The following is a 43,558-nucleotide window of genomic DNA, read 5'->3' as shown; positions in this document are numbered from 1 at the left end:
TGGCGGTAGATGAGGTCATCATTAGTCACGGCGGCTCCCTCCTGTGGACGTCAAGCACCCAAAGGATGGACCGCCGCTTCTACGCCTGGGAAGCCCCCAGGTGTCTACAGATCTTGTGAGCCGTTCAGGCTAGCAAGGATGTTGCGCGCCCGGTGACGCGCTAGCAAGGGGACGAGTCCGACAAGGTAGCGGGTTGAGGCGGCCCGACGTAGGCTCGTAATGGATTTGCCGTTGAAGAACATCCAGGATTGCTCGCCTGAACTGCCGGCGCCGCTAGCACTACCGCCGGAGGCGCTCTCCATCCTCCGACCGGACGGAACCCTCACGCCGGGCTGGGACCCTCCCCTGACGGAGCGGGAGACGCTCTCGGCTCTGCACCTGATGATGCTCTCCCGGGCGCTCGACCACTGGGCGATACGACTCCAGCGCATGGGGAGGCTGGGCACCTACGGGCCCGTTAACGGACAAGAGGCGTCCGTGGTTGGGTCTAGCTGGGCCCTAGAACCGGCGCTCGACTGGCTCGCCCCCGCCTACCGGGAACAGCCGGCGATGCTGCACCATGGGCTGTCGCTCGACAAGTTGCTCGCCGGGTACATGGGGAAGCTCGCCGCGGCACGGATCCCGGACGACGTGCTCATGCTTCCCCGCAACCAGTCAGTCTGCGCTCAGCTTCCCCACGCCGTCGGGTTGGCCTGGGCCCAGAGGCTCCGCAGAACGGGAGCCGCTGTCATGGCATTCATCGGTGAGGGGGCTTCGTCCGAGGGCGACTTCCACGAGTCCTGCAATCTCGCCGGCGTCGTGGGGGCGCCGATCGTGATGGTCGTCCAGAACAATGGCTGGGCGATCTCCACCCCGAGTTCGCGCCAGACGGCCGGAGTGCTCTGGGCCCGGGCCACCGGCTACGGGTTTCCGGGCTGTCTCGTTGATGGCAACGACCTCTTCGCCGTCTATGCGACGGCGCGTGACGCAGTCCGTCGAGCCCGTGGCGGCGAGGGACCGACGTTGATCGAGAGCCGCACCTACCGCATGGGGTTCCACAACACAACCGACAACCCGGCGGCCTATCGCAATTCGGCTGACGTGGCCGCCGCTGCAACCGCCGACCCGATCCTTCGGGTGCAGCGCTACCTGACCACGCTGGGCAAGTGGGACCCCGACGTGCAGCGGAAATGGTCGGAGGAGCTCGATAGGGAGATTCGGACGGCGATCGAGCAGGCTCGGACCTACCCTGCTCCTCGGCCGGAGGAACTGTTCGAGCACGTCTACGCCGATCCGCCAGGTCGTGTTCGAGAACAGCGTCAGGCGCTCCTCGATTCGGTCGAGCGGGGCCAATCCTAGCATCGTGCGTAGATACCTAGAAGGCGATCGTTAGGCGCACACCGTCCATGACCCGTGCCACGGAGGGGAGGAAATGGCTCTCCAGGGCACCCGGCGGGTAAGGGGTGTCCCAGGCGGCCACTCTGTGCACCGGGGCGTCGAGCAACTGGAAGGCCTCCTGCTGGAGGGTCGCCACAATTTCGGCGCCGAAGCCGGCGGTGATCGGCGCCTCGTGCACTACCACCGCGCGGCCGACCTTGGAGACGGCGCTCACAAGGCCCTCGACGTCAAGTGGAACTAGGGTGCGGAGGTCGAGCACCGCGGCGCTAATCCCTTCCGCCTGGAGCTGCTCGGCGGCGCGGAGACTGAGCTCGACCGCCGCGCTCCAGGCGACCAGTACAACATCGGTTCCCTCTCGCACAAGTCGCGATCGCCCAAAGGGAATGTCGTAGTCGTCCTCCGGTACCTCCATCTTCTCGGAGCGGTAAAGCCGCTGCGGCTCGAGAAAGAGCACCGGATCGGGGTCCCGGATCGCCTTCAGGAGGAGACCCTTAGCGTCGTAGGGGTTGGCGGGGCACACGATCTTGATGCCGGGCTGTTGAGCGAACTGGGCCTCGATGGCGTCAGGATGGAACTCGGGCGTGCGCACGCCGCCGCCAAATGGGGCGCGGATAGTTACCGGACAGCTGAATCGGCCCCGGCTGCGGTAGCGGTAGCGGCCCAGTTGAGGTCCGATCTGGTGCATCGCCTGGTGGGTGAAGCCAAGAAACTGAATCTCCGGAACCGGCACCAGTCCGCCGATCGCCAAGCCAATAGAAGACCCAATGATGGACCCCTCGGCGAGCGGCATGTCGATCACTCGGTCAGGCCCAAATCGGTCCAGCAGCCCGTCAGTCACCCGGAAGACGCCCCCCAGACGGCCTATGTCCAAGCCGAGCAAGACGATGCGCTCATCGCGCAACATCTCGGCCGCCAGCGCCGATCGGAGCGCCTCCACCATGGTCAACTCCGGCACGGCTGCTCCATTATGGTCCACAGGTCATACGTGTCCTTCATTGAGGCACCCGTTCTCTCATTGGTCAACCACCACGCCAGCCGTTCCTGCGGTGCCATAGCATGGTGGCGTGGACCCAACCTAGGTGACTACAGAAGTGCCCACTACAAAGGCCTCGACGGTATTTATCGCAACGTGTGACATGTCTGCGCAAACCCGTGGCCGCAGCGTGCCCATGTCAGATCAGGAGCACGTGCTGCAGGTGGGGACGGGCTGGGTACCGGCGGACCTCGCGATCAATGCTTTCGGACTCATCTCACCTGATAATATATTTGGGTCGGTTGGGGATCTTCGCTTGCTCCCGGATCGGAATTCCGTGGTCGACATCCCTTCCGACTCGGCGATTCCTGGCGTCCGCGTTTATCTGGCGGACCAGGTTCTGCCAGACGGCTCACCATGGAACTGCTGCCCCAGAACATTCCTCCGCCAGGCCCTGAGGGACCTGCGGGAACAGACCGGTCTCCAACTCGCGGCTTCGTTCGAGCATGAGTTCATGGTGCGTGATTCGCCATTGACAGCCCCATTCTCGTTTGCTCGATTCCGGTCTGGCGAGCCATTTGGTACCGATTTTGTCCAATTGCTTGACGGCACCGGATTGAATCCCGACAGCTGGCTTCCCGAGTACGGCGCCGGTCAGTACGAAGTGACCCTAGGTGCGGCCAACGGACTCATCGCCGCTGACCGGGCGATTCTGTTGCGGGAGCTGGTCCGTGACCTTGCCCGTCGCCGCGGACTCCGTGTGACGTTCGCGCCGCTTCTTGAGCCTGGTGGCGTGGGAAATGGAGTCCATGTGCACCTTTTCTTGCGGGATGCGGAGGGAGGCCCGGCTTTCTGGGATCCGGGTCGCCCGGGGCGCTTGTCAAGGCTTGGTGCCCGCTTCGCCGCCGGCATTCTTCAACATGCTGCCGCGCTTACCGCTGTAACTGCTCCCAGCGTCGCCTCGTTCCTGCGACTTGTACCACATCGATGGAGCGCAGGGGGTATTTTCCTCGCCGATCGCAACCGAGAGGCCTTGCTGCGGATCTGTCCGTTAGTCTCCCTTGGAGGGCGGGATCCAGCTGGCCAACTTCGACTTGAGTACCGTGGGTGCGACGCGACCGCCAACCCGTGGCTCGTGCTCGGGATTCTCGTTCGAGCGGCTCTCGAGGGCATTCGCCACGATTACACCGAACCCGTCGTATTCTCTGAGGCGGCGACGGATGTGGATCTCGCTAGCGTCCCAGCTCTGCCGAAATCGCTCGAAGAGGCGCTGGCGGCGTTAGAAGCCGACGCAACGGTGCGCTCGTGGTTCCACCCGGATCTTCTGGCAACGCACCTGTCCGTCAAGCGAAGCGAGCTAGCGACTGTTGCGCATTTGGATGAAGCGGGGCGCTGTCATGCGATCGCCGATGTCTACTGAAGCTTCAGTTGTCTCGGACCTAGAAACAGTCATCAACAATTTGCAGTTGGTGGATCATCATGTCCACGGCGCCTTGGCGGCGGACGTGCGGCGCGAGGACTTCGAGCAATTGATTACCGGGTCGGACCGTCCACTGCCCGACTGGATGACCCAATTCGACTCTCAAGTCGGCTTAGCAATTCGGCGCTGGTGTGCTCCGATACTCGGTCTAGAGCCGCATGATTCACCGGAGGGCTACCTCGCTCGCCGCACCGAGCTAGGCGCTGAGGAGGTCAATCGTAGATTCCTGCGCGGTGCCGGAATCGGCCGTTTCCTGGTCGAGACAGGGTATCAGAGCGAGCTCGTCCTTGATCTTGAGGCCATGGCGTCGGCTTCGGGCCATCCGACGGACGAGGTGGTCAGGCTTGAGGCTGTTGCCGACGCAGTCGCTCAGTCTGGCGTAGAAGCTGCCTCGTTTGCCGAACGATTCAAAGAGGTGTTGTGGGCGCGCAGTAAAGACGCCGTGGGCCTGAAGAGCATCGTCGCCTACCGGTATGGGCTTGACTTCAACGCCGACCGGCCAAGCCAAGAGGAGGTTGAGTCTGCCGCTGGACGCTGGCTCCGCGACATCGAGGTGACCGGACTGGCCCGTGTCAAGGACCCTGTGTTGCTGCGTTATTTGATTTGGACTGGTGTGGACAGGGGGCTGCCATTACAGTTCCACGTTGGGTACGGGGACCCTGACGTGGAACTCCATCGGTGTGACCCACTCCTAATGACCAAATTCATAAAGCAGGTCGCGCCCTACGGCGTCCCTATAATGCTCCTGCACTGCTATCCTTATCACCGGCACGCGGGATACCTGGCACAAGTCTTTCCCAACGTCTATTTCGACGTCGGGCTCGCCATCAATTACCTCGGCGCTGCCGCCATAGCTGTTCTAGCTGAATCCCTAGAACTGGCGCCCTTCGGCAAGCTGCTCTTTTCTACTGACGCGTGGGGCCCGGCGGAGCTGCACTATCTCGGCGCGTTGCTGTGGCGACGGGGAATCTACCGAGTGCTTCAGAAATGGGTGGACGCAGGTGAATGGAGCCAGTCGGAGGCTTCTCGCATCGCTGGGATGATTGGGGCAGAAAATGCGCGACGGGTTTACGAGCTCAGCTGACAACGCCCAATGACCGACATGAACGGGAGAATGCTTGCTCAGCTTCAAGCTGAGGTGGGTGCTGAAGTGGCCTCCATGACTGCCCTGCGGCGACGCCTCCATCACGATCCCCGTCTCTCGAGTTGTGAGGAGACGACGCTAGTGACCGTGCTCGAACACTTGCCGCCCGGCGCTTCCCGGCAACGAGTCGGTGAGACGGGCGCGGTGGTTCGCATCGGTCATGGGGGGCCGTCTGTGGCAGTCCGGGCCGAACTCGACGCACTCCCTGTCCAGGAGCGAACCGGCGTCGACTGGGCGTCCACGAATGGGGCGATGCACGCTTGCGGCCATGACGTTCATCTGGCAAGCCTTGTCGCCCTGGCTCGAGCCGTCAACCGCGTTGCCGCGGCCGCCCCGCTTCTCGCAATCCTCCAGCCTCGTGAGGAGACCTACCCATCGGGCGCCGAGGAGATCGTTGACGCCGGCGTGCTGACAGGCCACCAAGTCGCCGCGATCGTGGGTGCACATGTGCACCCGCTCGTCAAAGAAGGAGAGGTCGCCTGCAGCGAAGGACCAATTAACGCCGCTTCGGACGAGTTTCAGATAGAGATGCACGGCGCTGGGGGGCACGCCGCATATCCGAATCTCACGCCTGACCCCGTTTTGGCCATCGCGCAGTTCACGCTGAGCGTGCAGCAGCTGGTGAGTCGCAATGTGGATCCAATGATTCCGGCCGTCGTGACCGTCGGCGCCATTCACTCAGGCGAGGCATCGAATGCCACTCCCCCCAACGCCGTTGCTCGAGGCATTATCCGGTCGATGTCAGAGGATCAGCGGAGGATGTTGCATCAGCGACTACGCGCTGTCGCGGAGGGAACCGCGCTCACTCATGGATGTGGAGTAGATTTGAAGATCGTTCACGGTGAGCCGGTACTGGAGAATCACCCCAGACTCGTTCGGGCAACTCGATCGCGTCTTGAGACCTTGGGTCTGCGATTGGCTCCAGCGCTGAGGTCATGCGGCTCAGATGACTTTGCTTTCTTCAGTGCGGTGGCGCCGGCAATGATGATGTTTGTGGGCTGCGGGCGCGAGAACGGCAGCCATCCTCTACACAGTCCTATGTTTCTTCCGGATGATGATGCCGTGCGCCACGTCGCTATGGCAATGCTGGCCGGCTATCTTGCCGGGACCGCCCTATTGGGCAATTAGCACAACCGAGTGATCGCCACTCTCGCACATGCGTCTTGTTTGAGGAATGTGCACCACGTGAACGCGGCCGCTCACGTGATCCAGTTGCAAGGTAGGGGAAAAGCCGCGCTCTAGATTCCACGCCTGGGCAATGGTTTGGCAGCTAAGTACTTTATCTTTGCATGCTTCACTGGCTCAAGCGCCGACCGCCTTGCGAGGCGTACGCGGCAACGAGGGCACCGCCATTCTGCTCGGCCAATGCCTGACGGAACATAGACACAATTGCTGCGAGGCTGTCATTACATCACCCTGCTAAGCTTCAGTCGATGCACATTAGGCAGGCGCGCGGCAGGGCGGAAGCCATGCGGGACTTGAACATCTTCATCTCGATGACGGACGAGGATGGGGACGGCGAGGTGGTGGCGGTCAAGGATCTGGTCGACGTGCGTGGAACACCGACCCTCGGTGGTGGCGGACTTCTCCCTAGTCAACCAAAGGAGGATGACGCACCATTGATTGCGAACCTCCGCAGGCATGGGTGCGTTGTGATCGGAAAGACGAATCTTCACGAATGGGCATTCGGTTCAACCAATATCAACCACCGCTTTGGGACTGTGCGCAATCCCAGGGATCCGGTCCGCATCGCGGGTGGCTCTTCGGGCGGCTCCGCCGCCGCAGTCGCCGCCGGGGTCTGTGATTGGGCGGTTGGCACTGACACTGGCGGATCGGTGCGTATTCCTGCCGGTCTCTGCGGGGTGGTCGGATTCAAGCCGACCTATGGAACTGTGGACACCAGCGGAGTGGTACCCCTCAGCCACTCACTTGATACCGTTGGCTCCCTCGCCAACGACGTAGCGACAGCTAGTCGTGCGGTCGCCATGATGGCCGGAACAGACGACTGGGGCGCTGTACCGGCATTGACACAAGCGCGCTTACGCTTGGCGGTGCCGGGACTCTGGGTGCAGGATCTGGATACAGGGACGCAGCGAGCCTGGGACGTGATTTCTCACGGGCTCCCCCAGATCGAGTTCCCGGTACTGCACGCTATGCAGAAGGCCTGCCTGGATATCATGTATCCGGAAGCCGCCGCATTTCACCGAGAATGGATACGCACCCGGCCTCAGGACTACTCCGCGGACGTACTGAGCCGTCTCCACACTGCATTCGGTGTATCGGGAGCAGACTATATCGACGCCCTCACCAACCGCCGCCGCATGCAAGCTGAGGTCGCGCGGGCGATGCGCGGACTTGACGCAATCCTTCTGCCAACCTGCGCTTCGGTGGCCCCGCTTATCAGTGACAGTGTCGACACAGCGCCGCTGGTCCGCTTCGGGCGGCCATTCAATCTGACCGGTCAACCGGTGTTCACTCTACCTGCTCCGGTCGATGGACTCCCCGTTGGGATTCAGGTTATCGGCCATCTTGGCCGCGACATCGAGTTGAGTGCGGTTGCAGCTGCACTCGAGCAGATCTGGCGCAGCTATTGAACTTTAGATGCTGAGGAGAAAGAGCCGACGGGGAGCAGCGTCCGTGTATCCCTTGTCTTGGTTAACCCGAGAGTACTTAGAAGGTGGTGCGGACCTAGGGAGGGGCTAGCCGGCCTCCATGACTCCGCCAGCACGCCCCGCAGCATGGAACCGCGGGGGAATCGACTGCAAGATGACGGCGAAATCGTGTGCTGGCGTCCATCAATCGGCCGCCGTCCTGAGCAGAGCGATCACAAAATCAATCTGGCACGTTCTCGGCGACGTCTAGTGCAGCAACCAGTGCTGCGCCAAAGTGCGGTGCGAACCCTGTTAGCAGTGAGTCTCAGCTATCAGGTTGTCAACGGTTTTCGCAATTTCGCCCGGGTCGCGCTCGAGGATCACAGCCGCCCATTCGGCTGCCTCATACGCCAAGCACCACCTTTAGAGCTTTGGTAGGTTTATCCTTTACGGCGGTCGGCTTTCGTGATTGGCGAGAGCAATCCCGTCACGGTGGCCTTGGGACGCAATCTAGGATCTAGGGCATACGGCGGAGGCATGTTCCGCGATCCGCTCCCCCTCTTCGTCGATATCGGCAGCTCCTTCAGCACTCGACTTTTTGGTAGGATCGCGGACCGGACAGTAAGGAAGGGTGAAGCGACTCATAGTTACCGGAGGCAGCGGGAAGATAGGCGGCTGGATCCTCAAGGAGCTGTGCGATCGCGGCTACGGGGTCCTCAACGTCGACCTCAGGCCGGCGCAGGAGCAGCGCTGCCGTACCCTCGTCACCGACCTAACCGACGCTGGGCAAGCCTACGCCGCTCTCTGCTCCTACACCGGTATCGATGAGCTTCAGCCCTCGCTGAGGCCCCAGCCCGTGGATGCGGTAGTCCACTTCGCGGCGATTCCGCGCATCCTGCTGGTGCCCGACAGTGAGGTTTTCAGAATCAACGTTCTAAGCACTTATCACGTGTTCGAGGCGGCGAGCCGGCTTGGCATCCGGAAGGTTATCTTCGCCTCAAGTGAGGGTACGTACGGCGTTGTGTTCGCTGAGGAACACCTCGATCCGCGCTACTTTCCTGTGGACGAGGACCATCCGACGTTGCCCATGGACGCCTACGGGCTGTCCAAACTGGTCAATGAGCAGACAGCCGCAGCGTTTCATGCTCGAACGGGAGGTGACTTCTACGCGCTCCGGATTGGGGACGTAATGGCGCCGGCCGACTACGCGAAATTCCCTGTCTGGACGACCAATGCGGAGGCGCGTAAACGAGAGCTGTGGGCCTACGTCGACGTCCGGGACGTGGCCCAGGCGGTCTGCCTTGGGCTCGAGCGAGACCAACTTGGCTTTCAGGTGTTCAACGTCTTCGCTGGGGAGAGCGCCCACGAGCGGCCCATCACCGAATTGGCGGCCCAGTTTTACCCCAAGGTTCCTATCCGAGGTCACCTTGGCGACCATGAATCTTTGGTTAGCAACCAGAAGCTGCGCGATATCCTGGGCTTCGAGCAGCGCCACCGCTGGAGGGACCAGGTCCCCAGCTGAATGCTCGGTTCAGCCGAGGCCCAGCCCCAACGGACTCCAGACCGCCTGGGGCATCCATGCGACCCGCGGTCCGAGGACTAGGCGGGGAATCATGCGGACTTCCTCGAAACCCTGACTCGACAACAACTCGCGGGCTATCGCGTTCTCCGTGGTCGGGTAAACCCAGACTTCGTCGCCCAGAGCGGACAGCGAACGGAGCGCCCGCAGCACCGCCTGCGCCTCCGCGTCGACGGTCTCCGGAAGCTGAGTGGCCAGGCAACCTCCCCAGGGTGTCGGCACCACGATGCCAGCCGGACGAGAACGGCCGGGAAGCACCCAGCCCGACATAAACAGAGGGCGCAGCGCGCCGGACCGATCCTCACCCGCCACGCGGGCATCCATCGACAGCACGCCATCAAGATCCACCGGCAGCAGCGGACGAAGGGGCGCCATCGGGACCGCGCGCGGGAGGGTCGTCCCGCGGTATTCGTGATAGTGCGTCTCCACCTCGAATCCGAGGCGGTCGTAGACAGGCCGGCCCAACGCCGTCGCAATGAGCTGGATCGTGCCGCATCCCTCTCCCCGCAGCAGCTGGATAGCGTGTTCGGTCAGCTCCTTGCCCAGGCCGCGACCCCGCAGTTCCGGGCTCACGAAGACATGGCCGAGCCAGCCGCTGCTGCCCCAGCTTGTGCTTACAGCGGTCCCAAGCACTCGCCCCGTTTCATCTTCCGCGACCATGGGATGGCAATTCGGCTGCTGTGCATAGAAGGCGAAGGTGGGGTGAAACTGCCGGTAGGTTCCCCACCCGCCCTCTACCAGGCAGGCTGTCGCCGATTGGACACCGGCCGCAGTTCTCGGCATTGGGCAAATCCGCATTCCCTGCAGACGGGTTACCAACCCGGTCGCAGCTCTTAGGACTTCAGCGGCATTGCGATCGGCCGCATCGGGCTGCCGGTGGCACCTCGGATCTTGAGGCAGGCGCCCATGAAGGCGAACTCGTAGATTCCCTCGTGGGACAGATCCTCGAGGTAAGCCATCTCGAGCAGAGGAATTCCGGCTTCCGCCAGCAGATAGGTGTGGACCGGCAACCAGTTCTCCGGATCGGCCGAAGGAGTGTGCTCCACGCCACCGTTGTCGGCCCCGACGTACATGGCTCCCGCCCTGGCCAGGAACTCGGCCCCCTCTCGATTGATACCCGGAGACCTGGGCACGAACCGGCGCTGATCCGGCCAGACGCTCATCCGTCCGGTCCGGATCAGGACCACATCTCCCGGCCGAAGCTCGGTCTTCTGCCGCTTGAGTGCAGCAAGCAGGTCCTTCTCACCGATCGCATGGCTCTCTGGCAGCATCTCGATTCCGGCTGCCGCCGCCGCGTCGATCATGACCCCTCGTGCTATCACCGGGGGCTGCTTGTCGGCGCCTGCGCGGTGCCAATGGCGGCTGCCCAGATGCTCTCTGGTGTTGAAACCGTTGAAGATGCTGCCGTGATAACCGAAGTGAGTGAGCGTGTCTACGTGAGTCCCGCAGTGCGTGTACATCGAGATCGCGTCACCCGTGTAGCTCACCCTTTCGTTCAGCTCTGCGGACAGGGACGTCGGGTTATCGACCACGGTGCCCGCCGGAGTATGTGTCAGCCAGATCTGAAAGCCGGGATCGTTGAAATCGTCCCACAGCGGCATGCCCACGAAGAAGTCCACGGCCAGGTCGAAGGGCTTGCCAGCGTCGGCTTCGCGCATCGCCTGCCGACGCGAGCTCTCGTCCATGAGATTAAGCATCCCGATTTCATCCTCGGGGCCGAAGGGGCTCTTCGAGACCTGATTCAGCGTGGCGTGATAGGCGGCGATCTTCTGCCGCTGATCTTCATTCAAAAGGCTTGGTCCACACATGGCCTCAACTCTCCTCCAAAAGGTGCTTGGTACGCTGCGCTGGACTGAACCGACCGTAGCGGGGATTCATTGATTCGACTCGAGTGCCGTAACGCGAACGGTCATCGCGATCGAGATCTCGTCGGCGTCTGAAGTCGGCAGAGCACCGGTGGTACCGCCATTCTGCTCTCTGAGTCGACCGAGGACGATGCGCGGCTGATGCATGCGAGAGGGCGGAGACTTTCGCCCCTCTGTTGGCAAGTCAGAGGGAGCGGACAACCGACTCGATCCGGTTCATGCCCTCGGCCAACCGCTCCAGCGAGCTGGCATACGAGACTCGGACGTGATCGTCGGAGCCGAAGGGCAGACCGGGCACGACGGCGACTCGGGCGGCCTCCAAGAGGAGGTCGGCAAAGCCTACCGAGCCGCTTGACCGATTGCCACTTGCCATCCGTTCGTAAAGGTCGCTCACACGAGGGAATATGTAGAAGGCGCCCTCTGGAACCGCTTCGATCACAACCCCGGGCATGGCGGAAAGCCGCTGCAGTACGAGCTGGCGTCGGCGGTCGAACTGCTGGCGCATGGACTCCAACGGCGCCTGGTCTCCGTTCAATGCGGCCAGAGCCGCACGCTGACTGATGGAGGAGGCCCCGGAGGTGCACTGACTTTGCAGGTTCGTCATTGCCGCCACGATTTGAGGCTCGGCCGCCGCATAGCCCATGCGCCAACCGGTCATTGCGTAGGCCTTGGAAAAGCCGTTGACGGTGATCGTCAGACGCTGGATCTCCTCGCCGAGCGAGGCGATGCTCACGAACTCGGCGCTGCCGTAGACCAGCTTCTCGTAGATCTCATCGCTGATCACGTACAGGTCCCGCGCCACGCAGAGCGCCGCCAACTCGCGCAGTTCTGCGTCGGTAGCAACGGTACCTACCGGGTTGCTGGGGCTGTTGAGCATCACGACCTTAGTGCGGGAGGTGACCGCCGCCGCGACCGCCTCGGCGCTTAGTCGGTACCCATTGGAACTGGTGTCGACCAGGACGGGAACACCGCCCGCCAGGCTCACGATCTCTGGGTAGCTCACCCAGCAGGGTGAGGGCATGATGACCTCGTCACCAGGGTCGACCAGGACCATCAAGGCGTTGTAGATGGACTGTTTGGCCCCGTTGGAGACCACTATCTGTTCGGGCTGACAGGAGATGCCGTTGTCGCGCAACAGCTTCTCAGCGATGGCAGTCCTGAGCTCTGGGATTCCCGCAACGGGCGTGTACCTGGTGAAGCCGGCCTCGATCGCCTCAAGTCCGCCGCTCCGGGCAGCCGGCATGGTGTCGAAGTCCGGTTCACCCGCGGTAAGGTTGACCACGTCCACCCCTGAGGCCGCGAGCGCCTTCGCTCGGGCATCTGTAGCGATTGTCGCCGATGGACGCAAGAGGCGCGCCCTCTCACTCAGCGTGGATGGCACCTTCAGTCCGAGACCACGAGCGAGCGTCCTCCGTCCATTACCAGGAGCTGGCCGTTCATGAAACTCGCCGCCTCGCTGGCCAGGTAGAGGTAGAGCGACGCGATGTCCTCCGGTCTCCCCACTCTGCCCACGGGACTACCCCTTCCCGCCGCCGCTACGCCCTCCGCGCCCAGCGAATTGATCGGATCAAGGGACTGGGGCGATTCAATGACCCCCGGGGCGACCGCATTAACAGTGATCCCATGCTTCCCAAACTCGATCGCGAGGCTTCTCACCAAGCCGACGATCCCGGCTTTGGCTGCGGTGTAATGGGCGTGCTCAGTCCAGCACTGCACGGTGCCTGCGACCGAGGAGGTTGCCAAGAGTCGCCCGTAGCCCGCCTCCTGCATGTAGGGCAGGGCGGCGCGAAAGCAGCGCCACACGCCGAGCAAGTTCACTTCGACCACCTGGTTCCAGGCCTGATCGGTGAGCTCGAGCGAGGGCACCGTGCGCGCGATGCCGGCGTTCGCAACCACCACGTCGATGCGTCCAAAGCTTTCGATCGCGCTCCGCGCGAAGGCGTCGACCGAGCCGGTCGATGACACGTCCAGCTCACGGACGAGCACCTGGCGCCCAGCCGCTGCCACGCTCGCACGTACCTGCTCCACGTCGTGAGGGTCCCCCGGAAACCAGCCTAGGACCACGTCCGCTCCGGCTCGCGCGAACGTACGGGCGGTGGCTGCGCCGATACCCGAGGCAGCGCCGCTGATCATGGCTACCCGGCCGGTGAGATCACACATGCGGAGCCTCCTTTTCAGAGTGGGGCGTGAGCGGCAGACCCGGCTCCGAGTCCCCCGGCGCCGCTCATAGCATCACATCTCCACCGTTCGGTCCCAATGTCTGGCCGACGTAGTAGCTGGAGTCGTCGGAGGCTAGGAAGACGGCGGTAGGCGCCACCTCGAAGGCCTGTCCGAAGCGACCGATGGGCAGCTCGGAAAGCTTCTTGTCCTTCCACTCGTCGGTCTCCTCGGCCATCATGTCCGTGAGGATTGGACCCGGCGCGATGGCGTTGACGTGCACCCCCTTGGCCGAGACCTCGCGCGCCAGGGCCTTGGTGAACGCGATCACGCCCCCCTTGCTGGCGCTGTAGTGGACCATCTCTGGGCCGCCGATCTGGCCCAGCTGCGAACCGACGTTGATGATCTTCCCGCTGCCGCGCTCGAGCATCTGGGGGAGTACGTATCGAGTGCAGAGAAAGACGCTCCGGAGATTCACACTAATGACCTTGTCCCACTGCTCAGCGGTCATCTCATGGAGAAATACCTGCGAGAAGATCCCGGCGTCGTTAACCAGGATGTCCACCCGACCCAACTCGCCCACCACGCGCTCCACCATCGCCTTAACATCCGCCTCTTGGGAGACGTCGGTCCTGACATACAAAACGCGGCGTCCTCCGGAGCGGAGGGTTCCGAGCAGCTCCCCCACCGCATCCTCCGGCGCGAGGTCCGCGACCGCCACGTCCGCGCCCTCCTTTACGAAGGCTTCGGCAATCGCCCGGCCGATCCCGCGAGCGGCGCCCGTGATGATCGCGGTCTTGTTCACGAGTCTTTCCATGCGCGTGCTGTCCTGCTCTTCAATCCGGCGGTCAGGGGAGTCGCGGGCGCGTGCCTCTCAGTCGGCGGGGCTGGCGGTGCTGCGGTCAGCGGTTCCGGGGGGGCCTGTGACGGCTGGCGCCCATCGGTCGAGGATTTCCTCTGACGGGACAACATCAAAACGGTGACGCATCAGCAGGAGCGAGGCGTCGTGCTGAGCCGGATCGTCGCTGGCGACGCAGTCCTCGGGAACTATGACGTAGTAGTCGTTGAAGAGCCCGTCGCGTGCGGTGGACTCGACACAGCCCTCCGTCGTCACCCCAGTGACGACTATGCTCTTGATCGCGTTGCTGCGAAGCAGCATATCCAGGTTGGTGCCCCAGAACCCGCTCGAGCGGAATTTGCGGACGACCACGTCGCCCGGCTTGGGGCTCAGCTCCGGGATGATCTGCTGGCCTTCACTTCCCTCCATGGTGTACTGGAGCGGCTTGAGCGGTCCGCGAGTGGCGAAGTGTAGGCGCATCGTGAAGCGAAGCTGCGCCGGAGATTCGATCTTGGAGTCCGGCAATCGGGTCATCATGATGTAGATCACCGGAATTCCGGCCGACCTGGCCCCATCGACCAGGCGTACCAGCCTCGGCACCATCGGGGGGTACATCGAGATATCGATCCCCTGCTGCGCGAAGCTGAATCCCGCGCTGCAGAAGTCCCGCTGCATATCGACGACCACCAGCGCTGTGTGCGCTGGATCCACGAGCTCGTCCAGGGTCGAGAAGACCTGCTTCCCGTCGACCTCCACCATCGCTTAGGTGGTGTGAGTATGCGCGGACCGGTCGTCGAACATGCCGCCCTCCTCAGCTTTGGTGATCGGCTCGTCGGCAACCACCGAACCGAAGGCCCCCAGCTTCTCCGGCGCGCGCTGGCGCAGGTAGAAGTAGGCGCCGATCCCCACCACCAAGTACAGTCCGACGATGTACGGCACCAGGTTGTACGGATAAGCCTGACCGGGGGCGACGGTGGACCACAGTGGGTAGATAAGCCCCAGACTGCCGAGGATGGGGGCGATCACGTGAAGGAAGAGGTTCCGGTTGGGCCGGTTACCAAAGTAGCGGATGAGGGCGACGTTGCACAAGATGTAAACGAGGATGACACCAACCGTCCCCACCGCACCGGTGAAACCGTATAAGCCGGTCGGACCGGGGCCGAGCCAGGCGCCACCGGCCAGTCCGCCGATCACGGTCACCGCGGTCAGCACATAGATAGCGATGTAGGGTGAGTGGAACTTGGGGTGAACCTTGCCCAGCGCGGCCGGGAGCGCACCCTCACGGCCCATTGAGAAGAGGACCCGGACTGTCGTGTTCTGGAGCGCGAGGAACGCAGAGAACAGCCCGGCGATGGCGCAGAGGTCGACCAGCTGCTCGAGCCAGGGAGCATCGCGACGAGCCAAGGTTACGAACGGAGTCGCGTCCTTGTTGAAAGCCGCGAGCGACTGTGCGTCGTTCAGGTGGTAGCCGGCGGTGAGGCCGTACATCACGTAGACGTAGAAGATGCCGACAACCACGATTGAGCCGCCGACAGCAAGGGGAATCAGCCGACGCGGGTTGCGCGACTCTTCGCCAAGAACCGCCGCAGCGTCGAACCCGATGAAGGAGAGAATGCCGAAGACGACGCCGAGACCGACGCCCGAGACGCCCCCGGCGGCGGCGGCGGGCGAGAAGGCGGAAAGCGTATTACCGTCACCGGCCTTGGCGATGGCGATCGTGGCGAGCAGGAGGAAGACCAGGACCTCGACAGTCAGCAGCGTGAGGTCGAGCTGGACTGAGGCCTTAACGCTGCGAACCGAGAGCAGCAGCACCGCGGCCATGAAGATGAACGCGAAGATCCACCACGGCAGGTCGGCGTGGAATGTGCTCTTGACGTAGTCCTGGGCGAAGGCCGCGACCGCCCCAAACAGACCGGGGCCGAGCAGCGTGTAAGCGCCGAAAAAGATCCATCCGGTGAAGAAGCCGGCTCCGCCGCCGAGACCCTGTGATGCGTAGGTGTAAAAGGAGCCTGCCGAGGGTAGGACCCGCGCAAACTGGATCACGGTGTTTCCGACGAAGAGGATCACGATCAGCGCTATGAGGAAGGCGAGAGGGAGCGCGGCACCGGTCGAGGGTCCAGCGGCGGGGGCATTCAGGACAACCGCGAGAACGGGGCCCATGACCGCTGCCGACAATGCAATGCAGTTTGGGAGGCTGAGTATATTTTTCTGCAGGCGTGAGCCACTGACGTCAGTCGATATTTCAGCCATTTGCTCCCCTGAGTAATCCGAGTGACGAATTAACCAGGTAAGCATAGTTCATGTGGGAATCATCTGTCAAATTGGCCGGAAGGTCCCTCAATGCGGCCCGATGCTCCTCCCGAGAGATCACACCAATTGGGGCAGCGGAGCGGATGCTGATCAAGGAGCGGACGAGTTCCCCTGCGGACCATGACGCCAGCCGGCGCTCGGACATCCTCCCCATCGAAGGGGTGAACGGCCGGATCCTCCCAGTATCTTTGACCAGGAATGCCAGTGCCATCCCTTGAGGAGCGGGTCGATCGCCTCGAGTCGGAGCGGGAGATCCATGCCCTCCTATACCGCTATGCAGAACTCTGTGACGCGGCCTACGACCCGGATGGCCTGGCCGCCCTGTTCACCGATGATGCGGCGTGGTCATCGCGGACCAAGGACGGCTCGGTTGACTTCGGCCGTTATCAAGGACGCGACGCGATCCGGAGCTTCTTCGCCGGCGTTTCCGACGGCCTCGGGCCGATGACCCTCCACTACCTGCTTTCGCCGCGGGTGGAGATCGGACCCGACCGCGATGTGGCAGCCGGTCACTGCTACCTGTACGCCATCCTCGATCGGCGGCCTGCCGGTGCTCGAGGCGGGTCCTCAGGGCGGGAGCGGATTGTCCTCGCCGGGACCTACCGCCACCGCTTTCGAAGGGTCGGCGGCCGTTGGCTGATTAGCGCGTCCACCTGCGACCTGAGCCTGGAGGCGCCGTTTCCTTCCTAGCCCACAACCGGGCACGTGCTGGCTGGATATCCTTTCGACGAAACCGTCAGCGACCAGCTCGCGAAGAGGGAGCCGAGATGCCGACACAGCTGAACCGACAGTTTTTCGCCAATGACGACATCCCTACTGAGGGGCCACCTCGGGACCTGGTCGGCTACGGGTCGCGCCCGCCAACGATCAAGTGGCCCGAAGGGCACCGCGTCGCCGTCCAGATCGTCGTCAACTATGAGGAGGGCACTGAGAAGTCCTTTGCGATGGGTGACGGCCAGAACGACGGCCTGTGGGAGCTGCAGGTCGATCTTCCAGGCGCGCGGGACCTCGCTTTTGAGTCTTGCTATGAGTACGGTTCCCGAGCGGGGATTTGGCGGCTGTTCCGGGTTTTCGACGGCGCTGGCATACCGGTCACCTTCTTCGGCGTCGCTGCGGCCTTCGAGCGGAATCCGGAGGTGGCGCAGCGACTGGCTCAGCGGGGCGACGAGGTCGCCGGTCACGGGTACCGCTGGACGAACGCCTATGAAATGACGCGGGACGAGGAGCGCGAAGCGATGCGCCGCGCGGTCGCGTCGATCGCCCGGACGACGGGCACGCGGCCGGTCGGCTGGTACTGCAGAGAGATGAGTGTCAATACCAGGGAGCTGCTTGTGGAAGAGGGTGGCTTCGTGTACGACTCGGACTGCTACAACGACGATCTTCCCTATTGGACGAAGGTGCATGGTCGGCCTCACCTAGTCGTGCCCTATGGCCTGGTGGTGAACGATGCGCGCTACGTCCTCTCCCAGGGTTATGGAAGCCCCGAACACTTTCTCGAGTACGCGAAGGCGAACGTCGACTTTCTGCGCCGCGAGAGCGACGGTCTGAACCGCATGATGTCGGTCGGGCTCCATCCACGCTTTAGCGGACAGGCGGCCCGGGCCGACGCGCTGGCCCGCTTCATCGATTACTGCCAGAAGGCGGGCGACGTCTGGATCACACGCCGCATCGACATCGCTCAGATGTTCATCGACCAGTATCCCGCCGAACGGTGGGTCAAAGAAAAGGAGACAGCGTAGTACAGGAGCGCACTGTGCGGACGATCCCCTTCAGAGCGCCGAGTCCGTGGTTCGGCGCTCGCTGGACAGCGTCTTCCGGCGCTCGACGGCGCAGTGGTAAACCGGAAGTACCTGAGCGCCTGATGCTGCCGTGCAGCACTCCTGCCTGGCCCGATGTCGGCCTGATGAAAGGGGCAGGCCCGCGACCCCTGTGCCCGGGGAATCATCTGCTTAGCGCACGAGGTCGTTGGGCAGGAAAGCCGAGACGACCCAGTTGGGCGCGTCTACGACCTCGCTGATCCTTAGATCGACCGCCACCGAGCACAGGGCGTACGCCTCCTCCGGTTCTAGCCGGAACCTCCGAGTAAGGTGCACGATCATGCGCTCGATCGCCTGCCGGGTCGCGGCCATTAGGTCGGGCGCGACACCGGTGGTGGCATGGTATCCGCTCATCCCTGCCTCCGGCCGCTCAAGAGGACGGGTCACATCGAACTCCGGAGCATCCACGTCCATGTCTGGTCGGAGGCTGAGCCGGACGGTCACCATCGCCGGCGATTCGATCGCGGTGCCGCAAACCTCGCCATCACCCTGAGCGGCGTGGGTGTCGCCGATGCCGAGGAGGCCCCCCTCCACCTCGACGGGCAGATAGAGGGTCGCGCCCACACCGAGCTGCTTCACGTCCATGTTTCCGCCGACACGCCGCGGAGGCACGACGCTGTGCACACCGGGCTCGGCCGGGGCCAGCCCGATCACGCCGCAAAATGGCTGAAGGGGAACGCTGATCCCGTCGCCGAAGGCGGCGCGCCCGTCGCCACCGATCTCCCAGAGCTTCAGCCAAGGACTTGCGAACTGGTCGGCGAGAAGTCCAAAGCCGGGAAAGATTGCGGTCCAACCGTGAGCGCTCATGTCCATGCGAAGAATCTCGATCGCCAGTACGTCACCTGGCCGCGCGCCCTCGATGTGGATGGGTCCGCAGGTCGGATTCACCTTGTCGAAATCGATATTGGTGACCGCCTCGATCCCAGCCCCTGCCCCGATCTGCCCTGCCGAGGCATCAGGGACTGCTAAGGTGAGCTCGGCGCCGGACTGCACCGTCACGATCGGCTCCCGCTCGTTCGACCAGTTCAGCTGGGTCCGGCTGATGACGTCGTGGATTGACACCGGGCCGGCTCCTTCTTCGCTCATGCTCTTTCAGTTCTGGTCTCTGAACTTCTGGAGCACCCAGCCCTTATCCAGATCGGACACCTGGTGGAATTCGACGCTAACGGTCTTAAAACGCCACTCGCCGTGCTCGCGCACGAAGGTGTCGTTATAGACGGCGCTCATCACCACCGCGTCCTTGAGGTCGTCCTGCGGCGAGCGGGTCATGGTCGCGAACTCGATAAGGTACCAGCTCCCGCTGGCAGTTTGCCCGTCCTCGCTGATCTCTACCACCGGGCAGATCATGAAGTGGAGTGCCCACAAGATCTCAGAGCTGATCGTGGACTGGAACTCGTGGATAGCGGCCCGTCCCCGGTAGGTGCCAAAGGCGTTGCTGGTCCAGAGCGAGTCCTCCACGAAGAGGCCGGCCATCCCGTCGGCGTCGTACCCCCGGTCGCAGAAGTAGGCGTAGCGGGCCTTCAGGTTTTTGATCGCCTCTACGTCCTCTATGCGGGCCAGACGCTCTTCGATCGACTCGCCGCTGCGGCGACCCGAGAACTCACCCATTGCTCGCGATACCTCCAGACGACGGGGCCAGAGTATTGCAGGCCCGGGAAAGGCCCCCGGGCGCTGGATCCTGATGATACGAGGCATATCTGCGCCAGCGACCGCCTGCTGCTTTTGCAGTGGCCGAACTAGATTGCCCAGCGCCTCCCGGCTTTCCGTTCTTAGGCTCGTTAGGCTGGAATCTGGAAACCACGTACCTGAAGGCGGTGGATAAGCGGCTCAAAGAATGGCAGGGTCCTACTCGCCACCAGCGCGCCGACCTCTTTGAGATTTCAAAGCAGTCCTTGTCAGTGATTCGGAGCCGCCAACCACCTTTCGAACGCGGCTCGGATAATCAGAACTCGTCTCCCAAGCCGGATCGACGGGATTTCACCACGGGCGACCAGTTCATAGGCCGTGTTTCGGTTGATTCGTAGCATCGACGCTACTTCAGGTACTGAATAAGTCAAAGGCATCAAGGCGGGCGGCGCTGGCCAAAACGGCGGCTCTTGCAGCGGTGAATGATTCCAAAGGGCTGTCCATCTACTCTCGGAGGACTCGGACTCTGCGTGGGCGTTGACGTCCTGAAACACGTGCGATGCTCCTTTCACTGAGGTTGCCGAGTGATCGCAGGAGCAGGGGAACCGGAAGCGGCGCCGGTTCCCCAGACCCCTCCGCGCCGTTACAGATAGATAGGGATTAGGCGTCGAGACCCGAAGCCGACTCATTGGAGTTGCGCGACTGTGTCTTAGAGATCCCGCGCCTGAAGCGTGTGACCGCGCTTCTGCCGAGTCCGCTACCCAGGCGGACCATCGAGCCCATCGCGATCATCGACATGGCGCCGGCGCCCCAGCCGCGCACCATGCCCCCAGCGCTGCCGTGCGCAAAGCGGAGCGCCTGAAAGAGGATCGCCGGCGAGAAGGTGGCGATGAGCAGGATGGCCAGACCCGTGCTCAGCCAGCCAGCCTTGCCATCGGCCGACTGAGCGCCACGCATGGCCGGGATGACCAGCCCGAAGCCGATGTAGATGACCGTCGCGACGACGAACTTGGACAGCATCAGCCCGACCAGGAACTCGGCCAGCTGAATGGCGGCGGCCGTCATCCTGGGCCAGATGGCCAGCACGCAGACAAAGGGAATGAAGGCAGTCACCGTCAGCATCAGCGCCGCCCTGACGAGGAGTTCCAGGTGGACGATGACCGCCATCAGGACCGTCAGCAGGGCGGTGAAGATCAGCGCTCCCAGCGTGCCGGCACTGGCATTGCGGCTCAGGTGATCGACCGAAGCGGGGTCGGTCAGGCTCTGGGCGTACTGGCCCAAATCGGGCGACCAGGCGGTTGCCAGCAGCGCCGCGTAGGTAGAGAGGTACTGGACCAGGCTCAGGCCGCCGAAGGCGAAGAAGACGGCAACCAGCACCCGGGGAACGAGATTCCAGCTCAGCCCCAGCTGGCCGCCCAGGATGTGTTCGACGAGGCCGATGGCGATCACGGCGCCGACGACCAGAAGGGCGATCGCGAGCATTCGGTTGTAGACGGGAACGATCGCAAGGTAGTCAGGCTCGGTGCTCTCGCCAAAGGACTGGAGCAGCGAAGCCAGGCCGGCGCGGGCGCTGGCTGAGGCCCAGGTGGCCAGGGCCACGACGAACTCCTGCACGTAGTCGGTGCCGGTCGGGTACTGAGGCGCCATCTACTGGAAGAGGTGTCCGGAGTAGTTGGCGACGGCGACGCCTATGTAGAGCAGCGCCATGGCTCCGATGGAGACCACAAGTCCACCCTTGGCGCGATCGCTGAGCTGCGGGTTGCTGGTCCAGCTAGCCAAGACCAGCATGATCAGCGAGACCACGATGCCCAGGCCGGAGATGAGCATGAGGACTGCAGCCGCGTTGTTGGTCAGATGCTGGAGGCCGTGGAGCACGTTGGGCGGGAGTCCAGAGAAGTCCGGTGTAACTGAGACATCGGCGAGCAGAGCACGCATGGACAACCTCCTTCACCAGCCACCTGGGCTGGGCTGACGGGTGGTGCGACACCGGTTGGCGCCGCGACGACGGAACTAAGGGCGGTTCAGGACCTGCTGCCGCCAGGCCGGGACCTGATCCCAGCGGCGCATCTGGAGCTGGGCCGGCGGCGCGTTCGCGTAGAGCAGGACAGGTGAGCGCCGCCGGCGGAGTTCGTCGATGGAGGTCAGCGGTCGCCCGGTGCGCTGCTCAGTGCGCCTGCTGTAACGCTCGCCCTGGCTCTGGGATTGATAGATCCGCGTCTCGTCGCCGATGGCGCGCGAGAACACCGCCGTCCGCAACCGCTCCATCGACCATCTCCGAGGCCGGGCCGCGCACGAACGGCAGGAGCGGGAGATACCCTTCGAACGCCGAGGCAGCCGGCGAGGGCTCGAATCCCTGGCGGGAGGTGGTGCAACCCGGCGCCCCTCTTCAAGAGCGCCCTGAGCGAGATCGGCGCCAAGCACAAGCTGACCTCGCCCAGGCGCCCGCAAACAAACGGCAAGGCCGAAGCCTTCATCAAGACCTCGCTCCGAGAGTGGGCCTACGCTCAGCTCTACCTCTCCAACCAGGAGCGAGTACAGGCCCTGCCGCTCTGGCTCGCCTACTACAACCATCACCGCACCCACACCGAGCTCAAAGACCAGACTCCAATGGCCGCGCTTGTCAGCAACGTATCCAGGAAGTACAACTAGTGACGAGCCTGGTCGCCGGCGGCGCGGCCCGCCGCGTCGAGTACAGGCGGTGGCGCGCACCTGGCACCACTGCTCCGGACGGCTGCGGGCGCCGGGTCGCGAGCGATGGGCGTGTCGCCTATGTCTGGCTTCAAAGCTGATCGGGCCCAGGTTCCTCCGTTGGCCTGACCGGCGCCGGGGGCAGCGCCAGAATGGGCAGGGAGCGGGAGACCAACGGGCCGATGCTTACAGCGAACAGCACCGTGGCGAGGCCGACGCTGCCACCTAGAGCCCAGCCGATGGCCAGCACCGTCAGTTCGATGGCCGCCCTGGCAACTAACACGGGGATTCCGCGGGCAGCCAGGCCGGTCATGATTCCATCGCGGGGGCCGGGGCCCCAGCCGGCACCAACGTACAGGCCGGTGGCGAGAGCAGTGGCCAGGATCGCCACCACCAAAAAACCGCCTGAGCTGCCGGCTGATGGGGTGGCGGGATCAGTTTCAGTCCCAGGTCCAGGACTGGACCGACAACTAGGGCGTTCGCCACGGTGCCGATGCCGGGGCGCTGGTGGAGAGGGAGCCAAGCCAGCAACAGCAGGATGGAGGTGACGACTGTGATCTCACCAAGGGTCCAGCCGAATCGGCGCGAGACACCCTGGTTGAAACACGTTCCAAGGGTCCAGCCCCAGGTTCGCCTTGACCAACACTGCCAGCGCCAGGCCGAACACCACAAGGCCGGCCAGCAAGCGGGTGGCGCGACTGACCGGTCGGTCCCACGGCCCAACCAGCAGGAAGCTGGAGGCGCTCAGCTGGGGCTGTCCGTGCCTGCCGCGGCGATCAGCATCACAGCCACCTGCGTGGCTTCGGCGACGACCTGGGGAGCTGCCCGGATGCCCTGGACGAGCACTCGTGCGCTGACACCGTCGATGAGCAAGAGCAGTTGCGACGCCAGCTGTTCGGGCCTGCGCAGACCTGCGTCGCGGGCCAGACGGGCCAGGAAGTCGGCCAGCCAGCGCTTCTCCCGGCTCACGACCAAACGGGCCGGATCCTCAGGATCGACCATCTCGGCGGCCGCGTTAAGGAAGGCGCAGCCACGTGCCCCGTCCCGCTCGTACCAGTCGGCCAATCGGGTGAACACCGCCAGGGGCCCCTTCCCGACGTCCTCGGTGCGGTTCACCCATGCTTGCAGTTCCTAGACACGCCGGGCGTGGCGCTGGTCGAGCACTGCTGCGACGAGGTCACCCTTGGAGCGGAAGTGGGCGTAGAGGGTCGGCTTCGACACTCCTGCTGCTCGCACGACCCGATCGACGCCGGTAGCCGTTAACCCTTCGTGATAGAAAAGCTCACCCGCTGCGATGAGCAGCCGGTCACGGGCCCTTACCGGTGTCATCATGACTTACTTTACCGGTCTGTCAAGCTTGCCAGACGCCTGTGCTGCTGGACTGCGGGAGGCCGAGCTTGACCGCACCTGGGCTGAGAACGGCTCGAGAACGCTATCTACGCTGCCGTAATGAGGCAGGTGGCCAGGGGCGTAGGAGAAGTTTGTGATTGAAGGCGTGTGACGAGCGAACTGGAGCGTCGGAATGAACCACACCAGCGCGGCTGCCCGGGCGGTGGACACGTGGAAGGTTTACGGAACTAGTGCTCCATCCGGGAAATGGCTCGACAACGATTGACCTTCTCAAGAATCGACTCGACTGACGCGGTCCAGACGAAGGGCTTGGGGTCGGCATTGTGGGCTTCCATGTAACGGTGAATCGCGGTTACCAGCTGGCCGACGGCGCCGAAGGATCCCCGGCGGATGGCCCGATTGGTGAGCTGACTGAACCAGACCTCAATCAGGTTGAGCCAGGAAGAGCTGGTGGGCACGAAGTGGAGGTGGAAGCGAGGCCGCTGAGACAGCCAGGCCTTGACTTTGGGATGCCCGTGGGTGCCGTAGTTGTCGAGGATCAGGTGGAGCTCGAGATCCTTGGGGTACTCGCGATCGAGCCGACGCAGGAAGCTCAGGAACTCCTGGTGCCGGATCGGGTTGGCGATGGCCTCCAAGGTTCATGGTGAGGTGTAGCTGGCAGACTGGCACCGGATCGAGGAGGCGCCCGTTTGGAGATCTCATCCGTCGCCAGCCCCTGTTCGAGTTGATGGGTATTGCGCGGATACGGGCGAGGTCGAGTGCCTGGCTAGCCACGGCCAGCCCGACGTTGCCGTCTCGACATCAGGATGCCGGGTGTTGCCCGGAGGCGGCGCGACGGATCTGTGCTCGCCGGTAATGCGATCATGGCGCTCTTTGGCCCTTCCGCGACGCTCCAATGTCAATCAGATGATGGTGGCGGGGGGCCGCCTACCTGGTCAAGGCAAGAGTTCCGCGGCCAACATCATCCTGGCGATCATGAAGCTGCCACCGCTCGTTGGGGTTAAGCTGGGCGCCTTTCAGTAGAGAATGGTCCTTATGGCACCAACTGAGCAACCCGGAGAGAAGACGGTGGAGCGGTTCGCGGCAAAGTTTTCAGCTCCGATTATCGAACTGGACTTGCCCCATGAGCTTGGAGAGATCCGGAGTGGCGATGCTTACCGCGGCGCCGACCACGCCGCGAAGACGCTCGTTAATGAGACGGAGCTCCGCGTCGTCCTTATCGCTTTGCGGCCCCATGGACGACTTCAGGAGCATCGGGCTCACGCCCCTGTTGTCCTCCACGTCCTCGAGGGACACCTGCGTCTGGGCATTGACAAACGCACGCTCGAACTAGCTCCTGGAGGCCTGGTGGCGATGGATGCTGATCTCCCGCACGATCTCGAGGCGCTCGACGAGTGCGCTGTCCTCCTGATCATCGGAGGTAAGCATGGACGCCGTGCCCGGAATCATGATGCGAAAGACGCTTGAATCCTCGGCTTAGCTTCAACCGGCGCCTTTAAGCCCAGCTTGATTGGCGGCGGCGACCGTCAGTGCTCGAAGGTCGGTTGTAGTGCTCTACGCGGAACAAGGCATGCAGAAGGTTGGCGGACATCGCGGGCGGGGTGCGAGCTCTTTCATGCTGCGCCGCTCGCGCCCAGGGGCCAAGCCGTCCACCCTTATCGCTAGCAGCGATGATGAAGAGTGCCTGCCCAGTCAGGGCCCACACCGAATCGTTCGCGGGGATAGGGAACCATTCGGGGCGTCAGGGCATCAGGCTTCGTCTCGAGCGAGCGAATCTCCGCATCGAGCATCGTGTACCGCGCAGACACACACTTGTGCGTGTCGCCTCCGCGCCTCCTATGGGTGGATGGGAGTGTAATCGGGGCACGCTCACAGTGTGGATTCCCAGAATCGCTGCCCTGCTCCGTTGGTCGGGCGGCTGGACCGCTGGTAGAGAGCAGCGGCTGGAAGACATGGTTGGCGGTGTGACGCCCATGGTCATGTGGACGGGTGCATGCTTCAGCCGCCGCGCGGCCAGGAGTCTGGCAGAGCCGCCACCGACGACGAGGACGCGATGGCCAGGCTCGGGCTTCACGACGGCCTGGGCGCGACGAGCCCTGGGAAGGGCTCGGTCAGGCTGCTGAGCACGTGATCCGCGCCCGCCTGCTGGAGCTCGTCGATCCGGTACTTGCCGGTCGCCACACCGATACCAATGGCCCCAGCCGCGTGGGCGGCGGCGATGTCCATCGGTGTGTCGCCCACTATGCGGACGTGGGCGGGGTCGAGTGGCGCACCCAGCACGATGCTGGCCCGGCCGATCGCCGTACGGGTCAGCTCACCTCGATCCTTGGAGTCCGAGCCGAAGCCGCCGAACGAGAAGTACTGGTTGAGGCGGGCCCGCGCCAGCTTGATGTGTGTTGCCGCCTCGACCGCGCCGGAGGTGATCCCGACCAGGACACCGGCTTCGATCAGCCGCAGCAATAGGCCTTCAACCCCTGGCAGGACTCGATAACCGGGCGACTCCGCGACCTCCTGAGGCAGGTACCCAAGGTAGGCGTGCATGATCTTGGCCAGCTCCTGGGGCTCCGGCTCGCGTCCCATGACGCCCTTGAACGTGATCCGTCCGACCTCGGGATCGGTCATCCCACCCTGGGTGTACTTGCTGATGTCGGCCTCGACGCCCCAGAGCTTGTCGAAACCACGCATCCAGGACCTGGCCCCGGCGCCGCCGGTGCTGACCATCGTCTCATCGACGTCAAACGCGACCGCCAGGAATGTCGAGTGTTTGTTCATAGTTGGCGAGAGCCGACCAAGGCTGTCGCCTTGCGCCCCAACCCCAGCGCTACGCAACCCCTGGTGTTCACCTTGGCCGATCTAGCGCGGAGTGAAAGAAGGCAAGACTTATGGTTCAGAGGGTCATGAGCGATGGAAGCGGCAAGCGGCAATGCTCCGAGGACTGATGCCGTATATCTCCCCACTGTGAACTGCGCGGTGCTGCGACAAGCCCAATAGCTGCCGCTGGCAGGAGCCGTGCTGATCGTCAGTTGCTCGATAGATCGGTGAGCTCGCCGAAGGTGCGCTCGCTGCTGAGCGCCAGGGGGTCGAGCGTTGTCTGCACGGGGAGGGCCTGCTCGTCCTGGGGCATCACGTCTGCGGCGTCGCCAGCCTGGCTTGAGAGGTAGGGGAGCGAGGTAGCGGCCGCTAATCTTATCCGGCGGCCACCAGAGGGCCTCGCCGGATATGGTTGGCTCGACCGCACCGCCGCTGATGTCGGCGCGCAGGTATCGCGGCGCTCCGCCAGTTAGCAGTACGCCGCGCAGGACGGGCCGGAAAGGCTGAGGATCGATGTCGGCGCCAACGGACGCCGCGATCGCCTCGGCGACAGCGTCGGCCTGCTGGGCCGCCAGGCCACCCTGCTTGATCGGAAAGCTCGTCGCGTCACCCGCGGCGAACACTCCGTCCAGGCCAGCAAGCCGACCATGGGCATCCGTGGGGATGAACCCGTCTTGGTCGCAGGCAATGCCGCGCAGGCGCGGACCGACCAGGCGCGGCTCGGTGACGACACGGTCCACCCGCAGACCGCGCTCACCCGGGGAGATATCGAGCCATCCCGGACGAGTGGGCTCGCCGTAGCTGCTGGTATACAGGGTCACGCCGCTGTCCTCGAGGAGCCGGCGGATCGCGACGCTGGCGGGTTTGCCGAAGATCCCGAGTGGCTCCTGTTCAGGGGTGATCAGACTCAGCTCGACCTCGGAGCGGTCGTGCGCGGCGCAGTCCGCCGCGGTCGTCAGCGCCAGGTCATACAGCGGCAGCGGCCAGCTCGTCCGCGCGGGCTTGACGAACGCCACCCTGCTGATCCGGCCCTCGCGAAGCTGGTGTAGTAGCAACCGGTAGCTGGCACTATCGCGACCGCCGTGATAGGTCAGCACTCCCTCTGACTCCCATTCCCACTCAGGGTGGGCGCCAAGCGCGAGCACGAGCAAGTCGTAGGGAAGCTCGTCGCCATCCTTGGTGACCGCCAGATGGCGCTCGGGCTCAACGCGGTCCAGCGCTCCGCAGTGCCAGTGAGCGCCGAGCTCGGCCGCCGTGGTCTCCAGCCCGAGGCCACGCACGCGTTGGGGCTTAAACGGCTGGTCGACAGCCATCGACAGGTTGATGAACTTCAGCTCCGGCGCCACGATCGTGACCTCGACGCGATCCCCCCAAGCTCGCGCAGCGCCAACAACGTCTCCAACCCTGCGACCCCACCGCCGGCGATCACCACCAGCGCAGCAGAACGTTCAGGTGAGGGTTCGCTGGACACGGAGCTCAAACCCAGCGTAGCGCAGGTTCAAGAGGGGCGTGCAACCAGGCACCGTGGCCGCCCGCAAGGCTGCTGGTCAGATGCACACGAGCATCATGCGAACCCGCCGATCACCGTCCAGTATCCTAAGGCGCCTCCAACTCGAAGCTGGCGGGAGCCTGGAGCTGACCCCGGGTCGCCGGCTCGCCGTCGACGAGGGCCTGCCTCCCAGCACTATGGGCATCGAGGAGAGTGGCTTCCTGCTGACCATCGGATGCTGGACCACGCGTCGTGATTCCCATGCTCTTTCCGCACTGCGTCAGGGTGAGCCCAGTCGGCCTCCACCTGTTGAGCGCGTCGCCTCTTTCCCGATCCAGGTCTCCGCAGGCAGCTGGCTCGCTCTTTCCGGTCTGGACGGCAGCTGGGTTGCCGGCTGGCCGGAGCCGCAGCGGTTTCGGCCTGTGAAGAGCCGTCGTTGGCCCCTTCGGCGTGGTTAATGTGTCTTCGGTCAGGATCGACCAGCGTCTGTCACGCGAGAAATAGCACCGCTACATTCAAAGCATCGACGCCACATTTGAGGCCTGCGTCGGATATACGAACAGGGTCTCCTTCAGCACGTCGGCGTGCATACCTGCCCGGACGGCCAGAGCAAAAACATTCGCCAATTCATCGGCTTCGGGGCCTAGCAGGTGAGCGCCTAGGATTTTGCCACTGTCTTTCTCGACCAAGACTTTGTACATTGACGCGGGCTCTGCCACACGGCGTGCCGAGTACCAACTCGACGTTTCGGCCTGGCTAACGGTGAACTTCAGTCCCTGCCGTTGGGCCTCATCTTCGGTCAACCCCACAGCCGCCAACGGCGGAATGCTGTAGACCACGCTGGCCATGCCACGGTAATCCGCCCTGAGCTTATTCTCCTCCAGGAGATTGCGAGCTACCAGGCTGCCCTCATATTGCGCCAGCGGCGTCTCCGGCAACCCTCCGCTGTTAGCAGCATCACCGGCTGAAAACACGGACGGGTTCGAGACGCTCTGGAGGTATTCATTGACCGCCACCCCCCGGCGGTCGAACTCTACGCCAGCGGCAGGCAGGTCGAGATCGGCAAGCTCGGGTGACCGACCTGCCGCGTGCACCACCATGTCGGCGTCAAAGGCCTCCGACTTGGAATAGACCGATGCCACAACCCTGAATTGTCCGGGGCTTCCCTCCACGGCGATCACCCGCGTGTTTGTGCGAAGGTCGATGCCCAGCGCACGCGTGCGTTCCACCAGCCTGGCGACCAGGTCGGGATCGAAGTGCTCCAACGGGCGCTCGCCTCGATGCAGGATGGTGACCTGCGCCCCGGCGCGGGCGGCAATGTGTGAGAACTCGAACGCGATGTAGCCGCCACCTACAAAGACGAGCCGCCTCGGCAGTTCTTCTAGCTCGAGGAACTGATCGCTGCGCGTGAGGTGTTCCTCGCCCGGAATGGTAAGTGCGGCAGGCCAAGTCCCGTGGCCACGACCACGTGGTTGCCTTCAAGGACATCGTCACCGACTTGGACCGAAGTCCTGCCAATGAAGCGTGCCGGCCCGTGGAAGATCGCGGTCCCCGCCTTGACGAAACCATCTTCTCGAGCCTTGGTGAAGGGATCCGTGAACGTGCGCTTGAAGCGGATGAGAGCCGGCCAGTCAATGCGGGCGTCACCGGTGACGCCCTTGTCTTGCATTCGGATCTTGCGATCGACCACCTCGGCCGCACCCACCAGCACTTTCTTGGGATCGCAGCCCCGCAACCCGCATGTGCCCCCGAAGGGTCTGGAATCGACTATCGCCACCTCGCGACCAGCCGCGCGGCAGCCTGTAGCCACCGCCGAGCCTGCTTCGCCGGTACCGATCACGATTAGGTCGAATGAGCGGTGCATTGATCTCCTCCTGCTTTTTCCGTCGACATGGTGGAGCGCGTGACCAGGATGCTGAGGCATCGCCGGATCAGGTCAGCTCAGGCGTGTCATCCTAATGATCCTTTCACGCGGAAACCGGTGCTCTCTGCTCGCCTGGCCGGGCCTGAGCCGCTCACCGTCAGCCTACCGTCACCTCCTCGTCTCGTCGACGTCTTGGTCCGGTTGCACGAAGCTCTTCCGTAGGGGCGGCAGTGCCAGGCAGTCGGCCACCGCGCCGTGGCCGGGGGCTACGATGGCTTCCATGGCCGTAAGGCTCCAGCGGGTCTACACAGAATCGGCGCCCGGACCCGGGAAACGCGTTCTTGTTGACAGGGTATGGCCACGAGGGGTGAAAAAGGATGCGCTGCGGCTCGACCTCTGGCTGCGCGATCTCGGGCCGTCCAACGAGTTGCGAAAGTGGTTCGGGCACCGCGCCGAGCGCTGGCCGGAGTTTCAGCGTCGCTACCGCGAGGAGCTCGAGCAACCCTTCCGGCGCGAACTGCTGAGTCAGCTCGCCGAGCTGGCGCAGCACGGCCCGCTCACGCTGCTCTACGGCGCTCGTGACGAGGAACGCAACCAGGCCGTGGTCCTGCGCGCACTTCTCGAAGAAGGCGCAGAGTCCTGATCCGCGCCTCCTAGCGGTCGACCTTTGATCCGCGCCCGTGAGCTCCCGGCCGCGTGACCTGCGTTCATTTTTTAATCAGCGAGGTCCTCCTGCACGCGATCTGGATAGAGCCGGCCACCCTGCAGATCGAGATTCGAGGCGGTCTCGTCCGGGGGTGAGCCACAGGTGGAGCGGTGAACAGCGACGTGCGCGCTCTTGCAGAAGGACCACGTTGCTGGGCGCCGACACGTGAGCAGGCAGGCACCGTTTCCTGATCAAGGAGGGGCTCCCGGACGAGCGGTGTGGAGGTGGTCTCTGTCAGCTCCGGCCTCAGGGTTGGTGGGGAGGGGACGGGATGACCACCACCGGCCTCTTGGCGCGGTGTACCAGGTACTGGCTGACGCTGCCGGCGAGGAGCTCGGCAACAGAACTCCATCCGCGCCGACCCGTCACGATCAGGTCGACCTCATCGCGCTCGGCGGCCTCGATCAAAACTGCACCGGCTCGGCCCTCCCCGAAGACCTCGCGATAGCGGACACCAGCCTCTTGCAGCGGGGCGCACCACTGAGTCCGACAAGCCTCCTTCGCGCCGTCTCGCATCGACTGCTCGACGATCCCACCTCCGTGGACACGCCGAAAGCCGCACCCCCTGCCGGAGGAGCGAACGCGCGGTAGGGCAACTCGAAAGCGTGCAGGGCAATCACCTCAGCATCTATGGTCTTAGCTAGGTCGATCGTCCAGCGCAGGGCGGCAGCCGAGCCCTCCGAGCCGTCGAGGCCGACCATGATCTGTTTGATCGATTTCTCGTTCATGGAATGGAACTCTAGCTACTTGCCCGTGAAAATCGTCTCGGTGCCCATGGGGCCTCGTGATGCGCTCGATGGGCGGACCACGGGGACCGAGCGGGGGGCAGCCACAGTCGGTTTGGGGCTGGCGATCCAGCCAGCACCGCCATTCGACCCAGGTGCTGGCCGGGATCCCGTAGCCCTTCCAGGTCCGGGCGCCGGAGTAGCCCTTCAGTGGCGTTCGATTAAGGCGAAGCGTCGTTTGAGGTGGCTGATGCACCCGTCGCCGGCTCGCCACCGGTAGCGGCGGCGCCAGTTCCCGGTTGCCTCCTTTTGGGAGCCGGCCGACCCACGCGCGGCACCTTGTCGGCGATGCCTTCAGAACTGAGCACTTGATCGGTCAGCTCGTTGCCGAAGCCGTGGTCGGCCAAGACCGTCTGCACCCTCATCCCGATCGTCTCGGCCTGCTTCAGCACCGGCCGCAGGGTCTGGGTTTCGAGAGGATTGCTGAGATGGACCTGTATTCGACGACAGAGCCTTCCGGCGTATCGCCCACGCCTGGAACCGGGGCGTCGCGGAATTGATCGCACTCAGCTCGAGGCGGCTCTTCGTCGGCATCAATCCGCGCCTCTTTTCCGGCGCCGTTCGCACCACTTTCCACACTTGCCGTCCGCAAAGAGACTCGTAGAATAGGTTGAAGATGGGTGATGTGTACCGCAGGGACCGAAAGTGAAGATGCCAGATTTTCCCGGCGGCGAGGTCGCTACGGACCCACCGGTGCACGGGAGCGGCGGTTTGAGCGCGAGCGAAGGCATGGCTGTAGCGACCGAAAAGGCTGAGCGATACTTCCCTTGCCCGCACTGCGGGAACGAGATCGACCGGCTGCAGTTGGTGACCTTTTGGAACGAGTGGGGACGCATCTGCGATTGCCCAAGCTGCGGCACGGAACCAGATTGCCCGGCGTTCCCCCCGACTCAGCGTTAGCTGAGAGAACGCAGCCGGGACCCTGTCCGGTCAGCCCGCCAGCCCGCCTCATGTTGGCCAGTCCGTCGTCAACCGTCAGTCGGCTGGCGTGAGGGAACGCATTGCCGATCCCTCCCTCACCCGGCAAGCAGGGCCAGCATCGGGGCAGACGATGGTGCGGAAGTTGGGCGCTTCCGCGGCCGCCGCCGACTTTGGGTTCCTCTCCGAAACCGCCCGAGAGACCTTAAAGCTCCGCATCCTCGATGCGGTCGGTTGCGCAATCGGAGCTCTGGGCTCTCAGCTCTTGAAATCAGTCCGCAACGAGGTCAGGGAAATGGGAGGGAGGCCGCTGTGCACGCTGGTCGGCGGTGGACGTACGGCTCCCGACCGAGCTGCATTCTTCAACGGTGCAGCCGTCCGCTATCTCGACTTCAATGATTCCTACCTGGCCCCAAGCGAGACCTGCCACCCGAGCGACAACCTCGCTCCTGTGCTTGCGGCGGGCGAGTACGCAGCTGCCAACGGCAGAGACCTCTTGACCGCTCTTTCCGTCGCCTACCAGGTCCAGTGTCGGCTCTCCGACGTTGCTCCCGTCCGGGCCCACGGATTCGACCATGTCACTCAGGGGGCGTATGCCGCTGCCGCCGGCGTCGCACGGGCCCTCGGTCTGGACGCGGTAGCGACCGCGCACGCGATCAGCCCGGAGGCGGCCAGAGAACCTCAGCTGGAGCCGGTGAGCGTGAAGTGGAGGTGGACGCGCTTGTGCTTGGTCAACCAGAGGTGGACCTCCTCGGTCTGATTCGAGGAGGCGTTGTCGACGATCAGGTGGAGTTGCTTGCGCGGTTATGGTGCGGACGAGCAGTTTGAGAAAGGCCAGGAATTCTGCATGGCGGTGGCGCTGGTAGCAGGCGCCGGTAATCCCGCCGGCGGTGACCTCCAGGGCCGCAAACAAACTGGTGATGCCGCTGCGCTTGTAGTCGTGGGTATGTCGCTCGACCTAGTGCGGCCTCATCGGCGCAGAGGCTGGCTACGGTCGAGGGCATGTAGAGACCGGGTGAGACGTAGTGCGCAGGTGCGGCAGACGACATGCCGCCATTTCTCAGGTCCTCGGCAAACCATCTAAAACTTCTAGCCATTTTGCTGGGCAGTGCGCTAGATGGACTGTCGGTAGCCGAAGAACTCGTGGTCCTGGTTGTAGCCGCCGTAGCCGCCACCGATCTCCGAGTAATGCGCAACGAACTCGATGCCCTTGATCCACTTGACCTGCTTGAAGCCGAGCTGGGTCTCGTTACGCAGCCGGAGCGGGGCGCCGTGGCCGAAGGACAGCCGCTCACCGTTCATGTCGTAGGCCAGCATCGTCAGGTGGTAGCTCATCTGCTCGATCGGGTGCGCGTCGTAGTAGATGCCCTTGTCCGGGCCGTCACCGAGGGAGTAGAAGACGACCCACTTCGCCTCGGGCTGCGGCTTGACGAGGTCCATGATCGTCTGCATCGACACTCCACCCCACTTGGCTATGCCGGACCACCCCTGGATGCAGAAGTGCTGGGTGATTTGCTCTTGGTGTTGCAGCGCCCGCAGCTGTGCTAGGTCAAGGTCGACCGGGTTGTCGACCAGACCGTTGATCCGCAACCGGTAGTCCGCGAAGTTGCCCGCGAACAGCGCCTTGTACTCCTCCGAGTCGGGGTACTGGCCGTTGTGCCAGAAGTAGGGAGAGATGTCCTTCTCGGTGTACTCGCCTGGGGTGGCGTCCACGTGCTCGAACAGGCGCTGTACCGGGCCGATCAGCGCGAAGCCGACACGCTGCACCACCCGGGGGTGACGCAGGGTGAACGGGGTGGCAGCAACCCAGCCGACGATGACCAAGACCATCGAGGCAGCGAAGACCCAAAAGCCAACCCAGCTGTCGTCATTTCGACCGGCGTAGATGTGGTTGAGGTTGCGCAGCAGACCGGTGGTGAATACCAGGGTGGTGTGGATCACGATGAAGAGCAAGAACCAGACCAGCACGAGGAAGTGCAGTGAGCGTGCCGTCTGGATGCTGAGCACCTTGCTGATCCGCTTGAAGCGGGTAGACAGTGCAGGTGACATGCCGAGGCCTGTGATAAGCGCGAGTGGGGCGGCGACGAAGACCGTGATGAAGTAGGCGATCAGCTGCAGGCTGTTGTAGGCCACCCATCCGTTTTCGGTTGGCCAATCCAGCGACAGGTACTGGATCAGCACCGACACGGCGTTGGGAAAGACATCCCAGCTGGTTGGTACCAAACGCCGCCAGTGCGGGGTCGCGAACAGCAAGACGTAGAACACCAGGCCGTTGAGCAACCACAGGGTGTCGGTGCCCAGATGCCACCAGCGGGCAAGCCCGATGGAGTGCCGAATTCCCGGTAGACCGACCTGTCCCGGCAGGCTGATGGAATCTTTCTTCGCGGTCCACAGCGGGTCGGCTGGAACCGGCTTCTGGACGCGGAACCAGTCCTTGCCCGGCGTGCTGTGCCGGGTCCAGTACAGCCGAGGGTGGTCGCTGAGGATCTGCACTCCCGACCGGATGATGAAGATCATCAAGAACAGATTGAGGAAGTGCTGCGCTCCCGCCCAGATGGGCAGGCCTGCGTTGCGATCGGAACTGGCTGCCTGGACGGTGCCGGGGTAGTGCTCGATGAACCGCTGTACCGCTGGGGTGCCGCGCAGGCCCTGCGCGGCCGCCACCGCGACGATCAGAACCACGAAGCCGATTGGCAATAACCAGAGCAGGTTGAACCACTTGCTGCGGCCGACGCGCACACGTGGAGCGATACCGTGCGCTTGCGGTACCGAGCCCGCCCATGTAGCCGGATCAACGACATCCTCGCCCGTGGTCAGCTGCGCCCGATAGCTCTGCACCGCCTCCAGTGAGACGCTCGACGGTGCGGGGCCGGGCAGATTCGGGGGGGTGGGCTGGTCGGCGGTGTCAGTCATGTGCGGCAGCGCCCCATCCGTACCAATAAAACGAACTCGATGCCGCCGTCGGTGACCCGGACTGCGGGTAGACAGGTACCGATTGGGTGGCCGGGGGTCCGGTACGGTCCCCGGCGGAGAGCGCGATCTGTTTGTGGCTGCACTCGTCGAGCAGGGCATCGACCGACCCGCAGCTGTGGGCAATCCCCGCCGAGACGGCACCCGACAATCGGTGTGGCGGCTGCCTCACTCAGGGCTCGCCAGCGAGGGCCGCAAGCCGTCCTCGCGCATGTCGCGCAGCGGCATGAACGAGCGCACCACGGGCACCTTCTCAAAGTTGTAGGGCGGCGGTGGGGAGGTCGTCGCCCACTCCAGTGTGTTGCCGCCCCAGGGGTCATCGCCCGCCGGCTCGCCGTACTTCCAGCTTACGACCAGATTGTAGATGAAGACAAGCACCGATGCCGCGATCACGAACGAGAAGACGGTGATGAACATGTTCGTCGCACCCCAGCCCTCCTCGCCAAAGCCGCCGGGGTAGCTGTAGATGCGCCGCGGCATGCCCTCCAAGCCCAGCGTGTGCATGACCAAGAAGGTGCCGTTGAACCCGATGAAGAAGAGCCAGAAGCTCCACTCGCCAAGTGTCTTGTTCAGCATGCGACCAGTGATCTTGGGAAACCAGTACTGCGTGCCAGCCAGAAGGGTGAACACACTGCCGCCGACCATGACGTAGTGGAAGTGGGCCACCACGTAGTAGGACTGGTGGACCTGCGTATTGACCGGGACCGAACTCAGATAAACGCCGGTGATGCCGCCGATCAGGAACGTGGCCAAGAAGCCGAACACGTACTTCATGGGAATCTGGAAGTCGATGGAGCCGCCCCAGGCGGTCGCGATCCAGTTGAAGAACTTGATGCCTGTGGGAATCGCGATCAGCATTGTCATGACCATGAACCAGGTCTCGACGTAGATGTTCATGCCTACGGTCAACATGTGGTGCCCCCACACGGCCATGGAGAGGAATACGATGCTGAACAGCGCGCCCACCATCGAGGTGTAGCCGAAGATCGGCTTTCGCGCGAAGACCGGGATGATTTCCGAGACCATGCCGAACCCGGGCAGTATGAGGACGTACACCTCGGGGTGGCCGAAAAACCAGAACAGGTGCTGGAACAGCACCGGGCGACCACCGTTGCTCACGAAGAAGCTGGTGCCAGCCTGGCGGTCCAGCTCGAGCAGGAACAGGGCGGCCGCAAGAGGGGCGCCGACAGCCAGTAGCAGCAGCGAGGTGCAGATTTGCGCCCAGACGAAGAGCGGTAGTCGGGAGAAGCCCATACCCGGGGCGCGCAGCGCCACGATGGTGGTCAGGAAGTTGACCGAGGCCATTATGCCGCTGACGCACCAGAGGATGATGCTGGCGGCCCAGAGGTCGACGCCCAAGCCGGGGTTGAACTGCTTGGTCGTGAGCGGAGGATAGCCCGTCCAGCCGGCGTCCAGCGCGCCGCCGGTGAAGAACCCGGTGTAGTAGATCGCGATCGAGATCGGTATCAGCCAGAAGCCGAACAGGTTGACACGCGGAAAGGCCATGTCGCGCGCTCCGATCATCAGCGGCACGAAGTAGTTGGCGATTCCGGTCATGAAGATGGTCACGAAGAAGAAGATCATCGTCGTGCCGTGCGCGCTGAGCAGCTGGTTGTAGGTCTCTGCGTCTATCACTTTGAGGTTCGGCTGCGCCAGCTGGATGCGCATGACGAGCGCCAGGATGCCGCCCAGGACGAAGGCCAGCATGCCAGTGGTCATGTACATGATTCCGATGAGCTTGTGGTCGGTGGTCGTCAGCCAGAGGCTGACTGGCTTGAAGAAAGTGTCGTCGTAGCTTTTCGGTCGGGGTGGCGCGAGAACATTGGCCATGCTTCTCTCCCTTTTTATCTCGTTGTGGGTCCCGCCGAGGGGCTGGCCGGTGGGGAGCCTGCGGGCGCCGCCGGAGCGGCTCCGGGCGCTCTGGGGGACGGCGAGCTCTTGGACTTGGCCTGGTCGGCCAGGCTCTTCTGGACGAAGGCGGCGTAGTCGCTTTGGGAGACGGCCTTCACGCGCAGCTGCATGGTGTAGTGGCCGGTTCCACAAAGCTCGGTGCACTCGCCCCGCCACTCGCCCGGCTGGCTGACCTTGACCCAGGTGACGTTCTCATAACCGGGGACCAAATCGGTCTTCCCGGTCAGGTCCGGCACCCAAAAGCCGTGGATTACGTCGGTCGAGTTGAGCTTGAGCCGGACCAGCTTGCTGGTCGGGATGACCATCGGGGTCGGCGTCAGGCCTTCGGAGTCGACGGTGAAGCCCTCGGGGTACTTGAACTTCCAGCCGTACTGGTGACCCGTCACCGCGATATCGATGTCCGGGTTGTTGGAGGCTTGAGCGGTGTAGTCGTTCTGCAGCGTGATGAACGAGGCCGACCCGATCACGATAAGGATCAGGGCGGGGATGACGGTCCAGAGGACCTCAAGACCCCGGTGCCCATGCCACTGCGGTGGCTTGTAGCCCTTGGGCAATTTCTTGCGCCGGAACTTGATCAGTACGGTGATGAGCAACCCTTCCACGAGCAGGAAGATGAAGAGGGCCGGGATCGAGACGAGGAGATAGAGCTGCCAGATATGGTGGCCGTTCGGCGACTTGCCGTTGGGCACGATCGGGTCGAGCCCGCTCCCACTGCCCTCCGCGGCCAGCGCGGTGCCGGAACAGAAGAGCACGAGCACAACCAGGACGGGCAAGGTGGCGAACGCGCGGCGAAACCAGAGACGCCCACGCATCAGAGAGAGCACCGCTTTCCGCGAGTAGAGGCCAGTGGACCTGAGCCCGCCCAGGAGGAGAATTCACCCGCCACGGCCTTACTAGTCCTGGTCCAGTGAGATCTCGCCGACCTCGTGGCTCACCTCGGGGCTGAGGTGCCGGCCAATGAAGCAGTGTTGCCTGGGCCGGCTGGCGGTGCTCAGGTACTCATCGCGCCGCGAGTCCTCCGCACCCACGATCGTCGGAGTGACCTGAAGGCGCGAGATCCTCGAGCTGCGCCCTGGGAAGTCGCTGACGACAGCCTGCGACTGTACTTGCAGCCCTTGGTAAGGCAGCCTGGCGTTGAGCAGCAAGCTCCTCGAAGTGAAGCGCAACTCTGTCGTCTCCAGCATCTGCTTGCTCATCTCGTTCACCTCTTGAAGTAGTCGCCGTTGATTTGAATGAAGGACTGCCACTCGGCTGGCACCTCGTCCTCGGGAAAGATGGCGTCGACCGGACAGGGGTCGACGCAGGCACCGCAGTCGATGCACTCCTGAGGGTCGATGAAGTACATGTCCGACTCCTCGTCGCTGTGGATGCAGTCGACAGGGCAGACCTCGACGCAGGAGGCGTCCTTGACGCCGATGCAGGGCTGGGTGATCACGTAGGCCAATGGCTAAGACTCCTCTTCGGCTTTCTTCTCAGGCCCGTGAGATGCGCGTGGAGTGACTGCCGCTCGGCCGGCGAGAGCAGCGCCCACAGCGGCATGTCCTCTCTCTGCAATGAAGCTCGAGCAGCGAATGCAGGCCGTAGAGCAGGCGGCGCACCAGTTCCCGCCAATCAGAGTTGAGTGGACCGCTCACCTCCTGCTCCAGCTCATCTATCAAGGCCGCGATCCGCCGGTGATCCATGGCCATGGTGGCGCCAAGCGCCGAAAGCATGGGCAGAACGCCTGGTCGCCACCGTCCATCCTGGCCGCCCAGAATCCAAGCTTGGCTAACTGCCCTACTCCTTTTCCTGTTTGAGCACTCCGCCGCATTAACTCCAATCCATGTTAGAGAAAATCGGGAAAGCTGCTACCGTCGCCTGGCCAGCGCCGAGCTTCGCAGCTCTCTCGTCACCTTCCCCTGCCGCCGCCAGGCCAGGATGAAGCTGGTGGTAAAGAGAGCGAGCGCGGGCCAAGGCCAATAGGCCGGCGACCGCGAGCAGCAGATCCCCCCAGCCAGCGGCAGCATTGTCCTGATCACGGCCGCCAGCACCCGGAGCGCCGTCGCTACCGACAGCCCCAGCCAGATCAGCCTGATCAGCAGGACGCTTGGGGATGCTTGTGTCCGGCCGATGGCAAAGACGGGCGTCAGGAGCCGCGCCATGCCCACGATCAGGGTGGTGACCAGGCCCAGGCCGATCGCATGCTGTGCCGCGTCCTCCAGACCGTCGGCGATCTCCAGCCCGGAGGACGACACTGTGATTGCGGCCGCGGCCAGCAGCAGGCAGCCCGCGAGCATTGCCCAGCGGTTGGCCATGACCAGGAAGCCCGCCGCCGGTTGGGAGGCTGCATGGAGACGGTGCGCGGAGCCGCGGACCGCCCCGCAGAGTGGAGCCAGCCCGGATCGGCGCACCAGCAGGACCTCCGCGATCGCTGCAGCGGGGGAGGCCAGTACGATGAACAACCCCAGGTTGAAGAGCAGGATGGGAACCAGCAGCCGAGGCCCGACCGGCGGGCCGCGCCCGTAGAAGACCGGAACGCTGCGGACTTGGACCGTCAGACCAGGTTGTCAATCGCACCCAGGAGGACGACCCAGGTCGGGGAGCGATCTAGGTTCGCCGGCACCAGACCGTTCTGCCCGGAGGCCCGCACGGCCGTGGCGACGGTCAGCGCTGCCCAGACCATCCACCAGGCAACCGCAGCCCAAGCGGACGCTCGCCAGCCCTGCCCGCGACGAGAGCTGCGGGCCAGGGCGAGGGCCAGGGACGCCGCAGTCCCCAGCATGCCGGCAGCCGCCAGAGCCCCGGCGAGGAGCAGGGCCAGGTTCCCAGGCCGCCCTTGCAGGATCACCTGCCCGAACAGGCGCAGGACGGCTCCCGAGGCCAGGAGGACGAGCAGCGTGAGAACCAGAGCAGCCGGGAGCGGCCTCCGACCGCAGAGGCGAGGGATCAGACGAAGGCCATGCCGGCAACGAAGAGGCCCACGAAGCCTTGGAGCTGGATCCAGCCGTGGGCCTGGATGAAGCGCGGCAGGCGGCTTCCCCAGCTCGGCGTCGCCGCCGCCAAGGGGATCAGTATCGTTAGGACGAACCCGGCGCCCAGACCCAGAACCAGGGCGGCAGCCATGAAGCCGAGGTAAGAACGATCCTCGACAGGTCGGGCGGGGCCAGACCTCAGGGTCGGTTCCGCCTCCCTCTTCCATTCAATCCAGCCTCTCGTCTCAGGCCTTCTCGTAGTCCTTGGCAGTCCTATCTCGCGCTGCTGGTCAGCGTGGCGACGCAGAGCGAGGGCTTCACAAAGGGCTGCAGATTCCGGGGCTCCAGAGGGGCGCCAAGCTCGGCAAGGGCACCCCGCATCAGCCCCAGATGCACGGAGCAGGTGATCTCCGGATGGCTGGTGGCCAGGTCGCCGAAGGGACAGTGGTGGAGGAGGATCTGGTCTTCCTCTGCTTCCTGGACCAGCTCGGGCGCGAAGCCGAGGTCGGCGAGCAGTTTGATGACCCGCCGTCGTGCCTCCTCAGCGGAGATCTTCCTGAACGGCGCCGGGCCTTCTACTAGATAGCGACCCCAGACCTGACCAGCCTCCACAGCCGCTGCACTCGGATCCGGACTCGATCCCGCCAGATAGCTGGAAAGGATGTGGGCGAGCAGGCGATATCCGGCGAGTTGGTCGCTCGGCATGGCTCCAGGTACCGGCTCGTAAACGATGCGCGGCCGCCCAGGCATGCTGCGCTTCTCACGATCCGCGCGTACCAGCCCGGCCCTGCGGAGCACGTCCAGATGGGCCCTGACGGTGTTCGAGTGCAGGCCCAGACGTCCCGCCAATTGCGTGGCGTCCAGCGCTGGGCCGGCGGCGCGCAGCTCCTCGAGGATCCGCACCCGGCTGACCTCCGCCAGGGCCCGATATGCCAGCTGGCCGCCCTTAGTCCCGCTTGGCACATTCTCACGCTGCATGGTGTAAATATTGTTGTGTGTTGAGGACTTGTAGGTGTTGCCCCTCGCCCACAATGGCCCCCAGCTGGGGCCGGCAAGGAGCTAGGCGCTGATACCTACGGCGGTTCACCTGCTGAACCTGATGCTGGCCGGCATCTGGCTCGGCTGCCTGGTCTTCACCACCTTTGTAGTTTCGCCCGCCTTCAGGCGAATGCCCTGGTCGGACGCGGAGCGGGTGCAGGTGCGCTCGGCACTGGGACGCCAATTCATGCTGGTCGCCAACCCTATCCTGTTGCTCCTGCTGGGGTCCTTGATTGCGGAGGCTCTGCTGCGTAGCAGTCGTCTGCTGCTGGTCGAGCTGACGCTGCTTCTGCTGGTGATTCTGCTCGCCGCCATGCACGGGCTCCTCTTCGGCCGTCGCCTCGAAGCCCTGGCGGTGGCGGAAGGCGGGACAGAGGCTGGGGCCGCCCTCTCGCTCGCCTCTCGTCGAGGCGGACTTCGGCGCGCCTCTGCGGCCCTGTCATGCGTGAACCTTATGCTCAGCGCGGCTCTCCTCCTCGTCGCAGTGAGCGCGTGAGGTGAGAGGCCGCAGCCACGGAACCACCGGTGGCCGGCCCAAACAGGTCGAAACCATCACCGCGGTGGGGGTAACGAGCCTGATGAAGCCAACGTATTCACCGGTCCGCACGCCGCCTCGATCGCCTGCGGGCCGCACCGTCAACTGCACTTTAGTTGCGGTGGTTGCGCATTCCGGCGTGCCTAGGACTTCCCGCTGATGGCCAGCAAGCAGTCGTCCAAGGCGGCAGCCATCGGCTGGCTGGGGGACCTGGAGAAGGATGCGCACGCTGCCCTCCTGCAGATCGAGGCCCTCACTGGGCAGCTCGCGGCCGGGTCCGGCTCCGGAGCTGCCGTTGATCGAGTTCTGGACCTCCTCATCGAACAGGTCCTTCCCCGTCTCGATGCCGAGGAGGCCGTCCTCTTTCCGGCGGTCGCAAACGCCTTGCAGCAACCGGAGGCCACGGCAGCCTTGCGGGCGGAGCATGTCCAGATCAGGCGCCTAGTCGAGGTATTGGGAACCGTAGGCAACAACTCACATCACGAACGGCTGTCCAGAGGAGAGGCGGGCAGGCTGCGCCGCAACCTGGATGCTCTGCACGGCCTTCTCGGCCGCCATTTACAGGAGGAGAAGTCCATGTGCTGCCGGGCGCTCTGCGGGACCCTCGGCCCCGACGAGGTCGCGGCACTGCTTCGAGCGATGGCAGATGCGGAGGAGCGCGCCGGGCACGGCATCGTCCTGGTGGCGCTGCCTTGGCGAGATCCGACCGAGGCCATCGCCTTGCGGCCCAACCCGAGGGCAACGAGGCCCCTGGTGTTCAGGCTGGCCGATCTAGGGCGGAAGTTGAAAGAAGGCGAACGGTAAACAGCAAGGGGGTCTGGAAGCGATGGACGACCAAAGTGGCAACTTGCAGGAAAATGGGTCGGGCATCCGCCCTGCCGAGCAGCTGACCGCACCCCTAATCGACATTTGTCGAAGCGCTCGACGCAATACTGCAGGCCTACAGCGTCCCCGTCTATCTGGGGACTGTTCACGCCCGCCACTCAGAGGCGTGGCGTCAGGCAGACCGACGTGATCCGAGCGACCTCTGCCGAGTGGCCCCGCAGCTGGGTGAAGACCACCCCGGACCCGGCCTTGGTATCGAGGCTGGCAAGCCGCGCGGCGGCATCGACGAACTCGCCGAAGCTCCGCGCCGCCCAAGATCCGCAGAATGGACGTACTCCGCTGTCGAACGATCTGGGGAATGGTGATCCATGGCACTGAGAGCCGGCCCGCTTAGCGGCCGGCGGCTCGCTTGCTGCAATTGTGGTGACGTGGGCGTGCGGACGGTCATCGTACTCAATACTCGTACCTACGTTGGGTGACCGTGCCGTATGGTGAATCTGTGGGTGGACATGACTGACGGCGTATTGGGCGGAGTCATTGATGCACTCGGCATCTCGGGCTCCCGGACGTTGACGCGCGGCTTCATCCAGGGCCAGTCTTAGCATGACTCCAGAGCGCGCGGTCGAGCCGGTTATCGACTGGGTGGATGGAGCATCGCAGGAATCCTTTCCGGCGAGCGATCCTCCCGCCTGGCCTAAATCGGCAAGTGCGCCCGTCCAGACGTGGACGCCTGTCCAGACGGAGAAATGACCAACCGGGCAGCCGGCCTGCTCGGCCAGGAATTCATCTGCTTGTCGGGGAACTTCGGCCGCGCTCTGGTGTAGCGTCTAGAGTGAACGGCTCACAAGATCTGTAGACACCTGGGGGCTTCCCAGGCGTAGAAGCGGCGGTCCATCCTTTGGGTGCTTGACGTCCACAGGAGGGAGCCGCCGTGACTAATGATGACCTCATCTACCGCCA

Annotated in this window: 45 protein-coding genes and 2 pseudogenes; 14 read left to right on the top strand and 33 right to left on the bottom strand. The window is 63.9% G+C overall.

Annotated features, from left to right (window positions below; all coding sequences use genetic code 11):
• Window positions 1-219: 219 nt before the first annotated feature.
• Entirely contained in the window at window positions 220-1,338 is a 1,119-nt protein-coding gene (locus ACR2MZ_RS02275) for a thiamine pyrophosphate-dependent enzyme (protein WP_434003456.1), read from the top strand.
• A gap of 16 nt (window positions 1,339-1,354) precedes the next feature.
• Here the strand turns inward: ACR2MZ_RS02275 and ACR2MZ_RS02270 are convergent, their stop codons facing one another.
• Window positions 1,355-2,317 (bottom strand): alpha-ketoacid dehydrogenase subunit beta, encoded by a 963-nt coding sequence (locus tag ACR2MZ_RS02270; protein ID WP_434003457.1) that lies wholly within the window; start codon window positions 2,315-2,317, stop codon window positions 1,355-1,357.
• Window positions 2,318-2,456: 139 nt separating this feature from the next.
• On the opposite strand from ACR2MZ_RS02270, the gene ACR2MZ_RS02265 reads away from it, so the two are divergent.
• The 5 genes from ACR2MZ_RS02265 to ACR2MZ_RS02245 all read left to right on the top strand — a co-directional run bounded on the left by ACR2MZ_RS02265 (window position 2,457) and on the right by ACR2MZ_RS02245 (window position 9,087).
• Window positions 2,457-3,770: a type I glutamate--ammonia ligase gene (locus ACR2MZ_RS02265; protein ID WP_434003455.1), complete on the top strand. Its 1,314-nt coding sequence runs from the start codon at window positions 2,457-2,459 to the stop codon at window positions 3,768-3,770.
• Complete coding sequence (locus ACR2MZ_RS02260) at window positions 3,760-4,914, top strand: amidohydrolase family protein (RefSeq protein WP_434003454.1); 1,155 nt, start codon at window positions 3,760-3,762, stop codon at window positions 4,912-4,914. The genes ACR2MZ_RS02265 and ACR2MZ_RS02260 overlap by 11 nt, the downstream gene beginning before the upstream one ends.
• 9 nt (window positions 4,915-4,923) lie before the next feature.
• On the top strand, window positions 4,924-6,102 hold the full coding sequence (locus ACR2MZ_RS02255) for a M20 metallopeptidase family protein (protein ID WP_434003453.1): 1,179 nt from the start codon (window positions 4,924-4,926) through the stop codon (window positions 6,100-6,102).
• Between the two features lie 350 nt (window positions 6,103-6,452).
• Window positions 6,453-7,568 carry an amidase gene (locus ACR2MZ_RS02250; protein WP_434003452.1) on the top strand — a complete coding sequence of 372 codons (1,116 nt, stop codon included), beginning with the start codon at window positions 6,453-6,455 and terminating at the stop codon, window positions 7,566-7,568.
• A 628-nt stretch (window positions 7,569-8,196) separates the two neighbouring features.
• Complete coding sequence (locus ACR2MZ_RS02245) at window positions 8,197-9,087, top strand: NAD-dependent epimerase/dehydratase family protein (RefSeq protein ID WP_434003451.1); 891 nt, start codon at window positions 8,197-8,199, stop codon at window positions 9,085-9,087.
• Between the two features lie 9 nt (window positions 9,088-9,096).
• Here the strand turns inward: ACR2MZ_RS02245 and ACR2MZ_RS02240 are convergent, their stop codons facing one another.
• The 7 genes from ACR2MZ_RS02240 to ACR2MZ_RS02210 form a co-directional block, all read right to left on the bottom strand.
• The gene (locus tag ACR2MZ_RS02240) at window positions 9,097-9,927 is read right to left on the bottom strand and encodes a GNAT family N-acetyltransferase (RefSeq protein ID WP_434003450.1); all 831 of its coding nucleotides are present in this window, start codon (window positions 9,925-9,927) and stop codon (window positions 9,097-9,099) included.
• Between the two features lie 50 nt (window positions 9,928-9,977).
• The gene (locus ACR2MZ_RS02235) at window positions 9,978-10,952 is read right to left on the bottom strand and encodes a cyclase family protein (RefSeq protein ID WP_434003449.1); all 975 of its coding nucleotides are present in this window, start codon (window positions 10,950-10,952) and stop codon (window positions 9,978-9,980) included.
• A 241-nt stretch (window positions 10,953-11,193) separates the two neighbouring features.
• Window positions 11,194-12,390 (bottom strand): pyridoxal phosphate-dependent aminotransferase, encoded by a 1,197-nt coding sequence (locus tag ACR2MZ_RS02230; protein WP_434003448.1) that lies wholly within the window; start codon window positions 12,388-12,390, stop codon window positions 11,194-11,196.
• 2 nt (window positions 12,391-12,392) lie between these two features.
• Window positions 12,393-13,169, bottom strand: coding sequence for an SDR family NAD(P)-dependent oxidoreductase (locus ACR2MZ_RS02225; protein ID WP_434003447.1), 777 nt, complete (start codon window positions 13,167-13,169; stop codon window positions 12,393-12,395).
• 64 nt (window positions 13,170-13,233) lie between these two features.
• Entirely contained in the window at window positions 13,234-13,983 is a 750-nt protein-coding gene (locus ACR2MZ_RS02220) for an SDR family NAD(P)-dependent oxidoreductase (RefSeq protein ID WP_434003446.1), read from the bottom strand.
• A 57-nt stretch (window positions 13,984-14,040) separates the two neighbouring features.
• Window positions 14,041-14,763: a cysteine hydrolase family protein gene (locus tag ACR2MZ_RS02215; protein WP_434003445.1), complete on the bottom strand. Its 723-nt coding sequence runs from the start codon at window positions 14,761-14,763 to the stop codon at window positions 14,041-14,043.
• 3 nt (window positions 14,764-14,766) lie between these two features.
• Window positions 14,767-16,179 (bottom strand): APC family permease, encoded by a 1,413-nt coding sequence (locus ACR2MZ_RS02210; protein WP_434003444.1) that lies wholly within the window; start codon window positions 16,177-16,179, stop codon window positions 14,767-14,769.
• Window positions 16,180-16,512: 333 nt separating this feature from the next.
• On the opposite strand from ACR2MZ_RS02210, the gene ACR2MZ_RS02205 reads away from it, so the two are divergent.
• Window positions 16,513-17,004 (top strand): nuclear transport factor 2 family protein, encoded by a 492-nt coding sequence (locus ACR2MZ_RS02205; protein WP_434003443.1) that lies wholly within the window; start codon window positions 16,513-16,515, stop codon window positions 17,002-17,004.
• Between the two features lie 77 nt (window positions 17,005-17,081).
• Complete coding sequence (locus tag ACR2MZ_RS02200; protein WP_434003442.1) at window positions 17,082-18,053, top strand: polysaccharide deacetylase family protein; 972 nt, start codon at window positions 17,082-17,084, stop codon at window positions 18,051-18,053.
• Between the two features lie 210 nt (window positions 18,054-18,263).
• On the opposite strand, the gene ACR2MZ_RS02195 is transcribed toward ACR2MZ_RS02200, so the two are convergent.
• The 6 genes from ACR2MZ_RS02195 to ACR2MZ_RS02170 form a co-directional block, all read right to left on the bottom strand.
• Complete coding sequence (locus ACR2MZ_RS02195; RefSeq protein WP_434003441.1) at window positions 18,264-19,217, bottom strand: acetamidase/formamidase family protein; 954 nt, start codon at window positions 19,215-19,217, stop codon at window positions 18,264-18,266.
• Window positions 19,218-19,223: 6 nt separating this feature from the next.
• Window positions 19,224-19,739, bottom strand: coding sequence for a nuclear transport factor 2 family protein (locus ACR2MZ_RS02190; RefSeq protein ID WP_434003440.1), 516 nt, complete (start codon window positions 19,737-19,739; stop codon window positions 19,224-19,226).
• A 287-nt stretch (window positions 19,740-20,026) separates the two neighbouring features.
• On the bottom strand, window positions 20,027-20,194 hold the full coding sequence (locus ACR2MZ_RS02185) for a helix-turn-helix domain-containing protein (protein WP_350340739.1): 168 nt from the start codon (window positions 20,192-20,194) through the stop codon (window positions 20,027-20,029).
• Between the two features lie 223 nt (window positions 20,195-20,417).
• On the bottom strand, window positions 20,418-21,404 hold the full coding sequence (locus ACR2MZ_RS02180; protein ID WP_434003439.1) for a hypothetical protein: 987 nt from the start codon (window positions 21,402-21,404) through the stop codon (window positions 20,418-20,420).
• Entirely contained in the window at window positions 21,405-21,692 is a 288-nt protein-coding gene (locus ACR2MZ_RS02175) for a DUF6112 family protein (RefSeq protein WP_434003438.1), read from the bottom strand.
• A gap of 75 nt (window positions 21,693-21,767) precedes the next feature.
• On the bottom strand, window positions 21,768-22,022 hold the full coding sequence (locus ACR2MZ_RS02170; protein ID WP_434003458.1) for a hypothetical protein: 255 nt from the start codon (window positions 22,020-22,022) through the stop codon (window positions 21,768-21,770).
• On the opposite strand from ACR2MZ_RS02170, the gene ACR2MZ_RS02165 reads away from it, so the two are divergent.
• Complete coding sequence (locus tag ACR2MZ_RS02165) at window positions 21,960-22,406, top strand: integrase core domain-containing protein (RefSeq protein WP_434003437.1); 447 nt, start codon at window positions 21,960-21,962, stop codon at window positions 22,404-22,406. The genes ACR2MZ_RS02170 and ACR2MZ_RS02165 overlap by 63 nt on opposite strands.
• A 130-nt stretch (window positions 22,407-22,536) precedes the next feature.
• Here the strand turns inward: ACR2MZ_RS02165 and ACR2MZ_RS02160 are convergent, their stop codons facing one another.
• From ACR2MZ_RS02160 to ACR2MZ_RS02145, 4 genes and pseudogenes are all read right to left on the bottom strand, one after another.
• Entirely contained in the window at window positions 22,537-22,839 is a 303-nt protein-coding gene (locus ACR2MZ_RS02160; RefSeq protein WP_434003436.1) for a hypothetical protein, read from the bottom strand.
• A gap of 350 nt (window positions 22,840-23,189) precedes the next feature.
• On the bottom strand, window positions 23,190-23,561 hold the full coding sequence (locus ACR2MZ_RS02155) for a hypothetical protein (protein WP_434003435.1): 372 nt from the start codon (window positions 23,559-23,561) through the stop codon (window positions 23,190-23,192).
• Window positions 23,562-23,576: 15 nt separating this feature from the next.
• Complete coding sequence (locus tag ACR2MZ_RS02150; protein WP_434003434.1) at window positions 23,577-23,774, bottom strand: helix-turn-helix domain-containing protein; 198 nt, start codon at window positions 23,772-23,774, stop codon at window positions 23,577-23,579.
• Between the two features lie 248 nt (window positions 23,775-24,022).
• Window positions 24,023-24,406, bottom strand: a pseudogene (locus ACR2MZ_RS02145) (transposase); the annotation flags it as partial.
• A gap of 424 nt (window positions 24,407-24,830) precedes the next feature.
• Here ACR2MZ_RS02145 and ACR2MZ_RS02140 point away from each other — a divergent pair.
• Window positions 24,831-25,262, top strand: a complete 432-nt coding sequence (locus ACR2MZ_RS02140; RefSeq protein ID WP_434003433.1) for a cupin domain-containing protein — start codon at window positions 24,831-24,833, stop codon at window positions 25,260-25,262.
• Window positions 25,263-25,865: 603 nt separating this feature from the next.
• On the opposite strand, the gene ACR2MZ_RS02135 is transcribed toward ACR2MZ_RS02140, so the two are convergent.
• From ACR2MZ_RS02135 to ACR2MZ_RS02125, 3 genes and pseudogenes are all read right to left on the bottom strand, one after another.
• Complete coding sequence (locus ACR2MZ_RS02135; protein ID WP_434003432.1) at window positions 25,866-26,567, bottom strand: HAD family hydrolase; 702 nt, start codon at window positions 26,565-26,567, stop codon at window positions 25,866-25,868.
• Window positions 26,564-27,952, bottom strand: coding sequence for an NAD(P)/FAD-dependent oxidoreductase (locus ACR2MZ_RS02130; protein ID WP_434003431.1), 1,389 nt, complete (start codon window positions 27,950-27,952; stop codon window positions 26,564-26,566). Before ACR2MZ_RS02130 ends, ACR2MZ_RS02135 begins: the two co-directional genes overlap by 4 nt.
• A gap of 658 nt (window positions 27,953-28,610) precedes the next feature.
• Window positions 28,611-29,959, bottom strand: a pseudogene (locus tag ACR2MZ_RS02125) (dihydrolipoyl dehydrogenase family protein).
• A gap of 280 nt (window positions 29,960-30,239) precedes the next feature.
• Here ACR2MZ_RS02125 and ACR2MZ_RS02120 point away from each other — a divergent pair.
• Window positions 30,240-30,602, top strand: a complete 363-nt coding sequence (locus ACR2MZ_RS02120; protein ID WP_434003430.1) for a DUF488 domain-containing protein — start codon at window positions 30,240-30,242, stop codon at window positions 30,600-30,602.
• Between the two features lie 309 nt (window positions 30,603-30,911).
• Here ACR2MZ_RS02120 and ACR2MZ_RS02115 read toward each other — a convergent pair whose 3' ends face one another.
• Together ACR2MZ_RS02115 and ACR2MZ_RS02110 are read right to left on the bottom strand one after the other, a co-directional pair.
• Window positions 30,912-31,181 (bottom strand): universal stress protein, encoded by a 270-nt coding sequence (locus ACR2MZ_RS02115; protein WP_434003429.1) that lies wholly within the window; start codon window positions 31,179-31,181, stop codon window positions 30,912-30,914.
• Entirely contained in the window at window positions 31,070-31,393 is a 324-nt protein-coding gene (locus ACR2MZ_RS02110) for a universal stress protein (RefSeq protein WP_434003428.1), read from the bottom strand. The genes ACR2MZ_RS02115 and ACR2MZ_RS02110 overlap by 112 nt, the downstream gene beginning before the upstream one ends.
• 1,108 nt (window positions 31,394-32,501) lie before the next feature.
• Here ACR2MZ_RS02110 and ACR2MZ_RS02105 point away from each other — a divergent pair.
• Window positions 32,502-33,128, top strand: coding sequence for an MmgE/PrpD family protein (locus ACR2MZ_RS02105; RefSeq protein ID WP_434003427.1), 627 nt, complete (start codon window positions 32,502-32,504; stop codon window positions 33,126-33,128).
• Window positions 33,129-33,481: 353 nt separating this feature from the next.
• Here ACR2MZ_RS02105 and ACR2MZ_RS02100 read toward each other — a convergent pair whose 3' ends face one another.
• From ACR2MZ_RS02100 to ACR2MZ_RS02055, 10 genes are all read right to left on the bottom strand, one after another.
• Window positions 33,482-35,281 (bottom strand): molybdopterin-dependent oxidoreductase, encoded by a 1,800-nt coding sequence (locus tag ACR2MZ_RS02100; protein ID WP_434003426.1) that lies wholly within the window; start codon window positions 35,279-35,281, stop codon window positions 33,482-33,484.
• A 225-nt stretch (window positions 35,282-35,506) separates the two neighbouring features.
• Window positions 35,507-37,168 carry a cytochrome c oxidase subunit I gene (gene ctaD, locus ACR2MZ_RS02095; RefSeq protein ID WP_434003425.1) on the bottom strand — a complete coding sequence of 554 codons (1,662 nt, stop codon included), beginning with the start codon at window positions 37,166-37,168 and terminating at the stop codon, window positions 35,507-35,509.
• 14 nt (window positions 37,169-37,182) lie between these two features.
• Complete coding sequence (gene coxB / locus ACR2MZ_RS02090) at window positions 37,183-38,073, bottom strand: cytochrome c oxidase subunit II (RefSeq protein WP_434003424.1); 891 nt, start codon at window positions 38,071-38,073, stop codon at window positions 37,183-37,185.
• Window positions 38,074-38,142: 69 nt separating this feature from the next.
• Entirely contained in the window at window positions 38,143-38,445 is a 303-nt protein-coding gene (locus ACR2MZ_RS02085; RefSeq protein ID WP_338176192.1) for a hypothetical protein, read from the bottom strand.
• Between the two features lie 5 nt (window positions 38,446-38,450).
• Window positions 38,451-38,693 (bottom strand): 4Fe-4S dicluster domain-containing protein, encoded by a 243-nt coding sequence (locus ACR2MZ_RS02080; RefSeq protein ID WP_350340673.1) that lies wholly within the window; start codon window positions 38,691-38,693, stop codon window positions 38,451-38,453.
• 28 nt (window positions 38,694-38,721) lie between these two features.
• Entirely contained in the window at window positions 38,722-38,961 is a 240-nt protein-coding gene (locus tag ACR2MZ_RS02075; protein WP_434003423.1) for a hypothetical protein, read from the bottom strand.
• Window positions 38,962-39,096: 135 nt separating this feature from the next.
• Window positions 39,097-39,690 (bottom strand): hypothetical protein, encoded by a 594-nt coding sequence (locus ACR2MZ_RS02070; RefSeq protein ID WP_434003422.1) that lies wholly within the window; start codon window positions 39,688-39,690, stop codon window positions 39,097-39,099.
• A 92-nt stretch (window positions 39,691-39,782) separates the two neighbouring features.
• Window positions 39,783-40,076: a hypothetical protein gene (locus ACR2MZ_RS02065; protein ID WP_434003421.1), complete on the bottom strand. Its 294-nt coding sequence runs from the start codon at window positions 40,074-40,076 to the stop codon at window positions 39,783-39,785.
• A gap of 98 nt (window positions 40,077-40,174) precedes the next feature.
• Window positions 40,175-40,351, bottom strand: coding sequence for a hypothetical protein (locus ACR2MZ_RS02060; RefSeq protein WP_434003420.1), 177 nt, complete (start codon window positions 40,349-40,351; stop codon window positions 40,175-40,177).
• 122 nt (window positions 40,352-40,473) lie between these two features.
• Window positions 40,474-41,163, bottom strand: a complete 690-nt coding sequence (locus ACR2MZ_RS02055) for a helix-turn-helix transcriptional regulator (protein ID WP_434003419.1) — start codon at window positions 41,161-41,163, stop codon at window positions 40,474-40,476.
• A gap of 136 nt (window positions 41,164-41,299) precedes the next feature.
• On the opposite strand from ACR2MZ_RS02055, the gene ACR2MZ_RS02050 reads away from it, so the two are divergent.
• Window positions 41,300-41,734, top strand: coding sequence for a DUF4149 domain-containing protein (locus ACR2MZ_RS02050; RefSeq protein WP_434003418.1), 435 nt, complete (start codon window positions 41,300-41,302; stop codon window positions 41,732-41,734).
• A 198-nt stretch (window positions 41,735-41,932) separates the two neighbouring features.
• Complete coding sequence (locus ACR2MZ_RS02045) at window positions 41,933-42,577, top strand: hemerythrin domain-containing protein (RefSeq protein WP_434003417.1); 645 nt, start codon at window positions 41,933-41,935, stop codon at window positions 42,575-42,577.
• Window positions 42,578-43,558: the final 981 nt, after the last annotated feature.

The organism is Candidatus Dormiibacter sp. (assembly GCF_050999135.1).
GTDB classification, from domain to species: domain Bacteria; phylum Chloroflexota; class Dormibacteria; order Dormibacterales; family Dormibacteraceae; genus Dormiibacter; species Dormiibacter spiritus.
The sequence above is the reverse complement of the archived record's forward strand: the minus strand, read 5'-3'. Positions and strand labels throughout refer to the sequence as shown.

What these genes read in the sequence shown, in the direction of transcription:
- ACR2MZ_RS02105 (WP_434003427.1), top strand. Translation starts at nt 32,502, where the DNA reads ATGGTGCGGAAGTTGGGCGCTTCCGCGGCCGCCGCCGACTTTGGGTTC.
- ACR2MZ_RS02180 (WP_434003439.1), bottom strand. Translation starts at nt 21,404, where the DNA reads ATGGCGCCTCAGTACCCGACCGGCACCGACTACGTGCAGGAGTTCGTC.
- ACR2MZ_RS02150 (WP_434003434.1), bottom strand. Translation starts at nt 23,774, where the DNA reads ATGACACCGGTAAGGGCCCGTGACCGGCTGCTCATCGCAGCGGGTGAG.
- ACR2MZ_RS02175 (WP_434003438.1), bottom strand. Translation starts at nt 21,692, where the DNA reads ATGCGTGCTCTGCTCGCCGATGTCTCAGTTACACCGGACTTCTCTGGA.
- ACR2MZ_RS02260 (WP_434003454.1), top strand. Translation starts at nt 3,760, where the DNA reads ATGTCTACTGAAGCTTCAGTTGTCTCGGACCTAGAAACAGTCATCAAC.
- ACR2MZ_RS02115 (WP_434003429.1), bottom strand. Translation starts at nt 31,181, where the DNA reads ATGCGAGACGGCGCGAAGGAGGCTTGTCGGACTCAGTGGTGCGCCCCG.
- ACR2MZ_RS02050 (WP_434003418.1), top strand. Translation starts at nt 41,300, where the DNA reads ATGCTGGCCGGCATCTGGCTCGGCTGCCTGGTCTTCACCACCTTTGTA.
- ACR2MZ_RS02170 (WP_434003458.1), bottom strand. Translation starts at nt 22,022, where the DNA reads ATGGAGCGGTTGCGGACGGCGGTGTTCTCGCGCGCCATCGGCGACGAG.
- ACR2MZ_RS02215 (WP_434003445.1), bottom strand. Translation starts at nt 14,763, where the DNA reads ATGGTGGAGGTCGACGGGAAGCAGGTCTTCTCGACCCTGGACGAGCTC.
- ACR2MZ_RS02270 (WP_434003457.1), bottom strand. Translation starts at nt 2,317, where the DNA reads ATGGTGGAGGCGCTCCGATCGGCGCTGGCGGCCGAGATGTTGCGCGAT.
- ctaD (WP_434003425.1), bottom strand. Translation starts at nt 37,168, where the DNA reads ATGGCCAATGTTCTCGCGCCACCCCGACCGAAAAGCTACGACGACACT.
- ACR2MZ_RS02110 (WP_434003428.1), bottom strand. Translation starts at nt 31,393, where the DNA reads ATGAACGAGAAATCGATCAAACAGATCATGGTCGGCCTCGACGGCTCG.
- ACR2MZ_RS02255 (WP_434003453.1), top strand. Translation starts at nt 4,924, where the DNA reads ATGACCGACATGAACGGGAGAATGCTTGCTCAGCTTCAAGCTGAGGTG.
- ACR2MZ_RS02235 (WP_434003449.1), bottom strand. Translation starts at nt 10,952, where the DNA reads ATGTGTGGACCAAGCCTTTTGAATGAAGATCAGCGGCAGAAGATCGCC.
- ACR2MZ_RS02190 (WP_434003440.1), bottom strand. Translation starts at nt 19,739, where the DNA reads ATGGGTGAGTTCTCGGGTCGCCGCAGCGGCGAGTCGATCGAAGAGCGT.
- ACR2MZ_RS02085 (WP_338176192.1), bottom strand. Translation starts at nt 38,445, where the DNA reads ATGAGCAAGCAGATGCTGGAGACGACAGAGTTGCGCTTCACTTCGAGG.
- ACR2MZ_RS02185 (WP_350340739.1), bottom strand. Translation starts at nt 20,194, where the DNA reads ATGCCTTTGACTTATTCAGTACCTGAAGTAGCGTCGATGCTACGAATC.
- ACR2MZ_RS02200 (WP_434003442.1), top strand. Translation starts at nt 17,082, where the DNA reads ATGCCGACACAGCTGAACCGACAGTTTTTCGCCAATGACGACATCCCT.
- ACR2MZ_RS02240 (WP_434003450.1), bottom strand. Translation starts at nt 9,927, where the DNA reads ATGCCGAGAACTGCGGCCGGTGTCCAATCGGCGACAGCCTGCCTGGTA.
- ACR2MZ_RS02140 (WP_434003433.1), top strand. Translation starts at nt 24,831, where the DNA reads ATGGCACCAACTGAGCAACCCGGAGAGAAGACGGTGGAGCGGTTCGCG.
- ACR2MZ_RS02045 (WP_434003417.1), top strand. Translation starts at nt 41,933, where the DNA reads ATGGCCAGCAAGCAGTCGTCCAAGGCGGCAGCCATCGGCTGGCTGGGG.
- ACR2MZ_RS02060 (WP_434003420.1), bottom strand. Translation starts at nt 40,351, where the DNA reads ATGGCTGCCGCCCTGGTTCTGGGTCTGGGCGCCGGGTTCGTCCTAACG.
- ACR2MZ_RS02195 (WP_434003441.1), bottom strand. Translation starts at nt 19,217, where the DNA reads ATGAGCGAAGAAGGAGCCGGCCCGGTGTCAATCCACGACGTCATCAGC.
- ACR2MZ_RS02100 (WP_434003426.1), bottom strand. Translation starts at nt 35,281, where the DNA reads ATGACTGACACCGCCGACCAGCCCACCCCCCCGAATCTGCCCGGCCCC.
- ACR2MZ_RS02275 (WP_434003456.1), top strand. Translation starts at nt 220, where the DNA reads ATGGATTTGCCGTTGAAGAACATCCAGGATTGCTCGCCTGAACTGCCG.
- ACR2MZ_RS02135 (WP_434003432.1), bottom strand. Translation starts at nt 26,567, where the DNA reads ATGAACAAACACTCGACATTCCTGGCGGTCGCGTTTGACGTCGATGAG.
- ACR2MZ_RS02075 (WP_434003423.1), bottom strand. Translation starts at nt 38,961, where the DNA reads ATGCTTTCGGCGCTTGGCGCCACCATGGCCATGGATCACCGGCGGATC.
- ACR2MZ_RS02205 (WP_434003443.1), top strand. Translation starts at nt 16,513, where the DNA reads ATGCCAGTGCCATCCCTTGAGGAGCGGGTCGATCGCCTCGAGTCGGAG.
- ACR2MZ_RS02220 (WP_434003446.1), bottom strand. Translation starts at nt 13,983, where the DNA reads ATGGAAAGACTCGTGAACAAGACCGCGATCATCACGGGCGCCGCTCGC.
- ACR2MZ_RS02120 (WP_434003430.1), top strand. Translation starts at nt 30,240, where the DNA reads ATGGCCGTAAGGCTCCAGCGGGTCTACACAGAATCGGCGCCCGGACCC.
- ACR2MZ_RS02225 (WP_434003447.1), bottom strand. Translation starts at nt 13,169, where the DNA reads ATGTGTGATCTCACCGGCCGGGTAGCCATGATCAGCGGCGCTGCCTCG.